Consider the following 57,443-nt stretch of genomic DNA (forward strand, 5'->3'; position numbering starts at 1 on the left):
ATCGGCAGGGGGGTCAGATTATCCGCCGATCGGTTCGCCAGGCTATCGCGAAGTTTATTGAGGGGCCGGGTGATCCAGGTGACCGCCCAGAATGAGAAGAACAGGGTAAAACCGACCATCACCAGGGAAGGGACCAGCAACGAGGCTATGGCTTCGCGGATCTCTTTTTCGACATGGTTATTGCGCGCTTTCGCGGATAACGTTTCGTTCACCAGAAAACCGATTTGCTCACGGCTTTCATGCCATAGCCAGATAACGCTAATCAGTTGGAAAAATAACAGAATAACCGCCAGCAACACCATTAATCGCCGACGCATACTGTTCATTTCTGACTCTCCAGACGATAGCCCACGCCGCGCACGGTTTTGATGCGATCTTTGCCAAGCTTACGTCGCAGGTTGTGTATATGGACTTCAAGCGTATTTGATCCCGGATCGTCCTGCCAGGAGTAGATGTCCTGTTGCAGCGTTTCACGGTGTACCGTCTGTCCGCTGCGCATGATCAGGCGCGTCAGCAGAGCAAACTCTTTTGGTGTCACTTCCACAGGCTGAGACTGGCGCAGCACCTGCTGGGTTTGCAGATTGAGGGTGATATCCCCGTCCGTCAGCAGGTTGTCGCTGTGGCCCTGATAGCGGCGAATCAACGCCCGTACGCGAGCCTGTAGCTCGGCAAGGGCGAAGGGTTTTACCAGATAATCGTCAGCGCCAGAATCCAGCCCGTTAATTCTGTCTTCAATGGCATCGCGGGCGGTAAGAATCAAAACGGGATTCTCCACCCCGCGACGACGCCACTGGCAGAGCAGCGTCGCGCCGTCTTTATCCGGCAGCCCCAAATCCAGGATCACCAGACTGTATTCTCCGCTCTGGATCAGGGCATCTGCTTCAGCGGCCGTGGCGGCACAATCCAGGGCGTAGCCTTCATTCCCCAGCGCCAGCGCTAACCCTTCCTGCAATAACAGATCGTCTTCAACTATAAGTAGTTTCATCGCTAGTTATTCTGGTAGATGTCCTTATAGAGCCTGCTTTCGAAACGCACCAGTGGAATACGACGATTGCGCTGGTCAGCCGGTTCGACGGCATAGCCGGAAAGATACTGCACAAATGCCATGCGTTGTCCGCTGGCTGTTGTGATAAAACCGGCAAGGTTGTAAACGCCTTGCAGAGAACCCGTTTTCGCCGACACTTTGCCATCCACGCCCGCAGCGTGTAGGCCCGCACGGTACTGAAGTGACCCATCGTGCCCGGCAAGCGGCAGCATCGTAATAAAGTTTAGCTCAGCGTCATGCTGAGCAATGTACTGCAACACCTGCATCATGGTGGCTGGCGAGATCAGGTTATGACGCGATAAACCGGAACCATCGACCGCAATCGTATTGCCCAGATCGATTCCCGCCTGCTGACGCAGGATTTGACGTACGGCATCCGAACCGGCCCGCCAGGTGCCCGGCACACCAAAGCGCGCGTGCCCAATCATGCGGAACACCGTGTCGGCAATCATGTTATCCGACTTTTTCAGCATAATCTTAAGCAAATCATGCAGTGGCGCGGACTGTTTACTGGCGATCACCGTGCCTGGTTCATTCACCTGCGTCTGGCGCAGCAGCGTTCCGGTGTAGGTAATACCCGCCTGCTTCAGTTCGTCTTTAAAAATGGCCCCGGCATAGCCTGCGCCATCCTGAATGGCGAATGCCAGCGGGAGTGGGTCAGCCCGCTGGGTCAGGCAGCCAGTCAGCGTATAACGGTTGAGATCGCCAGGCACAACGTCCAGTTCGCAATACTGTGCCTCAGGCGAGCCTTTCGCCAGCGTCCGGACCTGGCTGAACATCGTGACCGGGTAGTAAGACGCGACGCGGATAAAAGCTAAGTCATTTGGTTTTGGCGCGCTGTAAAGCGATACGGAGAAGCAGTTACGGTCGACGATGGCGGCGGCTGGCGGGGCGCTAAAGCACTGCGTCATGTCGTTCCACGGCCAGCCAGGAGCTTTATCGTGGCTGGCGAAAATGGAGGTGTCGATCAGCACATTGCCATCGATTTTTGTCACGCCGGATTTTTTCAGTACCGCCACCATGTTGCGGACATCCTGACGCTTAAAGGTGGGATCGCCACCAAAACGGGCGATAAGATCGCCTTTTAGTTCGCCACCCTCAACGTTACCTCTGGTTTCAAGGGTGGTGGTAAAACGGAAGTCGGGCCCGAGCTGAAGCAGGGCGGCGAGGGCAGTGATCACCTTCTGGGTACTGGCAGGCAGCGCCATCTGTTGACTGTGATAGTCAATCTCGGGAGCCTGCGCGCCAACCTTTTGCACCATCAGGGCAAGGTTCGCGCCAGCGGGCAGTTGATTAATGTACTCATCAACATTCGCGGCCTGAACGGTGAACGTTATACTGGTAGTCAATCCGATGATAAAACTGGAAAATCGCATAATCTCGCGCTAACAACCCGAAAACAAACCGTCATACTACGGTGCATGGCACTGTAAAGTAAACGATGACCCATAGTGAACTTCGCGGTAAAATGCGTATCAAATTGAAAAATTGCTGCTGACCTGGGACGTTGCTCCCGGGTCGGTTTTCTTTTTGCTTCTGGCCTGTTCAGGTGGGCTGGAGCAGGGAACACTGCTCCCAACAGGAATGTTTAAGAGGTATAACAAATGCAAGCTATTCCGATGACCTTACGTGGTGCCGAAAAACTGCGCGAAGAGCTGGATTTTCTCAAATCCGTGCGTCGTCCTGAAATCATCGCCGCTATCGCGGAAGCGCGTGAGCATGGCGACCTGAAAGAGAATGCTGAATACCACGCGGCGCGTGAGCAGCAGGGTTTCTGTGAGGGGCGCATTAAGGATATCGAGGCGAAACTGTCTAACGCACAGGTTATCGATATCACTAAAATGCCAAACAATGGCCGTGTGATCTTCGGCTCTACCGTCAGCGTCCTGAACCTGGATAACGACGAAGAGCAGACCTATCGCATCGTGGGTGATGATGAAGCGGACTTCAAACAGAACCTGATTTCGGTGAACTCGCCGATTGCTCGTGGCCTGATTGGCAAAGAGCAGGACGATGTGGTCACCATCCGCACCCCTGGCGGCGAAGTAGAATACGAAATTATTAAGGTTGAATACCTGTAATTCGCTTCTCTACTAAGATGTTGATACATTGTAAAGAAAAGAAAAAGGCCGCATAGCGGCCTTTTATCAACTCAAGGAGCATGGCATTTTGCTCGCCTGCTGAAAGAAATCCCTCGTTTCACACAGAAAATGTGTTCGATTCAGGATATCCTTAACGTGGCAGCGAGATTTTGCGCTCTTTAGATGGGCGATAGAGCACCAGCGTTTTACCGATGACCTGTACATTACAGGCGCCGGTTTCGCGCACGATGGCTTCCACGATCAGGTTTTTAGTGTCTCTGTCTTCAGAGGCGATTTTCACCTTGATCAGCTCGTGGTGTTCCAGCGCTTGTTCAATCTCGGCAAGCACCCCTTCGGTCAAACCATTGTTGCCAAGCATCACTACAGGCTTGAGCGGATGTGCCAGACCTTTAAGGTGCTGTTTTTGTTTAGTACTCAGATTCATCGTATATTTTTGCTTACGTTGGGATTGAAAACGGTTCATTCTACCGCCATCTCCCTAATATCGCCAAATAGCTGCGTAGAAATTTACGTCACAGGCAAGTAACGATGAACCAGGACGGAAATGTTAAATGACAGGTAAAAAGCGTTCTGCCAGCTCCAGCCGCTGGCTTCAGGAACACTTTAGCGATAAATATGTTCAACAGGCGCAGAAAAAGGGGTTGCGTTCCCGCGCCTGGTTTAAACTTGATGAAATACAGCAAAGTGACAAACTTTTTAAACCGGGAATGACGGTGGTCGACCTCGGTGCGGCACCGGGCGGATGGTCCCAGTATGCGGTTACGCAGATCGGCGGAACGGGCCGAATCATCGCATGCGATCTTTTACCAATGGATCCCATCGTCGGTGTCGACTTCCTTCAGGGCGACTTTCGTGATGAATTAGTGCTTAAAGCATTACTTGATCGTGTAGGTGACAGTAAGGTCCAGGTTGTCATGTCGGATATGGCACCAAATATGTGTGGAACACCGGCGGTGGATATCCCCCGCGCCATGTATCTGGTGGAACTAGCGTTAGAAATGTGTCGTGATGTACTAGCGCCTGGTGGTAGTTTTGTTGTGAAGGTGTTTCAGGGCGAAGGTTTCGAGGAGTATCTTAAGGAAATTCGCTCCCTGTTTGCGAAGGTCAAAGTTCGTAAGCCGGACTCTTCCCGGGCCCGTTCCCGTGAAGTGTATATTGTAGCGACCGGGCGAAAATGATAACCGGTAGATTTCAGGCGAAAGTTTGAATGAAACTGGATATAGAGTATCCTGACGCTGTTTTTAACACAGTTGTAATATGAGGTTAATCCCTTGAGTGACATGGCGAAAAACCTAATACTCTGGCTGGTCATTGCCGTTGTGCTGATGTCAGTATTCCAGAGCTTTGGGCCCAGCGAGTCGAATGGCCGCAAGGTGGATTATTCTACCTTCCTGCAAGAGGTCAATCAGGACCAGGTTCGCGAAGCGCGTATCAACGGACGTGAGATCAACGTTACCAAGAAAGATAGTAACCGTTACACGACTTACATCCCGGTGAACGATCCTAAGCTGCTTGATAACCTTCTGACCAAAAACGTCAAAGTGGTAGGCGAGCCGCCGGAAGAACCAAGCCTGTTGGCTTCTATCTTCATTTCCTGGTTCCCGATGCTGCTTCTTATCGGCGTCTGGATCTTCTTTATGCGCCAGATGCAGGGCGGTGGTGGCAAAGGTGCCATGTCGTTCGGTAAGAGCAAGGCGCGTATGCTGACGGAAGACCAGATCAAGACCACGTTTGCTGACGTCGCAGGTTGTGACGAAGCAAAAGAAGAGGTGGGTGAACTGGTTGAATACCTGCGCGAGCCGAGCCGTTTCCAGAAACTGGGCGGTAAGATCCCGAAAGGCGTCCTGATGGTCGGCCCTCCGGGTACCGGTAAAACCCTGCTGGCAAAAGCCATCGCGGGTGAAGCGAAGGTACCGTTCTTTACGATTTCAGGTTCTGACTTCGTTGAAATGTTCGTGGGTGTCGGTGCATCTCGTGTGCGTGACATGTTCGAGCAGGCCAAGAAGGCAGCACCGTGCATCATCTTCATCGATGAAATCGACGCCGTAGGCCGCCAGCGTGGCGCAGGTCTGGGCGGTGGTCACGATGAACGTGAGCAGACCCTGAACCAGATGCTGGTTGAGATGGACGGCTTCGAAGGTAACGAAGGTATTATCGTTATCGCGGCAACTAACCGTCCGGACGTACTCGACCCTGCGCTGTTGCGTCCAGGCCGTTTCGACCGTCAGGTTGTGGTTGGTCTGCCGGATGTTCGTGGTCGTGAACAGATTCTGAAAGTGCACATGCGTCGCGTTCCGCTGGCGCCAGATATCGACGCGGCAATCATTGCGCGTGGTACACCGGGCTTCTCCGGTGCGGATCTGGCTAACCTGGTCAACGAAGCCGCACTGTTTGCCGCTCGCGGTAACAAGCGCGTGGTTTCCATGGTGGAATTCGAGAAAGCGAAAGACAAAATCATGATGGGTGCGGAACGTCGCTCCATGGTGATGACGGAAGCGCAGAAAGAGTCCACGGCATATCACGAAGCGGGCCACGCGATTATTGGTCGACTGGTGCCGGAACACGATCCGGTGCACAAGGTGACGATTATTCCACGTGGGCGTGCGCTGGGTGTGACCTTCTTCCTGCCTGAAGGCGACGCGATCAGCGCCAGCCGTCAGAAGCTGGAAAGCCAAATTTCAACGCTGTACGGCGGTCGTCTGGCTGAAGAGATTATCTACGGTGCGGAACATGTTTCTACCGGTGCGTCGAACGATATTAAAGTGGCGACAAACCTGGCGCGTAACATGGTGACTCAGTGGGGCTTCTCCGACAAACTCGGTCCGCTGCTGTATGCAGAGGAAGAGGGCGAAGTATTCCTGGGCCGCTCTGTGGCAAAAGCGAAACATATGTCCGATGAGACGGCACGTATCATCGACCAGGAAGTGAAAGCGCTGATTGAACGTAACTACGGTCGCGCCCGTCAGATCCTGAACGACAATATGGACATTCTGCACTCGATGAAAGATGCGCTCATGAAATATGAGACCATTGATGCACCGCAGATTGACGACCTGATGGCGCGCCGCGAAGTGCGTCCGCCAGCTGGCTGGGAAGACCCAGGTGCGTCTAACAATTCTGACAACAATGGCACCCCGCGTGCGCCGCGTCCGGTCGATGAACCGCGTACGCCAAACCCGGGCAACACCATGTCAGAGCAGTTGGGCGACAAGTAAGTCACTGCTGTTGAAGCGTTTGTCTGTATCTCAAACCCTGGAGCTTGCTCCGGGGTTTTTCTTATCTGTTTAACCACATCAATTCCAGGGATTTCACCATGAAACTATTCGCCCAGGACTCGCATCTCGACCTTTCACATCCCCATGTGATGGGGATCCTGAATGTCACGCCTGATTCCTTCTCTGACGGCGGCACGCATAACTCGCTCATCGACGCGGTTAAACACGCGAATTTAATGATCAACGCGGGTGCCACCATCATTGACGTTGGAGGTGAGTCAACGCGGCCCGGCGCGGCGGAGGTTTCGGTGGAAGAAGAGCTGGCGCGCGTGGTGCCGGTGGTTGAGGCGATCGCGCAACGTTTCGAGGTATGGATCTCCGTCGATACGTCCAAACCCGAAGTGATCCGTGAAGTGGCGAGAGTGGGCGCTCACATTATCAATGATATCCGCTCACTGACCGAGCCGGGCGCGATTGAAGCCGCCGCAGAAACCGGGCTACCGGTGTGTCTGATGCATATGCAGGGCCAGCCTAAGACAATGCAGGAGGCGCCGAAATATGAAGATGTGTTTGCTGACGTCACCCGCTTCTTTATTGAGCATATCGAACGCTGTGAACGTGCGGGTATCGCAAAAGAGAAATTGCTGCTCGACCCGGGCTTCGGTTTCGGTAAAAATCTCTCACACAATTACGCGTTGCTTGCGCGCTTATCAGAGTTTCATCAGTTCGGCCTGCCACTGCTGGTGGGAATGTCGAGAAAATCGATGATTGGTCAGTTGTTGAATGTCGGGCCGAGCGAACGTCTGAGCGGCAGTCTGGCCTGCGCGGTGATTGCCGCGATGCAAGGTGCACACATCATTCGCGTCCATGACGTAAAAGAAACAGTAGAAGCCATGCGTGTGGTGGAAGCCACACTGGCAGCGAAGGAAAACAAACGCTATGAGTAATCGTAAATATTTTGGTACCGATGGCATCCGTGGGCGCGTAGGCGATGCGCCAATTACCCCTGATTTTGTCCTGAAGCTGGGCTGGGCGGCGGGGAAAGTTCTGGCGCGTCATGGTTCCCGTAAGATCATTATTGGGAAAGATACCCGTATTTCGGGTTATATGCTGGAATCCGCGCTGGAAGCCGGGCTGGCGGCGGCGGGGCTTTCCGCTTCTTTTACAGGCCCAATGCCGACCCCTGCTGTTGCTTACCTGACCCGTACCTTCCGTGCGGAAGCGGGCATCGTCATTTCAGCTTCGCATAACCCGTTCTATGACAACGGTATCAAATTCTTCTCCATTGACGGCACCAAACTGCCGGATGACGTGGAAGAGGCGATTGAAGCGGAAATGGAAAAAGAGATCACCTGTGTCGACTCCGCTGAGCTGGGTAAAGCAAACCGTATTGTCGATGCGGCAGGTCGCTACATTGAATTCTGCAAAGGCACCTTCCCGAATGAACTGAGCCTGGCACACCTCAAAATTGTGGTGGACTGTGCCAACGGTGCGACGTACCACATTGCGCCGAATGTGTTCCGCGAGCTGGGCGCGAAAGTGATCACGATTGGCTGCGAGCCGGACGGCCTGAACATCAACGAAGAAGTTGGCGCGACAGACGTGCGTGCCTTGCAGGCGCGTGTACTGGCTGAAAAAGCCGATCTGGGCATTGCCCTGGATGGCGATGGCGACCGTGTGATCATGGTTGACCACGAAGGTAACAAGGTCGATGGCGATCAGATCCTCTACATCATTGCGCGTGAAGGCCTGCGTCAGGGACAACTGCGCGGTGGCGCGGTGGGCACGCTAATGAGCAATATGGGTCTTGAGCTGGCGCTGAAACAGCTGGGCATCCCGTTTGTCCGTGCGAAAGTGGGTGACCGCTACGTGCTGGAAAAACTCCAGGAGAAAGGCTGGCGCATTGGCGCGGAAAACTCCGGCCACGTGATCCTGCTCGATAAAACCACCACCGGTGACGGCATTGTGGCGGCGCTTCAGGTTGTTGCCGCGATGGCGCGTAACCATATGAGCCTGCACGATCTTTGTAGCGGCATGAAAATGTTCCCGCAGATCCTGGTTAACGTACGTTTCACCGCCGGTAAAGGCGACCCGCTGGAAAATGATAACGTGAAAGCGGTGATGGCAGACGTTGAAGCCGCTTTGGGCAGCCGTGGGCGTGTCCTGCTGCGTAAGTCAGGTACGGAGCCGCTGATCCGCGTGATGGTGGAAGGTGAAGACGAAGCGCAGGTGACCGAATTTGCGCACCGTATTGCGGATGCGGTGAAAGCTGCATAATCTTTCAGAATAAGTGTTTAAAAAGGCGGCGTTTGCCGCCTTTGTTTTAAGCAATTAATGGCTTTTTGCTGTTTTTTTCCGCAGTTGATACAATGCCTCGAAAATGCCCTTGCGAAGGTGATTCGCTTTGGTTAGTATTCACACCCGCTTCAGTGGGAAACAAAATCCTGCTAATTGGTCGAAGCATTGGTATGCGGCAAATCCGCAAGGAACAGGTTGATTATGTACGAAGCTCTTTTAGTTATTTTCCTTATTGTAGCCATCGCTCTCGTAGCGCTGATTATGCTACAGCAAGGTAAAGGCGCTGATATGGGAGCCTCCTTCGGAGCAGGCGCTTCCGGTACGCTGTTCGGTTCAAGTGGTTCTGCGAACTTCATGACCCGTACGACGGCGATTCTGGCTACGCTGTTCTTCATCATCAGTCTGGTGCTGGGTAATATCAACAGCAACAAGACCAGTAAAGGAAGCGAGTGGGAAAATCTGAGCGCGCCAGCAAAAACTGAGCAAACTCAGCCAGCTGCACCGGCTAAGCCAACCAGCGATATCCCGCAGTAAGTATTCCGTACCGAGGTGGTGGAATTGGTAGACACGCTACCTTGAGGTGGTAGTGCCCTAACGGGCTTGTGGGTTCGAGTCCCATCCTCGGTACCAATATTCCAGAAGAAAGACGTCGCAAGACGTCTTTTTTTTCATCTGTACATTGTGGTGGCGGGCAAATGGCGGGTGGCGCTGCGCTTACCCGCCCTACAAACACCCAATAAAAAAAGGCGCCTGTTGGGCGCCTTTTGCATGTCTGGCTGTCGATTACTTCTTATCGCTGTGTTCCAGGTTCTCGACCTGCGGCAGACCATTACCGGAATTCGCGGAGAGCAGGCCATTCTCAACATAGTTGAACAGCTTCTCACGGGTATCGGTGATGTCCAGGTTACGCATGGTCAGCTGGCCAATACGATCGTCCGGAGAGAAGACTGATTCACCTTTCTCCATGGTCAAACGCTCTGCTTTATAGGTCAGGTTGTCAGACACGGTATTCAGGATGGAGTAGTCATTGCCGCGACGCAGTTCCAGCGTGACTTCGCCGGTGATTGCGCTTGCCACCCAACGTTGCAGGGCGTCACGCAGCATCAGCGCCTGTGGATCGAACCAGCGGCCCTGATACAGCAGTTTGCCCAGCTGACGGCCATGAGAGTGATACTGCTCAATGGTGTCTTCGTTGTGAATACCGGTCAGCAGGCGCTCGTAAGCGATGTGCAGCAGTGCCATCCCCGGCGCTTCGTAAATGCCACGGCTTTTCGCTTCGATGATACGGTTTTCGATCTGATCGCTCATGCCCAGACCGTGACGACCGCCGATGCGGTTTGCTTCCAGCATCAGTTCAACATCGTCGGAAAAGGTTTTACCGTTCAGGGCAACCGGATGACCCCGTTCGAAACGCACGGTCACTTCTTCCGCCGGGATCTTCACGTTTTCGTCCCAGAACTTCACGCCCATAATCGGGTTAACAATTTTGACGCTGGAGTTCAGGAATTCCAGATCTTTCGCTTCGTGCGTTGCACCCAGCATGTTGGAGTCGGTTGAGTAAGCTTTCTCAACGGACATTTTGTAGTCAAAGCCGCAGGCAATCATAAACTCAGACATTTCATGACGGCCACCCAGCTCGTCGATGAAGTCGGTATCCAGCCAAGGTTTGTAGATCTGCAACTCAGCGTTGGTGAGCAGGCCATAACGATAGAAACGTTCAATATCGTTGCCTTTATAGGTGCTACCGTCACCCCAGATGTTCACGCCATCTTCTTTCATGGCGGCGACCAGCATGGTGCCGGTGACGGCACGGCCCAGCGGGGTGGTATTGAAATAGGTCAGGCCGCCGGTCGTGTTATGGAAAGCACCGCACTGGATCGCGGCAATCCCTTCGGCAACCAGCTGCTTACGGCAGTCGATCAGACGTGCGTTCTCTGCGCCATATTCCATGGCACGACGAGGGATCGCGTCATAATCTTCCTCGTCCGGCTGACCCAGGTTCGCAGTATATGCATAAGGAACCGCTCCCTTCTGGCGCATCCACAGCAGTGCAGCGCTGGTATCCAGGCCGCCAGAAAAAGCGATGCCAATACGTTGTCCTACCGGGAGATGCTTGAGAATCGTCGTCATATAATAAAACCCTGCTTGATTGACTGATTAGAGACCGCTTTCGCTCTCGATGCATGTTTATGCAAAATAAGTGAGTATTCATTTAATCATCTTTTATCGACGACCGAAAGAGACGTGTGCGTTTTTTGTAAAAATTTCCCTTTTATTACCCTGACTGAAGTTGGGTTGACAGGTGGGGTCAACTATCAATATACTGAACGCCGATTTTACGTCCCGTCTTCGGTACCAAATCCCAGCATTATTTGCAAATTCTGTCCAAAACGCGTAGAATTTGCCACGTTTCAGGCGCGGGGTGGAGCAGCCTGGTAGCTCGTCGGGCTCATAACCCGAAGGTCGTCGGTTCAAATCCGGCCCCCGCAACCACTTTCCCATAAAGTTCTTTTTCAAATATACTGTGAAGACTTAGAGCCTTCGTAGCTGGATTTGAAAAAATTCTTTCGGAGAGTGCTCCAGGCCACAGTTGTGGCTATAGGGTTCAGTTATCTAAAGCCCCGATTTATCGGGGTTTTTTGTTATCTGACTACAGAATAACTGGGCTTTACGCCCTTTTTTTATGTCTTGGGGGTGGGCTTGTCCACATTAGAGCAAAAATTAACAGAGATGATTACTGCACCGGTCGAAGCACTGGGCTACGAACTGGTCGGCATCGAATTCGTTCGCGGCCGTACATCCACACTGCGCATCTATATTGATAGTGAAGATGGCATCAATGTTGATGATTGTGCTGATGTCAGCCACCAGGTGAGTGCGGTTCTTGATGTTGAAGATCCGATTACCGTTGCGTACAACCTGGAAGTTTCCTCACCTGGCCTCGATCGCCCGATGTTCACGGCCGAGCACTATGTGCGCTTTACCGGTGAAGAAGTGGCTCTCGTTCTGCGTATGGCCGTACAGAACCGCCGTAAATGGCAGGGAATTATCAAAGCCGTTGATGGTGAAATGATCACGGTAACAGTCGAAGGCAAAGATGAAGTGTTCGCGCTGAGTAATATCCAGAAGGCGAACCTGGTTCCCCACTTTTAACAGTCTGGATTGAGGTGAAAAGCCCGCGATGAACAAAGAAATTTTGGCTGTTGTTGAAGCCGTCTCCAACGAGAAATCACTGCCGCGTGAGAAGATTTTCGAAGCGCTGGAAAGTGCACTGGCTACAGCAACCAAGAAAAAATACGAACAAGAGATCGATGTTCGCGTAGAAATCGATCGTAAAAGCGGTGACTTCGATACATTCCGTCGTTGGGTAATTGTTGAAGAAGTGACCCAGCCGACCAAAGAGATCACCCTGGAAGCGGCACGTTTTGAAGACGAAAGTCTGAACGTGGGTGACTACGTTGAAGATCAGATTGAATCTGTCACCTTCGACCGTATCACCACCCAGACCGCGAAGCAGGTTATCGTGCAGAAAGTGCGCGAAGCCGAGCGCGCGCTGGTTGTCGATCAGTTCCGCGATCAGGAAGGCGAAATCATCACTGGCGTGGTGAAGAAAGTAAACCGCGACAACATCTCTCTGGAGATTAAGTCCGAAGGGCTGCCGGGTAACGCTGAAGCCGTGATCCTGCGCGAAGACATGCTGCCGCGTGAGAACTTCCGCCCAGGCGACCGTATTCGTGGTGTGCTGTATGCCGTACGCCCTGAAGCGCGTGGTGCACAGCTGTTCGTGACGCGTTCTAAACCAGAAATGCTGGTTGAACTCTTCCGTATTGAAGTGCCGGAAATCGGCGAAGAAGTTATCGAAATCAAAGCGGCGGCCCGCGATCCGGGTTCCCGTGCGAAAATTGCGGTGAAAACCAACGACAAGCGTATCGACCCGGTCGGTGCTTGCGTCGGTATGCGTGGCGCACGTGTTCAGGCGGTTTCTACCGAACTGGGCGGCGAGCGCATTGATATCGTTCTGTGGGACGACAACCCGGCGCAGTTCGTGATCAACGCAATGGCACCGGCTGATGTGGCGTCTATCGTTGTTGACGAAGACAAACACACCATGGATATCGCTGTAGAAGCGGGCAACCTGGCGCAGGCGATTGGCCGTAACGGTCAGAACGTACGTCTGGCGTCACAGCTGAGCGGCTGGGAACTCAACGTGATGACCGTTGATGACCTTCAGGCCAAGCATCAGGCTGAAGCCCACGCGGCGATCGATACCTTCACCAAATACCTGGACATTGACGAAGACTTCGCCACTGTGCTGGTTGAAGAAGGTTTCTCTACGCTGGAAGAACTGGCCTACGTGCCAATGAAAGAGCTGCTGGAAATTGACGGTCTGGATGAACCAACCGTTGAAGCCCTGCGTGAACGCGCTAAAAACGCACTGACCACCCTGGCGCTGGCTCAGGAAGAAAGCCTTGGCGATAAGAAGCCGGCTGATGACCTGCTGAATCTGGAAGGTCTTGATCGTGCGATTGCGTTCAAGCTGGCTGCCCGTGGTGTTTGTACGCTGGAAGATCTCGCTGAGCAAGGCGTTGATGACCTGGCTGATATCGAAGGTTTAACCGACGAGAAAGCCGGCGAACTCATCATGGCCGCACGTAATATTTGCTGGTTCGGCGACGAAGCGTAATAAACTGTAGCAGGAAGGAACAGCATGACTGATGTAACTGTAAAATCGCTGGCTGCTGAGATTCAGACCTCCGTGGACCGCCTGGTACAGCAATTTGCTGATGCAGGGATCCCGAAGTCCGCTGATGACTCGGTGACCGCGCAAGAAAAACAAACCTTGTTAGCGCACCTGAACCGTGAACACGGCTCTACGCCTGACAAGTTAACGCTACAGCGCAAAACGCGTAGCACGTTGAACATCCCTGGTACCGGTGGCAAAAGCAAGTCGGTACAAATCGAAGTCCGCAAGACGCGCACCTTTGTAAAACGTGATCCGCAAGAGGCAGAACGCCTTGCCGCGGAAGAGCAGGCACAGCGTGAAGCGGAAGAACAAGCTCAGCGTGAGGCAGAAGCCACTGCCAAACGTGAAGCAGAATTAAAAGCTGAACGTGAGGCCGCAGAAAAAGCGAAACGCGACGCCGGTGAAAAAGCGAAGCGTGACGCTGCGGAAAAAGACAAAGTGAGCAATCAACAGACCGACGAAATGACCAAAACAGCCCAGGCTGAAAAAGCCCGCCGTGAAAATGAAGCTGCCGAGCTGAAGCGTAAAGCGGAAGAAGAAGCCCGCCGCAAGCTTGAAGAAGAAGCTCGCCGCGTCGCCGAAGAAGCGCGTCGCATGGCAGAAGAAAACGAGAAGAATGGTGTGAATACCGCTGAACCAACTGAAGATACCAGCGATTATCACGTCACCACGTCTCAGCATGCGCGCCAGGCAGAAGACGACAACGACCGTGAAGTTGAAGGTGGTCGTGGCCGTACTCGCAGTGCAAAAGCTGCACGTCCTGCGAAAAAAGGTAACAAGCACGCTGAATCGAAAGCTGACCGTGAAGAAGCACGTGCAGCGGTTCGCGGCGGTAAAGGCGGCAAGCGTAAAGGTTCCGCTCTACAGCAGGGCTTCCAGAAGCCAGCTCAGGCCGTTAACCGTGACGTTGTGATCGGTGAAACCATCACCGTTGGCGAACTGGCTAACAAGATGGCGGTGAAAGGCTCTCAGGTCATCAAAGCGATGATGAAACTGGGCGCAATGGCCACCATCAACCAGGTTATCGACCAGGAAACCGCACAGCTGGTTGCCGAAGAGATGGGTCACAAAGTTATCCTGCGTCGTGAAAACGAACTGGAAGAAGCGGTAATGAGCGACCGTGATACGGGTGCAGCGGCTGAACCGCGTGCTCCGGTTGTGACCATCATGGGTCACGTTGACCACGGTAAAACCTCTCTGCTTGACTACATTCGTTCTACTAAGGTTGCCTCCGGCGAAGCGGGTGGTATTACCCAGCACATCGGTGCTTACCACGTAGAAACCGAAAACGGCATGATCACCTTCCTGGATACCCCAGGCCACGCAGCGTTTACCTCAATGCGTGCTCGTGGTGCTCAGGCAACGGATATCGTTGTACTGGTTGTTGCTGCCGACGATGGCGTGATGCCACAGACCATTGAAGCTATCCAGCACGCGAAAGCGGCGCAGGTGCCTCTGGTTGTCGCAGTTAACAAAATCGATAAGCCAGAAGCCGATATGGATCGCGTGAAAAACGAACTCTCCCAGTACGGCGTTATGCCGGAAGAGTGGGGCGGTGAAGCGCAGTTCATCCCTGTATCTGCAAAAGCAGGTACCGGTATCGACGACCTGCTGAACGCTATCCTGCTTCAGGCTGAAGTTCTGGAACTGAAAGCGGTGCGTAAAGGTATGGCGAGCGGCGCGGTAATCGAATCCTTCTTGGATAAAGGTCGTGGTCCGGTTGCAACCGTTCTGGTTCGCGAAGGTACTCTGCACAAGGGCGATATCGTTCTGTGTGGTTTTGAATACGGTCGCGTTCGTGCTATGCGTAACGAACTGGGTCAGGAAGTGCTGGAAGCGGGTCCATCCATTCCAGTCGAAATCCTCGGCCTGTCCGGTGTTCCGGCTGCCGGTGACGAAGTTACCGTGGTACGTGACGAGAAGAAAGCGCGTGAAGTGGCTCTGTATCGTCAGGGTAAATTCCGTGAAGTGAAACTGGCTCGTCAGCAGAAATCTAAACTCGAGAACATGTTCGCCAACATGACCGAAGGCGAAGTTCACGAAGTGAACATCGTTCTGAAAGCGGACGTTCAGGGTTCTGTGGAAGCGATCTCCGATTCCTTGCTGAAACTGTCTACCGACGAAGTGAAAGTGAAGATCATCGGTTCTGGCGTAGGTGGTATCACCGAAACCGACGCAACCCTGGCAGCCGCGTCCAACGCTATTCTGGTTGGCTTCAACGTTCGTGCTGACGCATCTGCGCGTAAAGTGATTGATGCTGAAAGCCTGGATCTGCGTTACTACTCCGTCATCTATAACCTGATTGACGAAGTGAAAGCAGCGATGAGCGGCATGCTGTCTCCTGAGCTGAAACAGCAGATCATCGGTCTGGCTGAAGTACGTGACGTGTTCAAATCACCGAAATTCGGTGCGATCGCGGGCTGTATGGTTACCGAAGGGACCATCAAGCGTCACAATCCAATCCGCGTACTGCGTGACAACGTGGTTATCTACGAAGGCGAGCTGGAATCCCTGCGCCGCTTCAAAGATGACGTTAACGAAGTCCGTAACGGTATGGAATGTGGTATCGGCGTGAAGAACTACAACGACGTTCGCGTTGGCGATATGATCGAAGTGTTCGAGATCATCGAAATTCAGCGTACCATCGCGTAATCTTCGTCAACAGAAGATTAATAAGCGTAGGCCGGGTAAGCGAAGCGCCACCCGGCAGTAATTTTAAAAAGGGGCTTAAGCCCCTTTTTTGTCTGGAGAATTTATTATGGCGAAAGAATTTGGTCGCCCACAGCGCGTCGCGCAGGAGATGCAGAAAGAGATCGCACTCATTCTGCAACGTGAAATCAAAGATCCACGCGTGGGTATGATGACCACCGTGTCTGGCGTGGAAATGTCCCGCGACCTGGCGTACGCCAAAGTGTTTGTGACTTTCCTGAATGATCAGGATGAAGACGCAGTGAAGAACGGCATTAAAGCGTTGCAGGAAGCCTCTGGTTTCATCCGCTCTCTGCTTGGCAAAGCGATGCGCCTGCGTATCGTGCCGGAACTGACCTTCTTCTACGACAACTCGCTGGTTGAAGGTATGCGTATGTCCAACCTGGTGACCAGCGTGGTGAAACATGACGATGAGCGTCGTGTTAACCCGGCGGACGACAGCAAGGAGGACTGATGAGTCGTCCTCGTCGTCGCGGTCGTGACGTGCATGGCGTGCTGTTGCTGGATAAACCGCAGGGCGCATCCAGCAACGACGTGCTGCAAAAAGTGAAGCGTATTTATAACGCCAACCGTGCAGGGCACACTGGCGCGCTGGATCCGCTGGCAACCGGCATGCTGCCGATCTGCCTGGGGGAAGCGACAAAGTTTTCCCAGTACCTGCTGGATTCCGATAAGCGCTACCGCGTGATTGCCAAACTGGGCCAGCGCACGGATACCTCCGATGCAGATGGTCAGGTCGTGGAAGAGCGCCCGGTGACCTTCAGCGCAGAGCAACTTGATGCGGCACTGGACAGTTTCCGTGGTGATACGCTTCAGGTGCCGTCGATGTATTCGGCGCTGAAATATCAGGGCAAGAAGCTCTACGAATATGCGCGTCAGGGCATTGACGTTCCGCGCGAAGCTCGTCCGATTACCGTGTATGAGCTGCTGTTCATCCGCCACGAAGGTGATGAACTGGAGCTGGAAGTGCACTGTTCGAAAGGGACCTACATTCGTACCATCATTGATGACCTCGGTGAAAAGCTGGGCTGCGGCGCGCATGTGATTTATCTGCGTCGTCTGGCGGTCAGCAAATATCCGGTCGAACGCATGGTGACGCTCGAGCATCTGCACGCGCTGGTTGAACAGGCGCAAGCGCAGGGTATGGCGCCAGCCGATCTGCTGGACCCGCTGCTGATGCCGATGGACAGTCCGGCAGCAGATTTCCCGGTTGTTAATCTTCCTTTAACATCGTCCGTTTACTTTAAGAACGGGAACCCGGTTCGTACAACGGGGGCGCCGCTTGAGGGCCTGGTACGTGTGACAGAAGGTGAAGAAGGGAAATTCATCGGGATGGGCGAAATGGACGGAGAAGGGCGCGTGGCGCCGCGTCGTCTGGTCGTCGAATATCCGCTCGAAGCATGACGGTGATAACGCCTCACCTTGCGATAAGCAGGGGAGACGAGTAGAATATCGCCGCTTAACGCCTGGTAAATTGTTTAACAATCTGCGGGGCGTACATGGGATAGCTGAATTAGAGATCGGCATCCTTACATTCTTTATACTTTGGAGTTTGAAAATGTCTCTAAGCGTTGAAGCTAAAGCTAAAATCGTTTCTGAGTTTGGTCGTGGTACTAACGACAGCGGTTCTACCGAAGTTCAGGTTGCACTGCTGACTGCACAGATTAACCACCTGCAAGGTCACTTTGCAGAGCACAAAAAAGATCACCACAGCCGTCGTGGTCTGCTGCGTATGGTTTCTCAGCGTCGTAAACTGCTCGACTACCTGAAGCGTAAAGATGTTGCACGCTACACCGCGCTGATCGAGCGTCTGGGTCTGCGTCGCTAAGTCTTGCGAGTTTCAGAAAAGGGGGCCTGATGGCCCCTTTTTTCAACCAGACGGCAGCAATTCAATGGAAACTATTGTATTGTTGCTATAAATGATCTTCATTGCAGAGGTTCGCGCGGCTAATGAGAGGCTTCACCCATGGGGGTGTCGGTTGTCATTAGTCGCGAGGATGCGAAGAAGGTCGGGTTAAATCGTCAGCACACCTGAGGTGTGCTTTCAAACATTTAAGAAAGGACAGAATTTTGCTGAATCCGATCGTTCGTAAATTCCAGTATGGTCAGCATACCGTCACGCTGGAAACCGGCATGATGGCGCGTCAGGCTACTGCTGCCGTAATGGTAAGCATGGATGACACTGCTGTATTCGTTACCGTAGTTGGCCAGAAAAAAGCTAAACCAGGTCAGGACTTCTTCCCGCTGACCGTTAACTACCAGGAGCGTACCTACGCTGCCGGTAAAATCCCGGGTGGCTTCTTCCGTCGTGAAGGCCGTCCAAGCGAAGGCGAAACCCTGATCGCGCGTCTGATTGACCGCCCGGTTCGTCCGCTGTTCCCGGAAGGCTTCGTCAATGAAGTACAGGTTATCGCAACCGTTGTTTCCGTTAACCCACAGGTTAACCCGGACATCGTCGCGATGATCGGTGCGTCTGCTGCCCTGTCACTGTCTGGTATTCCATTCAATGGCCCAATCGGTGCTGCGCGCGTTGGTTACATCAACGATCAGTACGTGCTGAACCCAACTCAGGAAGAGCTGAAAGAGAGTAAGCTGGACCTGGTTGTTGCCGGTACTGAAGCCGCGGTGCTGATGGTTGAATCCGAAGCTGAACTGCTGAGCGAAGACCAGATGCTGGGCGCTGTGGTATTTGGCCACGACCAGCAGCAGGTTGTTATCCAGAACATCAACGACCTGGTGAAAGAAGCCGGTAAACCACGTTGGGACTGGCAGCCAGAAGCGGCCAACGACGCGCTGAACGCACGTGTTGCTGCCCTGGCAGAATCTCGTCTGAGCGACGCATACCGCATCACCGACAAACAGGAGCGCTATGCTCAGGTTGATGTGATCAAATCTGAAGTGACCGCGACCCTGGTTGCCGAAGACGAAACGCTGGACGCTAACGAAATTGGCGAAATCCTGCACGCCATCGAGAAAAACGTTGTTCGTAGCCGCGTACTGGCAGGCGAGCCGCGTATCGACGGCCGTGAAAAAGACATGATCCGTGGTCTGGACGTGCGTACCGGCGTACTGCCACGTACACACGGTTCTGCGCTGTTCACCCGTGGTGAAACGCAGGCGCTGGTAACCGCGACCCTGGGTACTGCACGTGACGCACAGATCATCGACGAACTGATGGGCGAGCGCACTGACAGCTTCCTGTTCCACTACAACTTCCCTCCGTACTCTGTGGGCGAAACCGGTATGGTTGGCTCACCGAAGCGTCGTGAAATTGGTCACGGTCGTCTGGCGAAGCGCGGCGTGCTGGCAGTGATGCCAGAAGCAGACAAATTCCCGTACACCGTACGTGTTGTGTCTGAAATCACTGAATCCAACGGTTCTTCTTCCATGGCTTCCGTGTGTGGTGCCTCTCTGGCGCTGATGGATGCAGGCGTGCCAATCAAAGCCGCCGTTGCGGGTATCGCAATGGGTCTGGTGAAAGAAGGCGACAACTACGTTGTTCTGTCTGACATTCTGGGTGACGAAGACCACCTGGGCGATATGGACTTCAAAGTGGCGGGTTCCCGCGACGGTATCTCTGCCTTGCAGATGGATATCAAAATTGAAGGTATCACCAAAGAGATCATGCAGGTTGCTCTGAACCAGGCTAAAGGTGCGCGTCTGCACATCCTGGGCGTGATGGAACAGGCTATCAACGCACCACGCGGTGATATCTCTGAATTCGCTCCGCGTATTCACACCATCAAGATCAATCCAGACAAGATCAAAGATGTCATCGGTAAGGGCGGTTCTGTTATCCGTGCGCTGACCGAAGAAACGGGCACCACCATCGAAATCGAAGATGACGGTACTGTGAAAATCGCAGCAACCGACGGCGAGAAAGCGAAATACGCTATCCGTCGTATCGAAGAGATCACGGCAGAAATCGAAGTGGGCCGTATCTACAATGGTAAAGTGACCCGTATCGTTGACTTTGGTGCGTTCGTTGCCATCGGTGGCGGTAAAGAAGGTCTGGTACACATCTCTCAGATCGCTGACAAGCGTGTTGAGAAAGTGACCGATTACCTGCAAATGGGTCAGGAAGTACCGGTGAAAGTTCTGGAAGTTGACCGCCAGGGCCGTATCCGTCTGAGCATTAAAGAAGCAACCGAGCAGTCTCAGCCTGCTGCGGCGCCGGAAGCTCCGGCTGCTGAACAGCAGGGCGAGTAAGGTTGCCATTTGCCCTCCGCACTGGCGGAGGGCTTATTATCAGGCAGGACGCCTTGTTAAGCCGCCGGGGGACAGGACGTTCATCCAATAGTTGTCTTCGGGAGTGGGAAATGAAGCCTTTTTTGCGCTGGTGTTTCGTTGCGACAGCTTTAACGCTGGCAGGATGCAGCAACTCTGCCTGGCGTAAGAGCGAAGTCCTCGCAGTGCCATTGCAACCGACTTTGCAGCAGGAAGTCATTCTGGCACGCATGGAACAAATACTTGCCAGTCGGGCTTTAACCGATGACGAACGCGCACAGCTTTTATATGAGCGCGGAGTGTTGTATGATAGTCTCGGTCTGAGGGCATTAGCGCGAAATGATTTTTCACAAGCGCTGGCGATTCGACCTGATATGCCTGAAGTATTCAATTACTTAGGCATTTATTTAACGCAGGCAGGCAATTTTGATGCTGCCTATGAAGCGTTTGATTCTGTACTTGAGCTTGATCCAACTTACAACTACGCGCACTTGAATCGCGGTATCGCATTGTATTACGGCGGTCGTGATAAGTTAGCGCAAGATGATCTGCTGGCGTTTTATCAAGACGATCCTAATGATCCTTTCCGCAGCCTGTGGCTTTACATCGTTGAGCAGAAGCTCGATGAGAAGCAGGCCAAAGAAGCACTGAAACAGCGCTTCGAGAAATCGGACAAGGAACAGTGGGGATGGAACATTGTCGAGTTCTACCTGGGCAACATTAGCGAAGCAACGCTGATGGAACGCCTCAAGGCGGATGCAACGGATAACACCTCGCTCGCTGAGCATCTCAGTGAAACCAACTTCTATTTAGGTAAGTACTACCTAAGTCTGGGGGATATGGACAGCGCTACGGCACTGTTCAAATTAGCGGTTGCTAACAACGTACATAACTTCGTTGAGCACCGTTATGCATTGTTGGAATTATCGCTCTTGGGCCAGGAGCAAGACGACCTGGCAGAATCGGACCAGCAATAGCTGACGACATAAACATCAGCCCGTAATCTTTTGATTGCCATCACCTTCACTGGTGAGGGCGTTGTTGTTCGTCAATACACCTAATTTGAGCCGGTTCACACTTTTCAATGAAAATTGCTAATCATTTTCACGATGAGCTAAGTAGACTGGCCGCCATTAATATCGAGGCACTTGTACTACATGGCTGAATTCGAAACCACTTTTGCAGATCTGGGCCTGAAGGCTCCTATCCTTGAAGCCCTTAACGATCTGGGTTACGAAAAACCATCTCCGATCCAGGCTGAGTGTATCCCACACCTGCTTTCTGGTCGTGACGTGCTGGGCATGGCCCAGACTGGTAGCGGTAAAACCGCAGCATTCTCGCTGCCGCTGCTGAACAACATTGATCCGGACCTGCGTGCACCGCAGATCCTTGTCCTGGCTCCAACCCGTGAACTGGCTGTTCAGGTTGCTGAAGCCATGACGGAATTCTCTAAACATATGCGCGGCGTAAACGTGGTAGCCCTGTACGGCGGCCAGCGTTATGACGTGCAGTTACGCGCCCTGCGCCAGGGCCCACAGATTGTTGTCGGTACGCCGGGCCGTCTGCTGGATCACCTGAAGCGCGGTACCCTGGACCTCTCTAAACTGAGCGGCCTGGTACTGGACGAAGCCGATGAAATGCTGCGTATGGGCTTCATCGAAGACGTAGAAACCATCATGGCGCAGATCCCGGAAGGTCATCAGACCGCTCTGTTCTCTGCAACCATGCCAGAAGCGATCCGTCGCATTACCCGCCGCTTCATGAAAGAGCCGCAGGAAGTGCGCATTCAGTCCAGCGTGACCACTCGCCCGGACATCAGCCAGAGCTACTGGTCTGTGTACGGCATGCGCAAAAACGAAGCGCTGGTGCGTTTCCTGGAAGCGGAAGATTTTGATGCGGCGATTATCTTCGTTCGTACCAAGAACGCGACCCTGGAAGTGGCTGAAGCCCTGGAGCGTAGCGGCTACAACAGCGCCGCGCTGAACGGCGACATGAACCAGGCTCTGCGTGAGCAGACGCTGGAGCGTCTGAAAGACGGTCGTCTGGATATCCTGATTGCAACTGACGTGGCAGCACGTGGCCTGGACGTTGAGCGTATCAGCCTGGTTGTTAACTATGATATCCCAATGGATTCCGAGTCTTACGTTCACCGTATCGGTCGTACCGGTCGTGCGGGTCGTGCGGGTCGTGCGCTGCTGTTCGTTGAGAACCGCGAGCGTCGTCTGCTGCGTAACATTGAACGCACCATGAAGCTGACGATTCCAGAAGCTGAACTGCCAAACGCAGAACTGCTGGGCAAACGCCGCCTGGAAAAATTCGCCGCGAAAGTACAGCAGCAGCTGGAAAGCAGCGATCTGGATCAGTACCGTGCGCTGCTGTCGCAGATCCAGCCTGTCGCTGAAGGCGAAGAGCTGGACATGGAAACCCTGGCCGCAGCACTGCTGAAAATGGCCCAGGGCGAACGTAGCCTGATCGTGCCACCTGATGCACCGATGCGTCCTAAGCGTGAGTTCCGTGACCGTGACGATCGTTTCGAACGTCGTGGCGACCGTAACGACCGTGGTCCACGTGGTGACCGTCAAGAGCGTGGTGGTGAAGACCGTCCACGTCGTGAGCGTCGTGACGCGGGCGACATGGAACTGTATCGCATTGAAGTGGGCCGTGATGATGGTGTTGAAGTTCGTCACATCGTTGGCGCGATCGCTAACGAAGGCGACATCAGCAGCCGTTACATCGGTAACATCAAGCTGTTCGGTTCCCACTCCACCATCGAGCTGCCAAAAGGCATGCCGGGCGAAGTACTGCAACACTTTACTCGCACCCGCATCCTGAACAAGCCGATGAACATGCAGCTGCTGGGCGATGCACAGCCACGTCCTGACCGTGGCGGCGAACGTCGTGGCGGTGGTCGCGGTTTCGGCGGTGAGCGTCGTGAAGGCGGTCGTAGCGAAGGCCGCGGTGAACCCCGTCGTTTCTCCGGTGAGCGCCGCGAAAACCGTGGTCCACGCCGTGAAGAAGGCACCAGCCGTCGTCGTTTCGGTGACGCGTAAGCCTTTCGCTTCTGACGTAAAGTAAAATATACAGCCCCGATAGTTGCTATCGGGGCTTTTTTTATTCCTTTTGTACTCCTGTACTGGTACAGTGCAACACACTAAAATACAGAACCACATTTTTCACTGGAGATCAGGCCGCATGGCAACACTAACCACCACCCAAACGTCACCTTCGCTGCTTGGCGGCGTGGTGATCATCGGCGGAACCATCATTGGTGCCGGGATGTTTTCCCTGCCTGTGGTCATGTCCGGTGCGTGGTTCTTCTGGTCACTGGCGGCGCTGGTTTTTACCTGGTTCTGCATGCTCCATTCGGGGCTGATGATCCTTGAGGCCAACCTCAACTACCGCATCGGCTCCAGCTTCGACACCATCACCCGGGATCTGCTGGGCAAAGGCTGGAACCTGGTGAATGGGCTGTCCATCGCGTTTGTGCTCTATATCCTGACCTACGCGTACATTTCTGCGAGCGGGTCGATTCTGCACCACACCTTCTCCGAGATGTCGCTGAACGTTCCGGCGCGTCTGGCGGGGCTGTGCTTCGCGCTGGGCGTGGCGTTTATCGTCTGGATGAGTACCAAAGCAGTGAGCCGCATGACGGCCATCGTGCTGGGCGCAAAGGTCATTACTTTCTTCCTGACCTTCGGCAGCCTGCTGGGGCACGTCACGCCAGCCACGCTGTTTAACGTTGCCGAAGTGAACACTTCCTACACGCCGTACCTGCTGATGACGCTGCCATTCTGTCTGGCGTCGTTTGGCTACCACGGCAACGTGCCGAGCCTGATGAAGTACTACGGCAAAGATCCGCGCACCATCGTGAAATGCCTGGTTTACGGCACGCTGCTGGCGCTGGGGCTGTATGTGATCTGGCTGCTGGGGACGATGGGCAACATCCCGCGTCCGGAATTTATCGGTATTGCACAGAAGGGCGGTAACATCGATGTGCTGGTGCAGGCCCTGAGCGGCGTGCTGAACAGCCGCAGCCTGGATCTGCTGCTGGTGGTCTTCTCGAACTTTGCCGTGGCGAGCTCATTCCTCGGCGTGACGCTGGGCCTGTTTGACTACCTGGCGGATCTGTTTGGTTTTGATGACTCTGCGATGGGGCGCTTCAAAACGGCGCTGTTGACCTTCCTGCCACCGATTGTGGGCGGCCTGCTGTGGCCGAACGGCTTCCTGTACGCCATCGGCTATGCAGGACTGGCGGCCACCATCTGGGCGGCGATTGTGCCAGCGCTGCTGGCGCGCAAATCACGTAAGCGCTTCGGCAGTCCGAAATTCCGCGTCTGGGGCGGTAAGCCGATGATTGCGCTGATCCTGGTATTTGGTATCGGCAACGCCGTGGTGCACGTGCTGTCGAGTTTTAATCTGTTGCCTGTGTATCAGTAAAACGTGCGGTCTGAACCCCTCACCCCGGCCCTCTCCCACAGGGAGAGGGAGAAAAGAATGTAGGCCCGGTAAGCGTAGGGTATGAACCGGAAACATGGGTAACACTTTAGACCGGATACATGGGTAACAGTTATAACTGGCATAGAAGAGGAGACTCGCTATGCCCTGGACTGAGACCCGACCTATGCAACACCTTGATTTTATCCGTGCCTGCCATGCAGGTACGGACTCCTTCTCCGCGCTTTGCCGTCTTTTTGGCATCAGCCGTAAAACCGGCTATAAATGGCTTCAGCGTTTTGACCCCTCTGACCTGTCGTCTCTCTCTGACCGGTCTCGTGCTCCGCATTCCCACTCCCGGACAGTTCCTGATGATATCGCCGCACAGCTGACGGCCCTGAGGCAAAAACACCCGGACTGGGGGCCGAAAAAACTGCGGATGTGGCTGCTCAATCATCACGCCGATTTTACCGTCCCTGCCGCCAGCACTATCGGCGATATCCTCAAGCGTGAAGGCCTGGTTCCGGATAAAAAGCGAAAACGCAGGACCCCGGGCAATCGCCAGCCACTGACCACCATCAGTGAGAACAATCAGGTCTGGAGCGCTGATTTTAAAGGCAAGTTCAGGCTACTGAGCAGAGAGTACTGCCATCCCTTCACCCTGACCGACAATCACAGCCGGTATCTTCTGAGCTGCCGGGGAACGGACCGGGAGAGTGAGCCCTTCGTCAGACAGTGCCTGACGGATGCGTTCCTGGAATACGGTCTGCCGGAAGTGCTCAGAACCGATAACGGTCAGCCCTTCGCGGGAACAGGGATAGCCGGATTAAGTCGTCTTGCCGTCTGGTTAATCAGGCTGGGCATCAGGCCTGAGCGTATCAGGAAGGGGCATCCGGAAGAAAATGGCCGTCATGAGCGAATGCACCGCTCCCTGAAAAGTGCGGTGAACCATGGCAACACCTTCATGACGATGGAAGAGCAACAGCGGTGGTTCAGTGACTACCGGGAAGAGTTTAACCACGAAAGGCCGCATGAAGCACTGGCGGGCGCAACGCCCGGAATGGTATGGCAACCCTCATGCCGGCAGTGGGATGGCAGGGTTCCTGACTATGCTTATCCGGAAGGAGGTACGGTCTACAGGGTGAAATCGAGGGGAACGCTCTATATGGGGAAAAAGGGGACGGTGTTCCTGAGTGAAGCGCTGACGGATGAGTACATCATGCTGGAAGAACGGGATGATGGCCTTGAGGCCATCATCTTTAATGGAATAACGCTTGCGTACTACGACCGAAAAACCCAGAGTGTGCTCCGGATAGACTAAAAGTGTTACCTATGTTCCCGGTCTGATCTGTCACCTATGTATCCGGTCATACAGTAGCGCCACCGGGCGAAACAATGGCTACCCCACCAACTCCTCTTTCACCTGCATCGCCAAATCAAACGAATGCAGACGCGCCTGGTGATCGAAAATCTGGCCGTTGACCATAATCTCATCCGCCTGCGTTTCACGCAGCACCGCCTCCAGCCCGTGACGCACTTTCGCCTTATCACCCACCAGCGACATGCTCAGCGCCTGCTGCACGCCATACTGCTCGGAGGCCGACCACAGCTGATGCATATTCTCTACCGGCGGCGGAAGCTGGCCTGTCTCGCCGCGACGCAGCTTCACAAACGCCTGCTGCATGGAGGTAAACAGGAATTCCGCGTCGCGGTTGCTGTCAGCGGCAATGATATTGATACACACCATCGCATACGGCTTCTCCAGACGTTCAGACGGTTTGAAGTGCGTGCGATAAAGATGCAGCGCCTGATGCAGCATATCCGGCGCGAAGTGGGAGGCGAACGCGAACGGTAGCCCCAGCTGGGCGGCGAGCTGGGCGCTGTACAGGCTTGAACCTAACAGCCATACCGGGATCTTTTCCCCGTAGCCCGGCACAGGACGCACGTGCGGGTTCGGATCCCGCGCGTCAAACCAGTCCACCAGTTCTGCGACATCGCGCGGGAAGTTATCGATATCGCCGCTCATATGACGGCGCAGGGCGCGCATGGTCGGCTGGTCGCTGCCCGGCGCGCGGCCAAGACCTAAATCAATACGCCCCGGATAGAGGGTATTCAGCGTCCCGAACTGCTCGGCAATCACCAGCGGGGCGTGATTCGGCAGCATCACGCCCCCAGAGCCGAGGTGCAGAGTGGTGGTATTCGCCGCCAGATAGCCAATCAACACCGAGGTGGCGGCACTGGCGATGCCCACCATGTTATGGTGCTCTGCCAGCCAGTACCGGTGATAGCCACGCTTTTCGGCAAGTTGAGCAAGATCGAGAGAGTGCGTAAAGGCCTCTCTGGCCGAGGAACCTTGCGGGATCGGCGCCAGATCCAGCACCGAAAATGGAATGGTTTTGTCAGTCATAACAGCTCACTTTGTCGACGGTCAATCTTTAATACTGCATTAAAAAATGATAACCGTTGTTAACAAAGTGAGCTTTTTTTACGCCTGCAATTCCAGTCCGGCGAGACGTCGCCAGTAACCGTTGCAGTCGCTGTTCGCCGTCAGCGGCAGCGGCGAGGCGCCGTTTTCGTTGGCGCGGAAGGCGTCCAGCATCGCGAACACGCCGGTATCAAGCGGCGAAAGACGCACCATATCCACCAGCCCGTGCATTGACGCCAGTTCGTTGCCGAGGTTATAGACGTAACCGCTCATGGTCTGAATGCCGTTGAGGACAAACACCTGCTGGTTCTCCTGCGACAGCATACTGCGTCCGTTCGGGTACTTAATGCAGCAGGTTTCGCACTCGTCTTTCGGACGATCTTCGGAACGTGCGGTAAAGCAGCGGGCGGAGTAGGCCAGCGGCAGATGGCCGTAGCTCAACACTTCCACTTCAAACTGATTGCGAATACCCAGTTCGTCACACTGATTCAGCAGGTTGGCCAGCCAGTCGCGGGAGAGTTCCACCGGCATGCACCAGCGCGTCATCCCCTGTTTAAGCAACAGGCGCAGGGTCACCGCGTTATAGCAGTTCAGCGCATGTCCGGCGACAAACGGCAGCTTACGCTCGGCGCACAGGTTCACCACGCCCAGGTCGCTCGCCTCCAGCAGAAACTCACCGTTTTCGACGTAGCGCTTCAGCTCGCCCAGCTCAGAGGACGCCTGCACCAGCGCCAGCGTTGAGAGCACAACCTGCTTGCCGCTCCCGGCCAGACTTTTCGCCATATCCAGCCAGTCGCCCACTTTGGTGGCGCGGCGCTTGCTGCACACCGCTTCGCCGAGGTAAATCACATCGGCGCTGCTGGTGGCGGCCTGTTGATAAAAATCTTCCAGCGTCTCTTTTGACCAGTAGTAGAGCACCGGCCCTAACGAATATTTCATGATGATCTCACTGCCATTTACGGTGATACGCGCCAAGCGTGGTTTGGGTGCCTTCGGACATCGCGCCGAGCGTCTCCATCCAGGCCGCTTGCGGGGCGTAGTTTTGCGGGTCCGCCATGCAGCGGTCGATGGCCTGACGCCACACCTTCGCCACCTGGCTCACGTAGGCCGGGCTGCGCTGGCGGCCTTCGATTTTCACCGAGGCAATATTGGCGGCGAGCAGTTCCGGCAGCAATTCCAGTGTGTTGAGGCTGGTAGGCTCCTCCAGCGCGTGGTAGCGCTCGCCGTCTACCAGATAGCGGCCTTTGCACAGCGTCGGGTAGCCCGCGTTTTCACCGTCCTGATAGCGGTCGATTAACACATCGTTCAGACGCGACTCCAGTCCCTGCGGCGTTTGCTGCCAGCGAACGAAGCGGGCAGGCGAGCAGGCACCGACGGTATTTGGCGATTCCCCGGTGAGATAGGAAGAAAGATAGCAGCGGCCTTCGGCCATGATGCACAGGCTGCCGAAGGCAAAAACCTCCAGCGGCACTGGCGTGACGCGCGCCAGTTGCTTAACCTGATGAATAGAGAGCACGCGCGGCAGCACCACGCGGGCTACGTTAAAGTGTCGATGATAAAAACGCACGGCCTCTTCATTGGTGGCCGATGCCTGAACAGAGACGTGGCGCTCAATATGCGGATAACGTTCTGCCGCATACTCAAGCATGGCGAGGTCGGCCAGGATCAGCGCATCGGCGCCCAGCTGGGCCGCCATATCCACGGCACGCTGCCAGCGGGCATAGCCATCAGGATGGGCAAAGGTATTGATGGCGATGTGCAGTTTGCGCCGGTGCTGGTGAACGAAGTTAACGGCTTCCTGAAGCTTTTTCTCCGTAAAGTTAAGACCCGCAAAATGGCGGGCGTTGGTATCATCCTTCAGCCCGATATAGACCGCATCGGCCCCATTTTCGATGGCCGCCTTAAGCGCCGGAAGGTTTCCGGCAGGGCAGAGCAGCTCCATAATTTATCCCGATGTTGTCGATCGCAGGGATCGTAAAAAATGTTAACGAGCTGGGATTTTAATTAACCCATACGCGACAATTTTTGATTTAAGGCAGCTAATGGCGTATTGATGGCACCAATAATGAGGTATACCGGACAACGGTTTGTTGATTTACGCCGCTATCTTCTTGTCGGGATATGGCAAAATAGCAGGACTATAGCTATCAGGGAGTAAAGCTCGTGCTGGATAAACTGCGTTCACGTCTCGTACAATTTGGTCCATCAATGCTGAGCGTGCCGGTAAAACTGGCGCCGTTCGCGCTTAAACGCCAGGTGCTGGAGCAGGTGCTGAGCTGGCAGTTCCGCCAGGCGTTACAGGATGGTGAACTGGAGTTTCTGGAAGGCCGCTGGTTACAGATTGAAGTGCGCGATATCGGGTTGCGCTGGTTTACTTCCGTCGAGAACGATCGGCTGATCGTCAGCGAGTCCGCCAGCGCGGATGTGAGCTTTAGCGCGGACGCCAGCGATCTGCTGATGATCGCCGCGCGCAAACAGGATCCGGACACACTTTTCTTCCAGCGTCGACTGGTGATTGAAGGCGACACGGAGCTTGGTCTGTACGTCAAAAATTTAATGGATGCCATTGAGCTGGAGCAGATGCCGAAAGCACTGCGTATGATGTTGATGCAAATGGCAGATTTCGTTGAGGCCGGGCTGAAAACCCCGCCGGATAGTAAACACACTTCAGTAGGTGAGCCATGCTGATTCGAGTCGAAATTGGGATTGATGCGCCGGGTATCGATGCGTTGTTACGCCGCTCTTTTGCAGGCGACGCCGAAGCCCAACTGGTTCACGATCTCCGCGAAGATGGCCTGATTACGCTGGGCCTGGTTGCCACCGACGATGAAGGGCAGGTGGTCGGCTACGTGGCGTTCAGCCCGGTGATTGTGCAGGGTGAGGAGTTACAGTGGGTCGGGATGGCGCCGCTGGCGGTGGATGAAAACTACCGTGGCCAGGGTCTGGCACGCCAGCTGGTCTATGAAGGGCTGGATTCCCTGAATGAATTTGGCTATGCCGCGGTTGTCGTACTGGGCGATCCGGCGTTCTATGAACGTTTAGGTTTTGAGCCAGCGGCTAAACACGATCTGCGCTGCCACTGGCCGGGCACGGAAACGTCGTTCCTGGTGCATCCTCTGGCGGACGATGCGCTCGACGGCGTTAACGGTCTGGTTGAGTACCACGACCACTTCAATCGCTTTTAATCAGGCTCTCGCGTAGCGCCTCAAAAGAGCCGTCTCCGGTAACGAGGCGCTCTTTCTGGCGCTTCGTCAGCTGCTTGATGCGGTATTCCAGCCTGAGCGCCAGGGATCTGTCGCCCACGGCGGCTGAAAACGCTAAATGAAGTTCACCTTTCCCCCGCAGTGCTTTCGCCCCTTTCCCCGTTTGATGTTGTAAAAAACGCCGTGCCACATCGGTGGTGATCCCGGTGTAGAGTGCGTTATCAGCGGTTCGGACAAGATAGAGAAACCAGCACACAGTAGACAGATTCAGTATGTTAAGGTGAACGCACCATAGCATGAGAGAGAGCGAAAATGGAAACACTGGCCGCCATTAACCGCTGGCTGGCAAAGCAGCATGTCGTGACCTGGTGCGTCTGTAAAGACGAGGAGATGTGGTGCGCAAATGCCTTTTATTACTACGATCCCGAGCGCGTGGCTTTTTACGTGATGAGCGAAGACAAAACGCGACATGCGCAGATGTCAGGCCCACAGGCAAAAGTGGCGGGCACGGTAAACGGTCAGCCTAAAACCGTTGCGCTGATCCGCGGGGTTCAGTTCAAAGGCGAAATTCGTCGCCTGGACGGTGAGGAAAGCGACGCACAGCGTAAACGCTATACGCGCCGCTTCCCGGTGGCCGCGGCGCTAAAAGCCCCGGTGTGGGAAATCCGCCTTGATGAGCTGAAATTTACCGACAACACCCTGGGCTTTGGCAAGAAACTGCACTGGTTACGCGCCGAGCAGGCGTAGCGCTTCGCGGTTAAATGCAGGCAGATCGTCAGGCGTACGGCTGGTGATCAACTGGTCGTTATCGTTCACCACTTCCTGATCGTAAAACTCGGCTCCCGCGTTTTTCAGATCGATAACGATCGGCTTCACCGCGGTGAGCTTACGCCCGCGTACCACCTCGGCGCTGATCAGCAACTGCGGACCGTGGCAAATGGCAAATACCGGTTTACCGGTGCCGACGAAGTCACGGGTAAAGGTGACGAAGCGTTCGTCTCCGCGCAGGGAATCCGGTGAATGGCCGCCCGGTAACAGCAGGGCGTCGAAATCCGACGGGCTGACGTTATCAATGGATTCGTCAATGGTCACGCTGGCTTCGCCCTTATGGCCTTTCACGGTTTTACCCGCTTCTTTCTCGATGGTGACCACCTCGTGGCCCGCCTTGCGGAATGCCTCTGCTGGCGATGTAAATTCTGAATCTTCAAACTCGTCGGTAATCAAGACTGCGATTTTTTTACTCATGCTTCCTCCGTTGTTTTCGCTTCAGACTGTTTTTTTCCCGTTTGTGGTAAATACTTACCGGTAACAGACTTTTAAGTGTGGTAGAGCAGGCCCAGAACGCAAACGGACAATTCTGTAAAGGGGATAAGATGAGTCAGGTACTGATTACCGGCGCAACCGGGCTGGTGGGTAGACATCTGCTGCGGCTGCTGATCCAGGATCGCCATATCAACTATATCGCCGCACCGACGCGTCGTCCGCTGTTGGATATCACCGGCGTCTATAACCCGCACGATCCACAGCTCACCGACGCGCTGGCGCAGGTGCAGGATCCCATTGATATCGCCTTTTGCTGCCTTGGCACCACACGACGGGAAGCGGGCAGTAAAGAAGCCTTTGTCCATGCAGATTACACGCTGGTGGTGGATACCGCCCTGACGGCGAAAAAGCTGGGTGCGAAGCATTTTCTGGTGGTCAGCGCGCACGGTGCGAATGCAGGCTCGCCGTTTTTTTACAACCAGGTGAAGGGCAAGATGGAAGAGGCGTTAATCGCGCAGAAATGGGAGCGCCTGACCATCGTGCGGCCTTCCATGCTGATGGGGCACCGTGACGAACGTCGTTTTAACGAGTCTTTTTTCGCTCCGCTGTTTCGCATTTTGCCGGGTAACTGGAAGTCCATCGAGGCGCGGGATGTCGCGCTGGCGATGCTAAAAGAGGCGCTGGCTCCGTCGCAGGAGGGCGTTAATATTATCCCTTCGGCAAAACTGCGTGAAATCGCGCAGGGCGAGGCGTAAACTTCCCCGGCTTATTAAATAACACCTTCCGGGGAATGGTATGACTGGTCAGTCTTCATCTCAGGCGGCAACACCTGTTCAGTGGTGGAAGCCCGCACTCTTCTTTCTCGTGGTCATCATTGGCCTCTGGTATGTGAAATGGCAGCCGTACTACGGTAAAGCCTTTACCGCCGCCGACACTCACAGCATCGGTAAATCAATCCTCGCCCAGGCCGATTCCAGCCCGCTACGCGCGGCGTGGGATTACGCCATGGTCTATTTTCTTGCCGTCTGGAAAGCGGCGGTATTGGGCGTATTGCTGGGCTCGCTGATTCAGGTACTCATCCCGCGTAACTGGCTGGTAAAAACCCTGGGTCAACCGCGCTTACAGGGGACGCTGCTGGGAACGATATTCTCCCTGCCGGGCATGATGTGCTCCTGCTGCGCTGCGCCGGTGGCGGCGGGCATGCGCCGACAGCGCGTGTCGATGGGCGGCGCGCTTGCCTTCTGGATGGGTAACCCCCTGCTGAACCCGGCGACGCTGGTGTTTATGGGCTTTGTACTCGGCTGGCATTTCGCGTTTATCCGTCTGGCGGCTGGCCTGCTGACGGTGGTGCTTGTCGCTACGCTGGTCCAGCACCTGGTGAAAGACAACGAGGCCGGGCCTGCCTCCGTTGAGCTGGACGTCAGCGAGCCGCAGGACAGTTTCTTTGCTCGCTGGGGCAAAGCGCTGTGGCAGCTTTTCTGGAGCACAATTCCGGTTTATATCCTGGCCGTACTGGTGCTGGGGGCGGCGCGTGTCTGGCTGTTCCCGCATGCGGATGGCGCTATTGACAACACGCTGATGTGGGTGATTGCGATGGCGGTGGCCGGGTGCCTGTTTGTGATCCCCACCGCGGCGGAGATCCCGATTATTCAGACCATGATGCTGGCCGGTATGGGTACCGCACCGGCGCTGGCGCTGCTCATCACGCTGCCAGCGGTGAGTCTGCCATCGCTTATCATGCTGCGTAAGTCATTCCCGGCGAAAGCGCTGTGGCTGACGGCGGGGCTGGTGGCGTTGAGCGGAGTGATTGTGGGAAGTATGGCGCTTGTGTGAAAAAAAGCCCGGTGGCGCTAGCGCTTACCGGGCCTGTAGTCAGGTGGGAATTACTTAATGTAAGTAAAGGCGGTGGTGACGTGTTTCACGCCGCTCACCCGGCTGGCGATATCCGCTGCCGCTTTCCCTTCACGTTCCGTCACCAGACCCAGCAGGAACACTTCGCCGTTTTCCGTGGTCACTTTCACGTTTGAAGATTTCACCTGGTCAGTACCCAGCAGCTGGGAACGGACTTTGGTGGTGATCCAGGTATCGGATGACGCGGTGCCGAGACCAATCGGCTGGCCCTGGCGGATCTCGTTAAACACTTCTGCCGTGCCTTCTACGCCCATCGCGATCTGTTTGGCGCGCGAGGCGAGTTCAGGATTTGGCGCCTGGCCTGCCAGCAGCACTTTGCCCTGATAAGCCGTCACGTTGATGCGTGCTTCCTTCTTAATCTGTTCGTCTTTCGACAGCGCACTGTTAACGCGCAGCTCAAGCGTACCGTCATCCACCTGCGTCCCAACGGTACGCGGATCGGTCGCTGCTTTGGTGCCGACCGCTGCGGTACCGACTACAGCGGCAGCGATGCATCCCTGAAGCAGTAATGCAGACATCACGACTGCAAGGGCCGATAAAACCTTCATGAGAACTCCTTAATCATCCTGGTGAGGGAAAAGCGTGTTATCGATCAGATCGCATAAGCAGTTCACCGTGAGCATATGCATCTCCTGGATGCGGGCGCTACGGTGCGAAGGAATGCGGATCTCCACATCCTGCGGCCCCAGCAGGCCAGCCAGCTCACCGCCATCGTAGCCGGTCAGGGCGACAATCGTCATATCCCGGGTCACTGCCGCTTCAACTGCTTTAACGATATCCCGGCTGTTACCGCGCGTGGAGATCGCCAGAAGCACGTCTCCGGCATGGCCCAGGGCGCGCACCTGCTTGGCGTAAATTTCGTCATGCAGACGATCGTTGGCAATCGCAGTTAAGACCACGTTATCGGTGTTTAGTGCAATGGCAGGTAAACTCGGGCGCTCGGTTTCGAAGCGATTGATCATGCTGGCAGCAAAATGCTGTGCGTTGGCGGCGGACGTGCCATTGCCACAACAGAGGATTTTGTTGCCGTTGAGCAGCGACTGAACCAGCGTCATCGCTGCACGAGAGATCGCGTCCGGAAGGGCTTCCGCCGCGGCAATCTGCGTTTGAATGCTTTCTGTGAAGCACACTTTAATTCGTTCGAGCACGGTATCCCTTTAAAATCTTATTTATGCGTCTTCGCCAAACGCGTTTTTAAGCCAGTCGATCGCATTTCCGGTGAAGGCTACCACATCGAAACGGCAATCCACAGTATCAAAACTCCCATTATGGCGGGCAAGCCACAAGTGGGCAGTCTGTAATAATTTTTGTTGTTTGGCGAGCGTCACGCTGGCGGCAGCACCGCCAAAACGGGACGACTGTCGGTAGCGAACTTCAACAAACACGATGGTCTGACCGTCTTTCATGATCAGGTCAATCTCGCCGCCGCGCCCGCGAACGTTGGCGGCGACAAAGCGCAGTCCTTTGCCTTCAAGCCAGCGGCGCGCCGTTAACTCCCACGCGTCGCCGGTCTGTTTACGGCTTAACTGGCCGGGACAATCTGCCCCTGCTGGTATTTGAGCCATGATAACTTCCTGTTAATCACACAATCCTGGTCGGCAGTCAGATCGCCGGTATTCCCGTTAAGCTCGAAGCCCGGTACCTGACGCATCTGGGTGAAGTGGTTTGCCAGCGCCCAGGCATCGACGCCCATCGCGTACAGACGCGCCAGGGAATAGTCATTGCGCACCGCGCCCAGCGCCTGCTGCATCAACTGCGGGTTACTGCCCGCCAGCATAGGGATCTCGCTGTATTGCAGACCGTCCATTTCCAGACGGAAATCCGGGCCTGCGGTACCCTGTGCGCTGCGTGAGCTGGCGTAGAGCGTTGCGCCGCTCTGGCTGCCGTTCCGCATGGCGATCATCGGTTTGATAAAGGCGATCTCTTCCGGCGTAGCGACGATGTATGCCGAATCCACTTTACCGCCGCCGCTGATTTGCGCGTCGGTAGGTGGCGCCGGGATCGTCAGGCCGCCGATGGTGACGCTCTGCTGCTGCGGCAGGCTGGCGGAGACCGGGCTACCGTTGAGGGCAATACCTGCCCCGCCGTTCACGCCTGCTCTCAGTTCAGACGCTGAACCAAATTTTTGCTGCAACACCACGCCGCCGCCAAGGGTTTGCCACTCCTGGGCAAACGCGTTGGCAACGCGGTCGCCCAGCGTGCTGCGCGGGATCAGCAGCAGCGGCGCCTGTTTGCCCTGCTCGTGAATATGACGGGCCGCATCGCGGGCTTCATCCTCCGGAGAGAGGGCGAAGTAACAGATATTGGCGCGGTTCTGAACCTGCTCAGGCTGGTTAAGCGCCAGCACGTTCAGCGTGGTGTTGCTCTTCATCAGCGCTTCCACGTTGTTTTTTAACAGCGGGCCGACAACGATGCTGGCCCCGTCCTGCTGAACCTGCGCCAGCACCTGGTCAAGCGGCTGGGCGCTGGTGTCGTAGATTTTCAGCTCTGCACCAGGGTTAGCGCTGGTGGCGGCCACAGCCTGCGGCTGGGCTGCTGGCTGCTGTTCCGGCTGCGTGGTTTGTGGCTGAGGTTGTTCTGCCGTAGCGGCTGCTGGTGTTTCAGCCGGGGCCTGTGTCGCCGCAGGCGCTGGGGTAGCGGGCTGCGTCGTTGGGGCAGTAACCGGATTCTGCATGGTGCCCTGCGCAGGGGTTTGCGCGGTGGTCAGGTCTTCGGTTTCAGCGGCGGACGGGCTGACAACGTCATTCACGTTTGCCGCCTGTGCAGCCTGCGCCGGAACGGCGCTGCCGGTGACGGCGGTGGTGCCGTTTTTCGCGGCTTCAAAACCTTGCTGAATGGCGCGACCAAACACTGCTGCCTGGCCGTTTAACGGCAGCAGCAGGGCGATTTTGCTGGTGGAGGCGGGCTTAAAGTTTTGCACGTTCACCAGCTGCGTGGGCAACATTTTCGCCCCCGGGTTTTGCGGGTAGCGCTTCTGCCAGTCGGTAATACCGGCTTTCAGCATGTCCGGATCGCTGCGGTTGTTGAACCACATCTGTTGCAGATCCAGCCAGCCTTGCAGGACATTTTCATCGGCGTTGATCACCAGCGTTTTGGCCTGATCCGGCGTCATGGAGGCGAGCGCCTGCCAGGTTGCGTCAATATTTTTCTGCTTGTCCGCACCCGCGAGCAGAGGCTCCTGGGCAATCAGCGCGCGGAGTAGCGTCAGGGAAGGGCGACCCTGCTCAGCGGTGATACCGGCCTGCCAGAAACGGGCCTGCTGGTTTTTATCCAGCGTGTTCAGATCGATGGTGCCGAGGATCTTCTTCGCGCCGTCGTAATCTTTCTGCGCGACCTTCAGTTCTGCCGACAGCAAGGTCTGCTCACGACGCTGATCGTCGTTAAGCTCCTGCGGCAGCTGGCTGAACAGTTCGGCGGCCTGCTGGGTTTTCCCTTCTTTCAGCAGTGCACGAATGGCGAGTAATTGCCAGTTGATCCTGGTATCATTTGTACTCTGCGACATTTGTTGCAGATAAAAGCCAGAATCAGCCTGAGCGGACCCCTGCATATGAGCAGTGCTCTGGTCAGGTGCCTGGGTGCCGCAGCCTGTAAAGATCAGGGCTGCCAGCAGGAGGGGCACGCTGTGCGCGGCTTTTTTTCGAAGAAACGTTAACGGTACCATACTGTATCCAGTGATTTTTTTACGCAATGCTCAATATTAAATCGGCAATACGGACGAGACAATGAAACAACACGAAACGGCAGATAATTCTCAAGGCCAGCTTTATATTGTACCTACTCCTATCGGGAATTTGTCTGATATTACCCAACGTGCACTCACTGTATTGCAAGCTGTTGATTTAATTGCGGCTGAAGACACGCGTCATACCGGTTTACTGCTACAACATTTTGCCATTAACGCCCGTTTGTTTGCCCTGCACGATCACAATGAGCAACAAAAAGCCGAAACGCTGGTGGCGAAGCTTAAGGAAGGGCAGAACATTGCGCTGGTCTCCGATGCGGGAACGCCGCTGATCAACGATCCGGGTTACCATCTGGTGCGCACCTGCCGTGAAGCCGGGATCCGCGTGGTCCCACTGCCGGGACCGTGTGCTGCTATTGCCGCATTAAGCGCCGCGGGCCTGCCGTCCGATCGTTTCTGCTACGAAGGTTTCCTGCCAGCTAAATCCAAAGGTCGCCGCGATGTATTAAAGGATCTGGAAGCCGAACCGCGTACGTTGATCTTCTACGAATCCACTCACCGTCTGCTGGAAAGCCTGGAGGATATGGTGACCGTCTGGGGCGAAGGGCGCTACGTGGTGCTGGCGCGCGAGCTGACCAAAACGTGGGAAACCATTCACGGTGCGCCGGTCGGTGAACTGCTGGCGTGGGTGAAAGAAGATGAAAACCGCCGCAAGGGCGAAATGGTGCTGATTGTCGAAGGACACAAAGCGCAGGAAGACGCTCTGCCTGCCGATGCGCTGCGTACGCTGGCCCTGCTACAGACTGAACTTCCTCTGAAAAAAGCGGCTGCGCTGGCGGCGGAGATCCACGGCGTGAAGAAAAATGCGCTGTATAAATATGCGCTGGAGCAGCAGGGGGAGTAAGTCAAATGAGCCGCTATCAGCCTCCTTTCACTATCACACCCTTTATTCTCAATCAGGTGGTTGAGATTGGTGAACTGTTGGGGCATTGGGCGGCACACTCCGGTAGAACATCCCCTTTACTGCGCAAAGAGAACAGGATACGCACTATTCAGGCTTCCCTGGCCATTGAACATAACTCATTAACGACTGGACAGGTGACGGCCATCATGGATGGCAAACGCGTGCTTGCACCTGAAAAAGATATTCAGGAAGTACGCAATGCTATCCTGGCATATGAGAAACTGCCCGAATGGAAGCCCTGGAAGCTCAACGACTTACTCAGCGCACACCGATTATTGATGTTGGGTCTGGTCGATCATCCCGGAAAGCTCAGAAATGGGGACGTAGGGGTGTACCGTGGAAACCAGCTAGTCCACATGGCTCCGCCAGCCTCCCAGATGAACCGCCTTATCGACGATCTTCTTTCCTGGCTTAAGCAAACCGATCTTCACCCGCTGATTGCCAGCTCGGTATTTCACTACGAGTTTGAATTTATTCATCCCTTCTCGGATGGAAATGGTCGGATGGGACGGCTGTGGCAAACGTTGATCTTAAGCCAGTGGCGTGCAGAGCTTGCATGGTTGCCCGTTGAAACACTCATTCACTTCCAGCAAGCGCGCTATTACCAGATTTTAGGGCAATGCGATCGGGCCAGTGACTGCACGGCATTCGTGGCGTTTATGTTGCAAAATTTGGCCGAAGCTTTGCGGGAAGGCATCGATATGACATCCGCCATGTCGGAAAAAATGTCGGAAGAATTGTCGGAAAAGGAACTCACTATCCTTGAGCTGCTTACCGTTCAGCCGCAAATGACTGCGGTGATGTTGGCCTCTGTATTGGGCGTGACTTCCCGCACAGCGGAACGTTATCTCCGTTCTTTGCAAACAAAAGGTAAATTAAAACGCCTGGGGGCAAGGAAAGGGGGAAGCTGGCAGGTCATGCGCTGACCTGCACCGTTAGCTAAACCGTAATTATCTCTGTTCCTGTTTTACCCAGCAGTTCTTTTTCCTGCTTTCCGATCCCATCATCCGTGATCACACAGTCGATTTTCTCCATCGGCAGCACCTGGTTAAAGCCGCGACGGTTGAACTTGCTGGCGTCCAGCACGGCAACCACCTTGTGTGCGGCAGCGGCCATCACGCTGCTGATGGAGTAACCCTCATTGAAAGTGGTTATGCCATTAGTGGCATCGATACCGTCAGCCCCAACAAACATCAAATCGGCACTGATGCCAGTCAGCGAACGCTCGGCGATAGTGCCGTGCATAGAGTGCGTTTTATGGCGCACCGTGCCGCCGCAGACTACCAGCGTAATGTCTTTGTTCTCTGATAGGGCAAACGCGGCGGGCAGGCTGTTAGTGATGACCGTAATATTGGCTTTTTTGGTCAACGCCTCGGCGATCAGCATCGTGGTGCTTCCGCTATCCAGAATGATCGTCATCCCTTCTTCAATCATGGCCGCCGCTGCTTGTGCGATGCGTTTTTTCGGATCGCTCGCCAGCTGGTAACGGTCTTCCAGGACGACTTCCTGACTTTCGCTTTCGGCCAGATTGCTGCCAGGCCTTGCGGCGCCACCGTGAAAGCGAGTGACCAGTCCTTTTTCTTCCAACAGGCGCAGGTCTGTTCGAATAGTCACTTCTGAAATGCCAAACATATTCGACAGATCCAGCACCATCACGCTGCCATGCGTGTTGACGAGGTCAACGATTTTATTCCTTCGCTCAAATGAATTCATATTGAAATGCCTGATAATTAACTGCCTCCTATTCTAATCGAAGGTATGCGAAAGGGGTACGGTAATATTCGAAAGTAAATGTGAGCCAGCTCAGGTTTGCTGGCTCGCGAGGTTATGCGAAGCGCAGCATAATTTTGCCCTGCATGGGTGAACCGTTCAGGGCCTGCACGGCCTGAGCAAAGCTTTCACTGTCGCCACTGTGCGCGACAAGCGGAGCTAACTGTAGTTTTTTATCTGCGAGCAGACGGGCAGCCATTTCCCACTCTTCCCCAGGCCATGGCGCGGAATAGTTCATCCAGCTTCCCAGCAGCGTCAATTCCTTACGCAGAATTTTGCCGAAAGTTGCAGCGGGTAAATGCAGGTCATGATGCAATGTTCCTACCAGTGCAAGCTGGGCTCGCGGCCCGGCAATATCAATGGCAAGCGTGACGGTTTGTGGGGTTCCGGCAGTCTCCAGTACCAGTTGATCAAACCGGCTTTCGCTGAGCGCACTGAAGATGTCATCAGCGCTCAGAGAACGGCTGTTAAATACCCGGGTCGCGCCCAGCCGGGATGCCAGGGCAAGCTTTTCGTCGTTGATATCGATCGCGGTGACACTGCTGGCACCCAGCGCCAGCGCGCACTGCATCGCCAGCAGACCGATGGTACCAGCACCGACAATAATGACATTTTTCCCCTCACAACCTGAAGCCAGGTGGAACGCATGTAACCCGACGGTAATCGGCTCAATAAATGCACCATCTTCAATCGTCATCGTCTCTGGAAGACGGAACAAATTTGCGCGCTTAACAACCACATATTCCGCATTGCCGCCCTCACTGCGTGAACCAACGAACTGGTAATGCTTACATAATGAGTAGTAGCCTTTTTCACATTCGGGGCAAGAAAAACAAGGAAGTAGCGGAACACACGCCACACCATCACCAACCTTAAGATCGGCTACGTCGGTGCCGCATGCTTCGACGTATCCGCTGAATTCATGGCCTAACGTGATGGGATAGTAGTGTGCGCCTTTGGCGAAAATTCGTGGAATATCCGAGCCACATAACCCGGAGCAGATAACGCGTACCAGCACATCATCTGCGGCCTGAATGAAAGGAAGGGGGCGTTCTTCAACCCGCACGCTGCCCTCAGCGTGAATTACCACTGATTTCATGAATGACTCCAGAAAAAAGAGGGGAGCGTCGCTCCCCCTGTTATTAAGATGCCGTCTGGCTTTGAGGATTGGCGGCGCGTTTTTCTGCCGCAATAAAGGTGCGGGCACGACGCCATGTCAGCAGTACGCCCGTAAAGTAAATCGCAGCAATTACGATGAACCCCACTACGTTTTGCCAGGTAAAGAGTTGAATCAATAGCCAGGTTATCGGTGAGCCACCCTGGTCCATAGAGGCCACCAGCCCGCCAGCTTTCAACGCGCCAGCGTTTTGCGCAAGCTGGGTATGCAGGCCGATGGTCTGGGTCGCAATCCACAGGGTGATGCCCATTATGATGACGCCGGAGATAAGCGTGCGGAACAGATTGCCCTGGTGAACCGCGACCGCCATTGCCACAAAGAAGCCGATAGTGGCGAGGTCGCCGAATGGTAGCACCTGGTTTCCCGGCACCAGCACTGCAATGAGGATGGTGAGCGGGATAAAGATCAGGCTGGCGGAGACCACGGATGTATGACCCAGCAGCAGCGCGGGATCGAGCCCAATTAAAAACTCCTGGCCGCCGAATTTAGCTTGCAGACGCTTACGGGCATGTTTGGCGATGGGGGTCAGGCCGTCCATGATCGGCTTAATCACGCGCGGCATCAGCAGCATAACGGCGGCGGTTTTTACTGCCAGCTGGAGAACAGATTTAGCGTCATAGCCTGCCAGCATGCCGATAACCAGTCCCATGACAAACCCAACGGTCACAGGTTCCCCAAACGGACCAAAGCGTTTCTGAACGTCGTCAGCGCTAAAGTGAATGCGATTCAGACCCGGAATTTTGTTGATAATCGTATCCACCAGGACCGCGATCGGGCCGAGATATGCTGATGAGCCGTGAGGGATAGCGATCCCTTCGAGACCAAAGAAGTCTCGCGTGTCTTTGGCAAACCAGTCCCCCAGTTTGTAGACAAAGGCTGCGTGTACGACCACCCCCAGGATCCCGAGCCAGTAAGAGCCGGTTGCCAGGTGCAGCATCGCACCGGTGAAGGTCATGTGCCAGATGTTCCAGATATCCACGTTCACCACGCGGGTCATTCGGGTGACCAGCATGAGAATATTGACGCCAATGGCCACCGGGATTGCCACCAGCGCTATCTGCGAAGCCCAGGTCATCGGTGATGAACCCGGCCAGCCGACGTCCACCACGTGCAGATTGATCTGAAATTGCTCTGCCATCGCTTTGGCTGCCGGGCCGATGGAGTCGAGCATCAGGCCGATAACCAGCCCGATCCCCACGAAACCGATGCCGATATGCAAACCGGACTTAAAACAATCACCCAGCTTCATCCCCAGCAGCTTAGAGAAGATGATGATGACGATAGGCAGCATTACGGTTGGCCCCAGATCGAGGATGTACCGCATGATTTCGGTAAACATAATCTTACCCCTCGAGGATGGTCAGAATTTTTTGTTGCAGGGCTTCGATACCAACGCCAGAGACAAACGGCATACCGTGTACCACGGGAATGTCGCCAAAAGATCTGTCGACTTTCGCCGTGGTGCAGATGAGATCCGCGCCATCCATGTAGGTTTCAATTTCGGTTACCCGGCACTGCACCAGATCCAGCTCAATGTGGTGGGCCTCACAAAGCTCTTTGATTTCTTCTGCGGCCATAGTTGAGGTGGCAACAGCGCCGCCACAGGCGACGATAATTTTACGTTTCATAGGGTACACCTTCTTATTATCAGTATGTTATGACGCCTGGGCACAGGCCTCAGGCTCAAGGATCGTCGTCCGGAAACGGTCCGCCAGATGCTCAGCAGGGGTCGCCAGGAGCATGTCCAGCGTGTCCGGGTTTTGCAGCTCACTAAAAAGGCGGCGCAGCAATTTCATTTGTGCCGCAGGGTTTTCAACAATTAGGGCGATAATGAGCGACACGGCGACGTCGCCATCATCATCTGCCTGCTGAAAGTTGACCGGTTTGTCCGGGCGAATCAGGTAAATGGCGGGGCTTTTCGCATGTACGGCTTCACAGTGCGGAATTGCGACCGCATGTCGCTCCAGGGCAATGCCGGTGGGGTAGTTCATCTCCCTTTCCAGGAGTGCATCGGGATAGGTAGCGTGCACGACACCTTTTGTCAGCATCTCCTCGCCAATATGCGCCAGTGCCTGCTGGCAATCTTCAAACTCAATTCCGGTACGGACAAAAACGTGACTCATACACTCTCCGGTATCAAACGTGTTCAGGGGTACAGCCAAATCGATAGGCGCGTAATACATCCTGTATTTTGTCGATGATGAGATTTTGCGGTGTTGCCGGGATCGCATTCATCGACAATCGCTCGAACTGGACGGGCATAAACTGGCTGATTAACCCCAGAGGCAGGGACGCTGCGCTCAGGTTAGCAAGCAATTTCTCTACGCTCTGGCGAATACGCGGGTGCGGCCAGTAGTAGCGAATGCGATCGGACAGGCTAAAGTGAATATCCACCATCGCCTGGCTCCAGGTCGGACGGTAGTACTTTTTCCAGTAGCCAGGTTCGTTCAGCATCACTTCATCGATGACCTCAAGCACATGGCTCCGTTGCTCCGGGGCGATGAGCGCTTGCTCCATCTGCGCAAGGGCGAAGATGGCTTCGCGCAGGGCAAAGGTGAGCGCCGGGCCGACTTTCAGGATCGCAAAGTGATCGCGAACCAGTGCTCGATAGGCCTGACGGGTCTGATAATCAGTTGAATGCGCTTCGTAAACTATCGGGGTCTGACGGATCCAGCCGGAGAGCGCTTCTGCTGCGTGTGACTGGTAGTGAATAATTTGCGTATGGTCGAACTCCACCCCTGGCTGAACTACCATCGCAATGACGCGCGACATAGCGTCATCCAGGCCGAGCGCACCAAAGGCCACGCGATGCGTTTCCAGCGTCTGCTCTGCATCTTCCACGCGCGTCACATGTACGCGATTAATGCTGCTGGCTTCGCCTCCTGGTACAGGGACTTCTGTGCCAATGACATAGGTCAGCGCCGCTTTTTGCGCGTCGGTGGCCGTCTCCTCTGCCGCCTGACACAGACGCGCCGCACGCTGGGCTACGACCATTGGCGCTAACGGGACAGGGTCATCGGCGCAGGACATTGAGGCATCCAGATGGATCTTGCTAAACCCGGCCGCGACATAGGCTTTGATCAGCTCAATGGCCTTTTCCATCGCCGCTTCTGCGGGTTCATTCTGCCAGCAGTTTGGCCCCAGATGGTCGCCACCCAAAATCAGGCGTTCCTGTGGAAAACCGACTTCCTTAGCGATTTTGAGGACAAAGTCACGGAAGTCAGCCGGTTTCATGCCGGTATAACCGCCGAACTGGTTTACCTGATTCGAGGTGGCCTCAATCAACACCTTATTGTTTGTTTGCAAATCGAAGCGCAGGGCGGCCTCAATCACCAGCGGGTGGGCTGAGCAAACTGAGCAAATGCCGAGGTGTTCTCCCGCCTTATGGCGAGCAATAATATCTTTCACGTTTCCTCCAGTTCGGGACAACAGGCTTTCGTATTCAGAGTTTTCCTTCACAGCCACAGTCAGCAATCACCTTACGCACCACCTCCTTCATGGCATTCTTGGCAGGCACCATGTAGTGACGTGGGTCGCTGGCAGCAGGATGTGAAGAGAGATAGGTTTTCAGGGCATTCGAGAAGGCAATTTTCAGTTCTGTGGCGACGTTGACTTTACAAATCCCCAGGCTAATCGCGGTACGGATATCCGCAGCCGATAAACCAGACGCGCCATGCAGAACCAGCGGCACGTCGACCTGATTGCGGATCGCTGCCAGACGTTCAAAATCAAGTTTTGGTGTGTCAGTGTACAGACCGTGAGCGGTACCGATAGCAACGGCCAGAGAGTCGATACCCGTCAATTCAACAAACTCGCGAGCCTGTTGCGGATTGGTGTAAAGGGCATCCTTACTGTCGACGATGAGGTCATCCTCCTGACCGCCAAGGCGGCCTAGCTCGGCTTCAACGCTTACATCGTAGCGGTGACAGAAATTCGTCACTTGCTTCACCAGTGCGACATTTTCAGAGAACGGATGATGAGAGCCGTCGATCATCGCTGAGCGGATACCTGCATGGATTTTCTGTGCGATATCGTCGAAATCTTCATGGTGATCGAGATGGATCGCCAGCGGCTGGTTGTAGGTTTTCGCCAGATCGCTGGCAATGGCGACTACATTTCCTGTTCCGGCGTAGCTGAACGTGCCGGGAGTGCCCGCAACAATCAGCGGAGAACGCATTTCAGCGGCAGTTTCAACAACCACTTGCAGCGTTTCGAGATTATGAATATTGAATGCCGGGACGGCGTAACCTTCACGCTGGGCCTTCAGCAGCATCGCTTTCGATGAGATGATGAACATCTTTCCTCCGAAACCTTTCGTTTTGTTTATGCGAAAGAAGATATAGGGTTTCGGAATATTTTTTTGTGATTCACATCTTAAAAATGAAAGAGACGAAAGTGAAAGTAAGTATGCGAAAGAATCGAAAGCAAAAAAAAGCATGGCCGAAGCCATGCTAAGCAAGGTTCACTATGAATTCACGTCACCGGCGCCGGGTTAAACACCGCCAGCGAGTTATGCAATCCCCATTGATCGGAGAAGGTTTTCTTCCGCCCGCTTGCCACATCCAGAATGAAGTGGAACAGCTTCCAGCCCACCTCTTCAATACTCTCTTCCCCGGTGGCGATGGTGCCCGCGTTGATATCCATTAAGTCATACCAGCGGTTTGCCAGCTCGGTGCGGGTCGCCATTTTGATCACCGGTACCGCCATCAGGCCGTACGGCGTGCCGCGCCCGGTGGTAAAGACCTGCACCGTAATACCGGACGCCACCTGCTGGGTACCGCAAACGAAATCACTGGCAGGCGTTGCCGCGTAGATCAGGCCGCGTTTGGTTGGCCGCTGGCCAGGCGAGAGCACTTCCACAATCGCGCTCTGGCCGGATTTGGCAATCGACCCGAGGGCTTTTTCCACCACGTTCGCGAGGCCGCCTTTCTTATTCCCCGGCGACGGGTTGGCGCTGCGGTCGGTTTTGCCCATATCGAGATAGTTATCGTACCAGGCCATCTCCTCCAGCAGGCGTTTACCTACCTCCTCGTTGGCGGCGCGCGGCGTAAGCAGGTGGATGGCGTCACGCACTTCGGTGACTTCGGAGAACATCACCGTGGCGCCGCAGCGCACGAACAGATCGGAGGCATAGCCCACCGCCGGGTTAGCGGTGACGCCGGAAAACGCATCGCTGCCACCGCACTGTGTCCCAACAACCAGTTCAGAGGCCGGGCAGGTTTCACGCTGGCGTTTATTCAGCTTCTCCAGATGGCGCTCTGCCACCTGCAAAATGTCGTCGACCATCGATCTGAAGCCGACATGGTGTTCATCCTGAAGACGCACAATACTGGCATCGTCAACCGGAATGGCTTTCACATCCTCCGTACCCTGCAACAGGCGTTCTGGCTGCAATTTTTCACAGCCGAGGCCAATCACCATTACCTCGCCGCCAAAGTTGGGGTTGAGGGCGATATTGTGGATCGTGCGGATCGGCACGACCGCGGCGGGTGCGTTGATCGCCACGCCGCAGCCGTACAGGTGGTTAAGACCCACCACGCCGTCGACGTTCGGGTACTTCGGCAGCAGATCGCGCTCAATCAGTTTCACTACGTAATCCACGACGCCCGCCACGCAATGCACGCTGGTGGTGATGCCAAGCAGATTTTTGGTTCCCACACTGCCGTCCGCGTTGCGGTAACCTTCGAAGGTGTAACCTTCCAGCGGAGGCAACGGCTCAGGCACGCGGGTAGCCAGCGGCAACGTCTCCAGCGGCGGGGCGGTGGGCAGCTCAACCAGCGACTCTTCAATCCAGCTACCCTGCGGGATAGCGCGCACCGCATAGCCGATGACTTCGCCATAGCGCACGATTTCGCCGTGCGCCGGGATGTCGACCAGGGCGACTTTATGCCCCTGCGGAATGTGCTCAATCAGCTCCAGGCCATCCGGAAAGCGGGTGCCTGCTTTTAAGCCATTGTCGTTGACGATAATCGCCACGTTATCGGTATCGTGCACTTTTATATAGAACGCCGTCGGCGATGCCTGTCGAATTTCAATATCGGCCATTGTTCACTCTTCTCCAGCAAAAATATCTGATACTCACTATAGCCAGATGGATAATTGTTTCTTATTGAAGAAATAAAGAATGTCAGGTGAGGAAAGGTGAGAATGTGATCGCGATCGCTCCCGAACCATTAATCGTTGATTCTGTGCATCAGCGCCCACTGTATTGTGCATATGCTCAAAATAGCGTTCAGCTCACGATGGATAATTGAGCATTAAAACAATGTGCTGCCGTGTGGTGACGATTATACTGAATGACGATTTTATAACGCCAAAATTCAGGCAGGAAAATAAATATAACGCTGACGATGAGTCGGAATAAATAAAAAGATCCTGGCTAAAACTGCGGAATTAAAAAAGGTATAAGTAATGAACGACGACATCTTCCCGAATAAATTTAAGGCGGCTCTCGCCGCGCACCAGATTCAGATTGGCTGCTGGTCTGCGCTGGCCAACCCCATCAGCACCGAAGTGCTGGGTCTCGCCGGGTTCGACTGGCTGGTGCTGGACGGCGAACATGCGCCGAACGATATCAGCACGTTTATTCCGCAGCTGATGGCGCTGAAAGGCAGCCACAGCGCGCCGGTGGTGCGCGTACCTACCAACGAGCCGGTGATCATTAAGCGTCTGCTGGATATCGGCTTCTATAACTTCCTGATCCCGTTTGTTGAAACGGAAGAAGAAGCGGTGCTGGCCGTGGCGGCGACCCGCTATCCGCCGGAAGGGATCCGCGGCGTGTCCGTCTCGCACCGCGCCAACATGTTTGGCACTGTGCCGGACTATTTCGCCCAGTCAAACAAGAACATCACCATTCTGGTTCAGATCGAGAGCCTGCAGGGGGTCGATAACGTCGACGCCATTGCCGCGACCGATGGGGTGGACGGTATTTTCGTCGGCCCAAGCGATCTGGCTGCCGCTTTTGGTCATCTGGGCAACGCCAGCCACCCGGACGTGCAGCGCGCTATCCAGCACATTTTTGCCCGTGCCAAAGCGCACGGTAAACCGTGCGGCATTCTGGCGCCAGTGGAAGCCGATGCCCGCCGCTACCTGGAGTGGGGCGCAACGTTTGTTGCCGTCGGCAGCGACCTCGGCGTATTCCGCGCCGCCACGCAGAAATTAGCGGACGCTTTTAAAAAATAAACATCATTGAGGAAACAGATTATGACGCTGAAAGTGGGTTTTATTGGCCTGGGTATCATGGGCAAACCAATGAGCAAAAACCTCATCAAAGCAGGTTACTCACTGGTGGTTTTAGATCGTAATTCAGACGCGGTAGCAGAGGTGATTGCGGCTGGCGCAGAAACGGCGACTACTGCAAAAGCGATTGCTGAGCAGTGCGACGTCATTATCACTATGCTGCCAAACTCACCGCACGTGAAAGAGGTGGCGCTGGGTGAGAACGGCATTATCGACGGTGCGAAGCCGGGCCTGGTGGTGATTGATATGAGTTCTATCGCACCGCTGGCGAGCCGCGAAATCAGCGAGGCGCTGAAAGCGAAAGGCGTGGAGATGCTGGATGCGCCGGTCAGCGGCGGCGAGCCGAAAGCCATCGACGGCACCCTGTCGGTGATGGTCGGCGGCGATAAGGCCGTCTTCGACACATACTACGACCTGATGAAAGCGATGGCTGGCTCCGTGGTGCACACCGGTGAAATTGGCGCAGGCAACGTCACCAAGCTGGCTAATCAGGTCATTGTGGCGCTGAATATCGCGGCAATGTCCGAAGCGCTGACGCTGGCCACCAAAGCGGGCGTTAATCCGGATCTGGTTTATCAGGCCATTCGTGGTGGTCTGGCGGGCAGCACCGTGCTGGATGCCAAGGCGCCGATGGTGATGGATCGTAACTTCAAGCCGGGCTTCCGCATCGACCTGCATATTAAAGATCTGGCGAATGCGCTGGATACGTCCCACGGCGTGGGGGCACAGCTGCCGCTGACTGCCGCCGTCATGGAGATGATGCAGGCGCTGCGTGCGGATGGTCTGGGCACTGCCGATCACAGCGCGTTAGCGTGCTACTACGAAAAACTGGCGAAGGTCGAAATTGCTCGCTAATGACGTCCTGCCCGGTGTCGCCATGATCACCGGGCCTACGGTCCAGGCATATCACTATGAAAATCGTAATCGCGCCAGACTCTTATAAAGAAAGCCTGTCTGCCACTGAAGTGGCGCAGGCAATAGAAAAAGGATTTCGGGAAATTTTCCCCGACGCTCATTACGTCTCTGTTCCCGTTGCTGACGGTGGGGAAGGTACGGTTGAAGCGATGATCGCCGCGACGCAGGGCACCTGGCAACAGGCTGTCGTCACCGGCCCGTTAGGGGAAAAGGTGAATGCCTGCTGGGGGATCTCGGGCGACGGTACCACCGCATTTATCGAGATGGCCGCCGCCAGCGGCCTGGCGCTTGTTCCTCCCGCGCGGCGTAACCCGCTTATCACCACCACCCGCGGTACGGGGGAGCTGATCCTCAGTGCGCTGGATAAAGGCGCGCGCAATATCATTATCGGTATCGGCGGGAGCGCAACCAACGATGGGGGCGCAGGCATGATGCAGGCGCTGGGCGCGAGGTTTACGGATGCGAACGGGACGGAGATCGGCTACGGCGGCGGTAGCCTGATGGCGCTAAACCATATTGATATTTCGGGTCTCGATCCGCGTCTTCAGGGATGCACAATTCGCGTCGCCTGTGACGTGACGAATCCGCTGGTGGGTGAAAGCGGCGCGTCGCGTATCTTTGGCCCGCAAAAAGGGGCGACGGAGGCGATGATCCTCGAACTCGACGCCAGTCTTAGCCACTATGCTGAGGTGATCAAAAAATCGTTGCGTATTGACGTCAACCCGGTGCCGGGGGCAGGCGCCGCGGGCGGCATGGGCGCGGCGCTGATGGCCTTCCTGGGGGCTGAGCTGAAAAGCGGCATTGAGATTGTCACCCAGGCGCTCAATCTTGAAGAACATATTCACGACTGCACCTGGGTGCTGACGGGGGAAGGGCGTATCGACAGCCAGAGCATTCACGGCAAAGTGCCCGTTGGCGTGGCGAGCGTTGCCAAAAAATACCATAAGCCGGTGATAGGGATTGCCGGAAGTCTGACGCAGGACGTGGGTGTGGTACACCAGTACGGCATCGATGCGGTGTTCAGCGTACTGACCCGCATCGGTTCGCTGGAAGAGGCGTTCCGGGGAGCCTCTGACAACATTTACCGCGCCTCGCGCAATATCGCGGCCACATTGCAGGTAGGCATGCGCAGCCAGGGGTGACAGCGGCGCGCAAACCCTCTATACTGCGCGCCGAAGCTGACCAGACAGTCGCCGCTTCGTCGTCGTCCCTTTCGGGGGAGACGGGCGGAGGGGAGGAAAGTCCGGGCTCCACAGGGCAGGGTGCCAGGTAACGCCTGGGGGGGAAACCCACGACCAGTGCAACAGAGAGCAAACCGCCGATGGCCCGCGCAAGCGGGATCAGGTAAGGGTGAAAGGGTGCGGTAAGAGCGCACCGCGCGGCTGGTAACAGTCCGTGGCACGGTAAACTCCACCCGGAGCAAGGCCAAATAGGGGTTCACATGGTACGGCCCGTACTGAACCCGGGTAGGCTGCTTGAGCCAGTGAGCGATTGCTGGCCTAGATGAATGACTGTCCACGACAGAACCCGGCTTATCGGTCAGCTTCAACTTCTTACAAAACCCCGCTTCGGCGGGGTTTTTGCTTTCTGAAGGTTGCTGAAGAGTGGGTAAGCGTAGCGCCAGACGACATCAATTCTCAATTTTGCGACGCTAAGCACATTTCACTGTTTTCTCCGATACGCGTTCCTCTCATCTGCTGCGCATGATCGCAATCACAAAATTTAACGCTATAAAATGAGAAAAATTTAGTGTTGATTCAATGTTGCATTTGTTGGCTTTGTGATACGGAATGTTTTTTATTTGATAATCGAATATTGAATCTAAAAACATTCTTCTGGTGAATGTGTGATATATCCCACCCTTTAACCGAAAATGGAATAAATATTCCTGGTAAAGTTGATAAACCACAAAAATGTTTTAAAGGAATAATGCTGTTTTATTAACCTTTAATTGCCTGAAAGATAGCCTTTATTAATATTTTTAAGGCAAAAAAATTCACGCTGGTTATTGCCATAAAATAAATTTATTACTGCGGTTTTTATTGATCAATATCAGCGTAGTTGCGTATTTTTATTGTGTTAAATATTTGATTAATAAAGAAATAAATCGCTTTTGGGTGCGGTTGTAAAATGGGCGTTCTGGCAAATTGTGAGTAACAGCACATACCCCCGGAAAGAATATTGGGTAGAATCCGCTGCGTCATAGGGAAATAAGCGCAGAATATTATGAATACTATTATTCTACCGAAAACACAGCACCTCGTGGTATTTCAGGAAGTCATCAAAAGTGGCTCCATAGGTTCTGCTGCAAGACAACTGGGGCTGACGCAACCTGCCGTCAGCAAAATCATCAGCGACATCGAATCCTACTTTGGGGTGGAAGTGATGGTGCGTAAAAACACCGGCGTAAAACTCACTGCCGCTGGCCAGGTGCTGCTGTCGTACGCTGAGTCGATCACCCGCGAAATGAAAAACATGGTAAGCGAGATCAACAGCCTCAGTTTCAGTACCGTCATGGACGTTTCCTTTGGCTATCCGTCGCTGATTGGCTTCACCTTCCTGTCCGGGATGATCAAAAAATTCAAGGAAGTGTTCCCGAAAGCGCGCGTCTCCATGTATGAAGCGCAGCTCTCTTCATTCCTGCCCGCCATTCGCGATGGTCGGCTGGATTTCGCCATCGGCACGCTGAGCGACGGAATGCAGCTTCAGGATCTTCACGTCGAGCCTCTGTTTGAATCCGAGTTTGTGCTGGTGGCGAGTAAATCACGAACGTGCACCGGCCCGACCAGACTGGCATCGCTCACGCATGAGCAGTGGGTGATGCCGCAAACCGATATGGGCTACTACAACGAACTCCTGACCACCCTGCAAGACAATCACATCAGCATTGAAAACATCGTCCAGACCGATTCCGTCGTCACCATCTATAACCTTGTCCTCAATGCCGATTACCTGACGGTGATCCCCCGTGACATGATTGCACCATTCGGTTCGGATCAGTTTATCGTTTTGCCAGTAGAAGATGAATTACCCGTGGCGCGTTATGCCGCCGTATGGTCGAAAAATTACAGTATTAAAAAATCGGCGTCAGTATTAGTTGAACTGGCAAAACAATATTCGTCGATGAATATCGAAAAACGACGATAGAAATAATGATGATTTAAAACACCCGTAGCGATGCCTTTTAACGCTCTGATACCCTGACTTTGCCTGAAAACAATGAATTATTATAACGAGGATATTATGCACATTACTTACGATCTCCCGGTGACTATTGAAGATATTCAGGACGCCAGAAAAAGACTGGCGGGAAAAATCTATAAAACCGGTATGCCGCGCTCAAATTATCTCAGCGAGCGGTGTAAGGGTGAGATATTCCTGAAATTTGAAAATATGCAGCGCACCGGCTCGTTTAAAATACGTGGGGCGTTCAATAAATTAAGCTCGCTGACCGATGCGGAAAAACGCAAGGGCGTGGTGGCCTGCTCTGCGGGAAACCATGCGCAGGGGGTCTCGCTCTCCTGTGCGATGCTCGGCATTGACGGCAAAGTAGTGATGCCGATGGGCGCGCCGAAATCCAAGGTTGCCGCCACGCGCGACTACTCCGCCGAAGTGGTGCTGCACGGCGAGAACTTCAACGACACCATCGCCAAAGTGAGCGAAATCGTCGAGATGGAAGGGCGCATATTTATCCCGCCTTACGACGATCCGAAAGTGATCGCGGGTCAGGGCACCATTGGCCTGGAAATCCTCGAAGATTTATATGACGTGGATAACGTGATTGTCCCCATCGGCGGCGGCGGTTTAATTGCCGGTATTGCGACAGCAATTAAATCCATCAACCCGACCATTAATATTATCGGCGTACAGTCTGAAAACGTGCACGGCATGGCGGCATCGTATCAGGCCGGAGAAATAATCAACCATCGCGTTACCGGTACATTAGCCGACGGCTGCGACGTGTCTCGCCCGGGTAAATTAACCTTCGAAATCGTTCGTGAATTAGTCGATGACATAGTGCTGGTCAGTGAAGACGAAATTCGCAACAGCATGATCGCGCTTATTCAGCGAAATAAAGTGGTGACGGAAGGCGCGGGCGCGCTGGCGTGCGCGGCGTTATTAAGCGGCAAACTTGACCACTATATTCAGGGCCGGAAAACCGTGTGCATTATTTCCGGCGGCAATATCGATCTCTCCCGTGTTTCCCAAATTACCGGCTTCGTTGACGCATAAAGGATGACTTATGAGCAACACAGAAAGCATTATCGTTGGCCAGACAAAAACGTCCACCTGGCGTAAATCGGATACTACCTGGACGCTCGGCCTGTTTGGTACCGCCATTGGCGCAGGCGTGCTGTTTTTCCCCATTCGCGCAGGCTTTGGCGGACTGATCCCCATCCTGCTGATGCTGGTACTCGCCTTCCCGATTGCGTTTTACTGCCACCGCGCGCTGGCGCGCCTGTGTTTGTCCGGCAGTAACGTCTCCGGCAACATCACCGAAACGGTGGAAGAGCATTTTGGTAAGACCGGCGGGGTGGTGATCACCTTCCTCTACTTCTTCGCCATTTGCCCGCTGCTGTGGATTTACGGCGTCACCATTACTAACACCTTTATGACCTTCTGGGAAAACCAGCTCCAGATGCCCGCGCTGAACCGCGGCGTGGTGGCGCTGTTCCTGCTGCTGCTGATGGCCTTTGTGATCTGGTTCGGTAAAGACCTGATGGTGAAGGTGATGAGCTACCTGGTGTTCCCTTTCATCGCCAGCCTGGTGCTAATTTCCCTGTCGCTGATCCCGTACTGGAACTCAGCGGTAATCGACCAGGTCAACCTGAGCGATATCGCCTTCACCGGTCATGACGGCATTCTTGTCACGGTGTGGCTGGGGATATCCATCATGGTCTTCTCCTTCAACTTCTCGCCTATCGTCTCGTCGTTCGTGGTCTCCAAGCGCGAAGAGTACGAGCCGGAGTTTGGGAAAGAATTCACCGAGCAGAAATGTTCCAAAATCATCGGTCGCGCCAGCCTGCTGATGGTTGCCGTGGTGATGTTCTTTGCCTTCAGCTGCCTGTTTACGCTCTCGCCGCAGAACATGGCGGACGCCAAAGCGCAGAACATCCCGGTGCTCTCTTACCTGGCAAACCACTTTGCGTCCATGTCAGGCAGTAAATCCACGTTCGCTACGGTGCTGGAATACGGTGCGTCCATCATCGCGCTGGTCGCTATCTTTAAATCCTTCTTCGGCCATTACCTGGGCACGCTGGAGGGGCTGAACGGCCTGATCCTCAAGTTCGGTTACAAGGGCGACAAGAAGAAAGTCTCCGTCGGCAAGCTGAACACCATCAGCATGGTCTTCATCATGGGCTCCACCTGGATTGTGGCCTACGCCAACCCGAACATTCTGGACCTCATTGAAGCCATGGGCGCGCCAATTATCGCTTCACTGCTGTGCCTGCTGCCGATGTACGCCATCCGCAAGGCGCCCGCACTGGCGAAATACAAAGGCCGGACCGAGAACATCTTCGTGACCGTGGTTGGCCTGCTGACCATTCTGAACATCGTGTACAAACTGTTTTAAATCAAAGCTCAGGAAGAGCGGAGCCATACCATGATTGAGTTTCCGGTAGTACTGGTCATTAACTGCGGATCGTCCTCTGTTAAGTTTTCGGTGCTGGACGCCGCAAGCTGCGATGCTCTGATGACGGGCATAGCGGACGGCATCAACACTGAAAAAGCCTTTATTTCCGTGAACGGGGGTGAGCCAGTCAGACTGGCTCACCAGGACTACGAAGGGGCGCTGGCTGCCATCGCCCTGGAGCTGGAGAAGCGCAACCTGATGAGCAGCGTGGCCTTGATTGGCCATCGCATTGCGCACGGCGGCGATCTCTTCAGCGAGTCAACCCTGATCACGGAAGAGGTGATTGAGCAGATCCGCCAGGTTTCCCCGCTGGCGCCGCTGCATAACTACGCTAACCTGAGCGGCGTGGAAGCCGCAGAGCGCCTGTTCCCTGGCGTGCAGCAGGTGGCGGTATTTGACACCAGCTTCCACCAGACCATGGCGCCGCAGGCGTATCTGTACGGCCTGCCGTACCGCTATTTTGAAGAGCTGGGCGTACGCCGCTACGGCTTCCACGGCACCTCTCATCGCTACGTGGCTACGCAGGCGCATACGCTTCTCGGGCTGTCCCCCGAGGATAGCGGCCTGGTGATTGCCCATCTCGGCAACGGGGCGTCCATCTGCGCGGTGCGTAACGGCGAAAGCGTGGACACGTCCATGGGCATGACGCCGCTGGAGGGGCTGGTGATGGGGACGCGCTGCGGCGACGTGGATTTTGGCGCGATGGCGTGGATCGCCCAGCAGACCGGCCAGTCGTTCGAGGATCTGGAGCGCGTGGTTAACAAAGAGTCGGGGTTGCTGGGGATCTCCGGGATTTCTTCAGATCTGCGGGCATTAGAGAAGGCCTGGCACGAAGGTAATGAGCGGGCCGCGCTTGCGATACACACCTTCGTTCACCGCGTTGCGCGGCACATTGCGGGGCACGCCGCGTCCCTGCACCGTCTGGATGGCGTGGTGTTCACCGGCGGGATCGGTGAGAACTCCGTGCTCATCCGTACGCTGGTGGTGGAGCACCTGAAGGTGTTTGGCATCACCCTCGACGAGGCGAAAAATGCCCTGCCGGGCAGCGCGGGTGAGCGCGTCATCTCCACCGAGTCGTCCCGCGCGGCCTGCGCGGTTATCCCTACCAATGAAGAAAAAATGATCGCGCTGGATGCCCTCCGTCTTGGGAAGGTTACTCCGGCCGCGGCTTACGCCTGATAAAGCGAGAATCTGATGAAAGTAACAATCGATACGGGCGTCGCGCCTTACAGCGACGCATGGGCCGGGTTTCGCGGTGAAGAATGGAAAAACGCCGTTAACGTGCGCGATTTTATTCAGCATAACTACACCCCTTATGAAGGCGATGAAGCTTTCCTCGCGCAGGCGACGCCAGCAACGACGGCGCTGTGGCAGAAGGTGATGGTCGGCATTCGCCAGGAGAATGCCACCCACGCCCCGGTGGATTTTGATACCAACATCGCGACCACCATTACCGCCCACGGGCCGGGCTATATTGACCAGGAGCTGGAGACGATCGTTGGCCTGCAAACCGACAAGCCGCTCAAGCGCGCCCTGCATCCGTACGGCGGGATCAACATGATCCGTAGCTCGTTTGAAGCCTACGGTCGCGAGATGGATCCGCAGTTTGAATATCTCTTCACCGATCTGCGCAAAACCCACAACCAGGGCGTGTTTGACGTTTACTCCCCGGAAATGATGCGCTGCCGCAAATCGGGCGTGTTAACCGGTCTGCCGGATGGCTACGGGCGCGGACGCATCATCGGCGACTACCGCCGCGTGGCGCTGTATGGCATCAGCTATCTGGTGCGCGAGCGTGAACTCCAGTTCGCCGATCTCCAGGGGAAACTGGAGCGCGGAGAAGATCTGGAGGCCACGATCCGCCTGCGTGAGGAGCTGGCGGAGCATAAGCGTGCGCTGCTTCAGATCCAGCAGATGGCGGCGAACTATGGCTTTGATATTTCACGTCCGGCGATGAATGCGCAGGAGGCGGTGCAGTGGGTCTACTTTGCCTACCTTGCCGCAGTGAAATCCCAGAACGGCGGCGCGATGTCGCTGGGGCGCACGGCCTCCTTCCTTGATATCTACATTGAACGCGACATGCAGGCAGGAAGGCTGAATGAGGTTCAGGCCCAGGAGCTGATCGACCACTTCATCATGAAGATCCGTATGGTACGCTTCCTGCGCACGCCGGAGTTCGACACGCTCTTCTCCGGCGATCCGATCTGGGCCACGGAAGTGATTGGCGGCATGGGTCTGGATGGCCGCACGCTGGTGACCAAAAACAGCTTCCGCTACCTGCATACCCTGCACACCATGGGGCCTGCGCCGGAGCCAAACCTGACGATCCTCTGGTCCGAGCAACTGCCAATCGCCTTCAAGAAATACGCCGCGCAGGTCTCTATCGTTACCTCCTCGCTGCAATATGAGAACGACGATCTGATGCGCGCTGACTTCAACAGTGACGACTACGCCATTGCCTGCTGCGTCAGCCCGATGGTGATCG

At 54.9% G+C, this 57,443-nt stretch carries 55 protein-coding genes, 2 tRNA genes and 1 other RNA gene (2 of these 58 only partly in view); 36 read left to right on the forward strand and 22 right to left on the reverse strand.

All coding sequences use genetic code 11. The features are described from left to right. The 3 genes in view from pmrB to dacB are tightly spaced (at most 2 nt apart) and all read right to left on the reverse strand, a layout consistent with a single transcriptional unit that may run on beyond the window. Nucleotides 1-326, reverse strand: partial view of a two-component system sensor histidine kinase PmrB gene (gene pmrB, locus BH712_RS20445; RefSeq protein WP_006812123.1) — the 5' portion only. Its footprint begins 718 nt before the window's first position; the window shows 326 of its 1,044 coding nt (coding positions 1-326); the start codon lies at nt 324-326; its stop codon lies off the left edge, out of view. Next, nucleotides 323-985 carry a two-component system response regulator PmrA gene (gene pmrA, locus BH712_RS20450; RefSeq protein ID WP_003861819.1) on the reverse strand — a complete coding sequence of 221 codons (663 nt, stop codon included), beginning with the start codon at nt 983-985 and terminating at the stop codon, nt 323-325. Before pmrA ends, pmrB begins: the two co-directional genes overlap by 4 nt. A gap of 2 nt (nt 986-987) precedes the next feature. Further along, nucleotides 988-2,421: a serine-type D-Ala-D-Ala carboxypeptidase gene (gene dacB, locus BH712_RS20455; protein ID WP_003861817.1), complete on the reverse strand. Its 1,434-nt coding sequence runs from the start codon at nt 2,419-2,421 to the stop codon at nt 988-990. A 228-nt stretch (nt 2,422-2,649) separates the two neighbouring features. Between dacB and greA the strand changes: the two genes are divergently transcribed. Continuing rightward, a complete protein-coding gene (greA, locus tag BH712_RS20460) occupies nt 2,650-3,126 on the forward strand; it encodes a transcription elongation factor GreA (protein WP_006812122.1) in 477 nt (158 codons plus the stop codon). A 151-nt stretch (nt 3,127-3,277) separates the two neighbouring features. Here the strand turns inward: greA and yhbY are convergent, their stop codons facing one another. Beyond that, nucleotides 3,278-3,571 (reverse strand): ribosome assembly RNA-binding protein YhbY, encoded by a 294-nt coding sequence (yhbY, locus tag BH712_RS20465; protein WP_003861814.1) that lies wholly within the window; start codon nt 3,569-3,571, stop codon nt 3,278-3,280. Nucleotides 3,572-3,698: 127 nt separating this feature from the next. On the opposite strand from yhbY, the gene rlmE reads away from it, so the two are divergent. The 6 genes from rlmE to BH712_RS20495 all read left to right on the forward strand — a co-directional run bounded on the left by rlmE (nt 3,699) and on the right by BH712_RS20495 (nt 9,290). Next, complete coding sequence (gene rlmE / locus BH712_RS20470; RefSeq protein ID WP_003861812.1) at nt 3,699-4,325, forward strand: 23S rRNA (uridine(2552)-2'-O)-methyltransferase RlmE; 627 nt, start codon at nt 3,699-3,701, stop codon at nt 4,323-4,325. Between the two features lie 102 nt (nt 4,326-4,427). Then, a complete protein-coding gene (gene ftsH, locus BH712_RS20475; protein WP_014833437.1) occupies nt 4,428-6,362 on the forward strand; it encodes an ATP-dependent zinc metalloprotease FtsH in 1,935 nt (644 codons plus the stop codon). Nucleotides 6,363-6,460: 98 nt separating this feature from the next. Then, nucleotides 6,461-7,309 (forward strand): dihydropteroate synthase, encoded by an 849-nt coding sequence (gene folP, locus BH712_RS20480; RefSeq protein WP_006812120.1) that lies wholly within the window; start codon nt 6,461-6,463, stop codon nt 7,307-7,309. Then, nucleotides 7,302-8,639: a phosphoglucosamine mutase gene (gene glmM / locus BH712_RS20485; protein WP_006812119.1), complete on the forward strand. Its 1,338-nt coding sequence runs from the start codon at nt 7,302-7,304 to the stop codon at nt 8,637-8,639. The genes folP and glmM overlap by 8 nt, the downstream gene beginning before the upstream one ends. A 222-nt stretch (nt 8,640-8,861) precedes the next feature. Beyond that, nucleotides 8,862-9,194: a preprotein translocase subunit SecG gene (gene secG, locus BH712_RS20490; protein ID WP_003861803.1), complete on the forward strand. Its 333-nt coding sequence runs from the start codon at nt 8,862-8,864 to the stop codon at nt 9,192-9,194. 9 nt (nt 9,195-9,203) lie between these two features. Then, nucleotides 9,204-9,290: transfer RNA gene (locus BH712_RS20495), tRNA-Leu, on the forward strand. A 153-nt stretch (nt 9,291-9,443) separates the two neighbouring features. Here the strand turns inward: BH712_RS20495 and argG are convergent. Next, the gene (argG, locus tag BH712_RS20500; RefSeq protein WP_006812118.1) at nt 9,444-10,790 is read right to left on the reverse strand and encodes an argininosuccinate synthase; all 1,347 of its coding nucleotides are present in this window, start codon (nt 10,788-10,790) and stop codon (nt 9,444-9,446) included. A gap of 286 nt (nt 10,791-11,076) precedes the next feature. Here argG and BH712_RS20505 point away from each other — a divergent pair. The 13 genes from BH712_RS20505 to BH712_RS20560 all read left to right on the forward strand — a co-directional run bounded on the left by BH712_RS20505 (nt 11,077) and on the right by BH712_RS20560 (nt 26,095). Further along, a tRNA-Met gene (locus tag BH712_RS20505) sits at nt 11,077-11,153 on the forward strand. Between the two features lie 207 nt (nt 11,154-11,360). Then, on the forward strand, nt 11,361-11,813 hold the full coding sequence (gene rimP / locus BH712_RS20510; protein WP_014833432.1) for a ribosome maturation factor RimP: 453 nt from the start codon (nt 11,361-11,363) through the stop codon (nt 11,811-11,813). A 28-nt stretch (nt 11,814-11,841) separates the two neighbouring features. Beyond that, nucleotides 11,842-13,344, forward strand: a complete 1,503-nt coding sequence (gene nusA / locus BH712_RS20515; protein ID WP_003861798.1) for a transcription termination factor NusA — start codon at nt 11,842-11,844, stop codon at nt 13,342-13,344. A gap of 24 nt (nt 13,345-13,368) precedes the next feature. Continuing rightward, a complete protein-coding gene (gene infB, locus BH712_RS20520; RefSeq protein ID WP_006812117.1) occupies nt 13,369-16,056 on the forward strand; it encodes a translation initiation factor IF-2 in 2,688 nt (895 codons plus the stop codon). Between the two features lie 106 nt (nt 16,057-16,162). Further along, nucleotides 16,163-16,567, forward strand: coding sequence for a 30S ribosome-binding factor RbfA (rbfA, locus tag BH712_RS20525; protein WP_003861793.1), 405 nt, complete (start codon nt 16,163-16,165; stop codon nt 16,565-16,567). Beyond that, nucleotides 16,567-17,517: a tRNA pseudouridine(55) synthase TruB gene (gene truB, locus BH712_RS20530; protein ID WP_006812116.1), complete on the forward strand. Its 951-nt coding sequence runs from the start codon at nt 16,567-16,569 to the stop codon at nt 17,515-17,517. The genes rbfA and truB overlap by 1 nt, the downstream gene beginning before the upstream one ends. A 154-nt stretch (nt 17,518-17,671) precedes the next feature. Then, the gene (gene rpsO / locus BH712_RS20535; RefSeq protein ID WP_003861789.1) at nt 17,672-17,941 is read left to right on the forward strand and encodes a 30S ribosomal protein S15; all 270 of its coding nucleotides are present in this window, start codon (nt 17,672-17,674) and stop codon (nt 17,939-17,941) included. Nucleotides 17,942-18,183: 242 nt separating this feature from the next. Further along, the gene (gene pnp, locus BH712_RS20540) at nt 18,184-20,322 is read left to right on the forward strand and encodes a polyribonucleotide nucleotidyltransferase (RefSeq protein ID WP_003861786.1); all 2,139 of its coding nucleotides are present in this window, start codon (nt 18,184-18,186) and stop codon (nt 20,320-20,322) included. Between the two features lie 110 nt (nt 20,323-20,432). Continuing rightward, nucleotides 20,433-21,317 carry a lipoprotein NlpI gene (gene nlpI / locus BH712_RS20545; protein WP_003861782.1) on the forward strand — a complete coding sequence of 295 codons (885 nt, stop codon included), beginning with the start codon at nt 20,433-20,435 and terminating at the stop codon, nt 21,315-21,317. Between the two features lie 107 nt (nt 21,318-21,424). Further along, nucleotides 21,425-21,505 (forward strand): protein YrbN, encoded by an 81-nt coding sequence (gene yrbN / locus BH712_RS24745; RefSeq protein ID WP_097397692.1) that lies wholly within the window; start codon nt 21,425-21,427, stop codon nt 21,503-21,505. Further along, a complete protein-coding gene (locus tag BH712_RS20550; RefSeq protein WP_006812115.1) occupies nt 21,498-23,390 on the forward strand; it encodes a DEAD/DEAH family ATP-dependent RNA helicase in 1,893 nt (630 codons plus the stop codon). The genes yrbN and BH712_RS20550 overlap by 8 nt, the downstream gene beginning before the upstream one ends. Before the next feature lie 142 nt (nt 23,391-23,532). Then, nucleotides 23,533-24,777, forward strand: coding sequence for a tryptophan permease (mtr, locus tag BH712_RS20555; protein ID WP_006812114.1), 1,245 nt, complete (start codon nt 23,533-23,535; stop codon nt 24,775-24,777). Between the two features lie 160 nt (nt 24,778-24,937). Next, complete coding sequence (locus BH712_RS20560; protein ID WP_006812113.1) at nt 24,938-26,095, forward strand: DDE-type integrase/transposase/recombinase; 1,158 nt, start codon at nt 24,938-24,940, stop codon at nt 26,093-26,095. A 78-nt stretch (nt 26,096-26,173) separates the two neighbouring features. Here the strand turns inward: BH712_RS20560 and BH712_RS20565 are convergent, their stop codons facing one another. The 3 genes from BH712_RS20565 to ubiU all read right to left on the reverse strand — a co-directional run bounded on the left by BH712_RS20565 (nt 26,174) and on the right by ubiU (nt 29,141). Further along, entirely contained in the window at nt 26,174-27,181 is a 1,008-nt protein-coding gene (locus BH712_RS20565; protein WP_006812112.1) for a luciferase-like monooxygenase, read from the reverse strand. A 78-nt stretch (nt 27,182-27,259) separates the two neighbouring features. Next, complete coding sequence (locus BH712_RS20570) at nt 27,260-28,138, reverse strand: U32 family peptidase (RefSeq protein WP_006812111.1); 879 nt, start codon at nt 28,136-28,138, stop codon at nt 27,260-27,262. Nucleotides 28,139-28,145: 7 nt separating this feature from the next. Further along, nucleotides 28,146-29,141 (reverse strand): ubiquinone anaerobic biosynthesis protein UbiU, encoded by a 996-nt coding sequence (ubiU, locus tag BH712_RS20575; protein WP_006812110.1) that lies wholly within the window; start codon nt 29,139-29,141, stop codon nt 28,146-28,148. 221 nt (nt 29,142-29,362) lie between these two features. On the opposite strand from ubiU, the gene ubiT reads away from it, so the two are divergent. Continuing rightward, a complete protein-coding gene (gene ubiT / locus BH712_RS20580; RefSeq protein WP_006812109.1) occupies nt 29,363-29,887 on the forward strand; it encodes a ubiquinone anaerobic biosynthesis accessory factor UbiT in 525 nt (174 codons plus the stop codon). Then, nucleotides 29,881-30,384: a GNAT family N-acetyltransferase gene (locus BH712_RS20585; RefSeq protein ID WP_006812108.1), complete on the forward strand. Its 504-nt coding sequence runs from the start codon at nt 29,881-29,883 to the stop codon at nt 30,382-30,384. The genes ubiT and BH712_RS20585 overlap by 7 nt, the downstream gene beginning before the upstream one ends. Here the strand turns inward: BH712_RS20585 and BH712_RS20590 are convergent. Then, entirely contained in the window at nt 30,371-30,700 is a 330-nt protein-coding gene (locus tag BH712_RS20590) for a GIY-YIG nuclease family protein (RefSeq protein WP_006812107.1), read from the reverse strand. The two genes, BH712_RS20585 and BH712_RS20590, sit on opposite strands and share 14 nt — an antisense overlap. Before the next feature lie 14 nt (nt 30,701-30,714). Between BH712_RS20590 and BH712_RS20595 the strand changes: the two genes are divergently transcribed. After that, entirely contained in the window at nt 30,715-31,149 is a 435-nt protein-coding gene (locus tag BH712_RS20595) for a YhbP family protein (protein ID WP_006812106.1), read from the forward strand. Here BH712_RS20595 and BH712_RS20600 read toward each other — a convergent pair. After that, nucleotides 31,129-31,647 (reverse strand): type 1 glutamine amidotransferase domain-containing protein, encoded by a 519-nt coding sequence (locus BH712_RS20600; protein WP_006812105.1) that lies wholly within the window; start codon nt 31,645-31,647, stop codon nt 31,129-31,131. The two genes, BH712_RS20595 and BH712_RS20600, sit on opposite strands and share 21 nt — an antisense overlap. 128 nt (nt 31,648-31,775) lie before the next feature. Between BH712_RS20600 and BH712_RS20605 the strand changes: the two genes are divergently transcribed. Continuing rightward, the gene (locus BH712_RS20605; protein WP_032674069.1) at nt 31,776-32,420 is read left to right on the forward strand and encodes an NAD(P)H-binding protein; all 645 of its coding nucleotides are present in this window, start codon (nt 31,776-31,778) and stop codon (nt 32,418-32,420) included. Between the two features lie 40 nt (nt 32,421-32,460). Then, a complete protein-coding gene (locus tag BH712_RS20610; protein ID WP_006812103.1) occupies nt 32,461-33,498 on the forward strand; it encodes a permease in 1,038 nt (345 codons plus the stop codon). 50 nt (nt 33,499-33,548) lie between these two features. Here the strand turns inward: BH712_RS20610 and dolP are convergent, their stop codons facing one another. From dolP to BH712_RS20625, 4 genes are read right to left on the reverse strand one after another with little or no spacing between them, the layout of a single operon-like run. Next, the gene (dolP, locus tag BH712_RS20615; protein WP_006812102.1) at nt 33,549-34,124 is read right to left on the reverse strand and encodes a division/outer membrane stress-associated lipid-binding lipoprotein; all 576 of its coding nucleotides are present in this window, start codon (nt 34,122-34,124) and stop codon (nt 33,549-33,551) included. Nucleotides 34,125-34,133: 9 nt separating this feature from the next. Further along, entirely contained in the window at nt 34,134-34,724 is a 591-nt protein-coding gene (gene diaA / locus BH712_RS24750; protein ID WP_003861754.1) for a DnaA initiator-associating protein DiaA, read from the reverse strand. A 21-nt stretch (nt 34,725-34,745) separates the two neighbouring features. After that, nucleotides 34,746-35,141, reverse strand: a complete 396-nt coding sequence (locus tag BH712_RS24755) for a YraN family protein (RefSeq protein ID WP_006812101.1) — start codon at nt 35,139-35,141, stop codon at nt 34,746-34,748. Beyond that, nucleotides 35,099-37,237 (reverse strand): penicillin-binding protein activator, encoded by a 2,139-nt coding sequence (locus tag BH712_RS20625; protein ID WP_006812100.1) that lies wholly within the window; start codon nt 37,235-37,237, stop codon nt 35,099-35,101. The genes BH712_RS24755 and BH712_RS20625 overlap by 43 nt, the downstream gene beginning before the upstream one ends. Before the next feature lie 61 nt (nt 37,238-37,298). Between BH712_RS20625 and rsmI the strand changes: the two genes are divergently transcribed. Next, a complete protein-coding gene (gene rsmI / locus BH712_RS20635) occupies nt 37,299-38,162 on the forward strand; it encodes a 16S rRNA (cytidine(1402)-2'-O)-methyltransferase (protein ID WP_006812099.1) in 864 nt (287 codons plus the stop codon). 5 nt (nt 38,163-38,167) lie between these two features. Continuing rightward, nucleotides 38,168-39,148: a Fic family protein gene (locus BH712_RS20640; RefSeq protein ID WP_006812098.1), complete on the forward strand. Its 981-nt coding sequence runs from the start codon at nt 38,168-38,170 to the stop codon at nt 39,146-39,148. A 13-nt stretch (nt 39,149-39,161) separates the two neighbouring features. Here the strand turns inward: BH712_RS20640 and BH712_RS20645 are convergent, their stop codons facing one another. From BH712_RS20645 to garD, 8 genes are all read right to left on the reverse strand, one after another. Further along, on the reverse strand, nt 39,162-39,935 hold the full coding sequence (locus BH712_RS20645; protein ID WP_006812097.1) for a DeoR/GlpR family DNA-binding transcription regulator: 774 nt from the start codon (nt 39,933-39,935) through the stop codon (nt 39,162-39,164). Nucleotides 39,936-40,047: 112 nt separating this feature from the next. Beyond that, complete coding sequence (gene gatD / locus BH712_RS20650) at nt 40,048-41,091, reverse strand: galactitol-1-phosphate 5-dehydrogenase (protein ID WP_006812096.1); 1,044 nt, start codon at nt 41,089-41,091, stop codon at nt 40,048-40,050. A gap of 43 nt (nt 41,092-41,134) precedes the next feature. Continuing rightward, complete coding sequence (locus BH712_RS20655) at nt 41,135-42,508, reverse strand: galactitol-specific PTS transporter subunit IIC (protein WP_006812095.1); 1,374 nt, start codon at nt 42,506-42,508, stop codon at nt 41,135-41,137. 4 nt (nt 42,509-42,512) lie between these two features. Then, a complete protein-coding gene (gatB, locus tag BH712_RS20660) occupies nt 42,513-42,797 on the reverse strand; it encodes a PTS galactitol transporter subunit IIB (RefSeq protein ID WP_000823261.1) in 285 nt (94 codons plus the stop codon). Between the two features lie 27 nt (nt 42,798-42,824). Then, on the reverse strand, nt 42,825-43,292 hold the full coding sequence (gene gatA, locus BH712_RS20665; protein ID WP_006812094.1) for a PTS galactitol transporter subunit IIA: 468 nt from the start codon (nt 43,290-43,292) through the stop codon (nt 42,825-42,827). Between the two features lie 13 nt (nt 43,293-43,305). Continuing rightward, a complete protein-coding gene (gene gatZ, locus BH712_RS20670; protein WP_032674068.1) occupies nt 43,306-44,577 on the reverse strand; it encodes a tagatose-bisphosphate aldolase subunit GatZ in 1,272 nt (423 codons plus the stop codon). 34 nt (nt 44,578-44,611) lie between these two features. Further along, the gene (locus BH712_RS20675) at nt 44,612-45,466 is read right to left on the reverse strand and encodes a tagatose bisphosphate family class II aldolase (RefSeq protein ID WP_032674067.1); all 855 of its coding nucleotides are present in this window, start codon (nt 45,464-45,466) and stop codon (nt 44,612-44,614) included. A gap of 176 nt (nt 45,467-45,642) precedes the next feature. After that, on the reverse strand, nt 45,643-47,214 hold the full coding sequence (gene garD, locus BH712_RS20680) for a galactarate dehydratase (protein WP_006812091.1): 1,572 nt from the start codon (nt 47,212-47,214) through the stop codon (nt 45,643-45,645). A gap of 366 nt (nt 47,215-47,580) precedes the next feature. Here garD and garL point away from each other — a divergent pair, with 366 nt between their 5' ends. The 9 genes from garL to pflB form a co-directional block, all read left to right on the forward strand. Continuing rightward, complete coding sequence (gene garL / locus BH712_RS20685) at nt 47,581-48,351, forward strand: 2-dehydro-3-deoxyglucarate aldolase (RefSeq protein ID WP_006812090.1); 771 nt, start codon at nt 47,581-47,583, stop codon at nt 48,349-48,351. Nucleotides 48,352-48,372: 21 nt separating this feature from the next. Then, a complete protein-coding gene (gene garR / locus BH712_RS20690; protein WP_006812089.1) occupies nt 48,373-49,263 on the forward strand; it encodes a 2-hydroxy-3-oxopropionate reductase in 891 nt (296 codons plus the stop codon). Nucleotides 49,264-49,319: 56 nt separating this feature from the next. Further along, entirely contained in the window at nt 49,320-50,465 is a 1,146-nt protein-coding gene (gene garK, locus BH712_RS20695) for a glycerate 2-kinase (protein WP_006812088.1), read from the forward strand. Nucleotides 50,466-50,497: 32 nt separating this feature from the next. Further along, an RNA gene (gene rnpB / locus BH712_RS20700) (RNase P RNA component class A) lies at nt 50,498-50,874 on the forward strand. Between the two features lie 675 nt (nt 50,875-51,549). After that, nucleotides 51,550-52,470 carry a transcriptional regulator TdcA gene (tdcA, locus tag BH712_RS20705; protein WP_006812085.1) on the forward strand — a complete coding sequence of 307 codons (921 nt, stop codon included), beginning with the start codon at nt 51,550-51,552 and terminating at the stop codon, nt 52,468-52,470. Between the two features lie 96 nt (nt 52,471-52,566). Further along, complete coding sequence (tdcB, locus tag BH712_RS20710) at nt 52,567-53,556, forward strand: bifunctional threonine ammonia-lyase/L-serine ammonia-lyase TdcB (protein ID WP_032674147.1); 990 nt, start codon at nt 52,567-52,569, stop codon at nt 53,554-53,556. Between the two features lie 10 nt (nt 53,557-53,566). Next, entirely contained in the window at nt 53,567-54,898 is a 1,332-nt protein-coding gene (gene tdcC, locus BH712_RS20715; protein ID WP_006812083.1) for a threonine/serine transporter TdcC, read from the forward strand. Between the two features lie 30 nt (nt 54,899-54,928). Further along, nucleotides 54,929-56,137, forward strand: coding sequence for a propionate kinase (gene tdcD, locus BH712_RS20720; protein WP_006812082.1), 1,209 nt, complete (start codon nt 54,929-54,931; stop codon nt 56,135-56,137). Between the two features lie 15 nt (nt 56,138-56,152). After that, on the forward strand, nt 56,153-57,443 hold the 5' portion of the coding sequence (gene pflB, locus BH712_RS20725; protein WP_006812081.1) for a formate C-acetyltransferase. The gene runs 1,004 nt beyond the window's last position; only the first 1,291 of its 2,295 coding nucleotides appear in the window; its start codon is at nt 56,153-56,155; its stop codon lies beyond the right edge, outside the window.

Source organism: Enterobacter hormaechei ATCC 49162 (assembly GCF_001875655.1).
GTDB lineage: Bacteria > Pseudomonadota > Gammaproteobacteria > Enterobacterales > Enterobacteriaceae > Enterobacter > Enterobacter hormaechei.

Coding starts and splice junctions, on each gene's coding strand:
- BH712_RS20610 (WP_006812103.1), top strand. CDS start 32,461: ATGACTGGTCAGTCTTCATCTCAGGCGGCAACACCTGTTCAGTGGTGG.
- dolP (WP_006812102.1), bottom strand. CDS start 34,124: ATGAAGGTTTTATCGGCCCTTGCAGTCGTGATGTCTGCATTACTGCTT.
- mtr (WP_006812114.1), top strand. CDS start 23,533: ATGGCAACACTAACCACCACCCAAACGTCACCTTCGCTGCTTGGCGGC.
- yhbY (WP_003861814.1), bottom strand. CDS start 3,571: ATGAATCTGAGTACTAAACAAAAACAGCACCTTAAAGGTCTGGCACAT.
- BH712_RS20625 (WP_006812100.1), bottom strand. CDS start 37,237: ATGGTACCGTTAACGTTTCTTCGAAAAAAAGCCGCGCACAGCGTGCCC.
- BH712_RS20550 (WP_006812115.1), top strand. CDS start 21,498: ATGGCTGAATTCGAAACCACTTTTGCAGATCTGGGCCTGAAGGCTCCT.
- pmrA (WP_003861819.1), bottom strand. CDS start 985: ATGAAACTACTTATAGTTGAAGACGATCTGTTATTGCAGGAAGGGTTA.
- BH712_RS20600 (WP_006812105.1), bottom strand. CDS start 31,647: ATGAGTAAAAAAATCGCAGTCTTGATTACCGACGAGTTTGAAGATTCA.
- BH712_RS20595 (WP_006812106.1), top strand. CDS start 30,715: ATGGAAACACTGGCCGCCATTAACCGCTGGCTGGCAAAGCAGCATGTC.
- infB (WP_006812117.1), top strand. CDS start 13,369: ATGACTGATGTAACTGTAAAATCGCTGGCTGCTGAGATTCAGACCTCC.
- secG (WP_003861803.1), top strand. CDS start 8,862: ATGTACGAAGCTCTTTTAGTTATTTTCCTTATTGTAGCCATCGCTCTC.
- tdcC (WP_006812083.1), top strand. CDS start 53,567: ATGAGCAACACAGAAAGCATTATCGTTGGCCAGACAAAAACGTCCACC.
- argG (WP_006812118.1), bottom strand. CDS start 10,790: ATGACGACGATTCTCAAGCATCTCCCGGTAGGACAACGTATTGGCATC.
- BH712_RS20570 (WP_006812111.1), bottom strand. CDS start 28,138: ATGAAATATTCGTTAGGGCCGGTGCTCTACTACTGGTCAAAAGAGACG.
- rbfA (WP_003861793.1), top strand. CDS start 16,163: ATGGCGAAAGAATTTGGTCGCCCACAGCGCGTCGCGCAGGAGATGCAG.
- tdcB (WP_032674147.1), top strand. CDS start 52,567: ATGCACATTACTTACGATCTCCCGGTGACTATTGAAGATATTCAGGAC.
- BH712_RS20585 (WP_006812108.1), top strand. CDS start 29,881: ATGCTGATTCGAGTCGAAATTGGGATTGATGCGCCGGGTATCGATGCG.
- nlpI (WP_003861782.1), top strand. CDS start 20,433: ATGAAGCCTTTTTTGCGCTGGTGTTTCGTTGCGACAGCTTTAACGCTG.
- truB (WP_006812116.1), top strand. CDS start 16,567: ATGAGTCGTCCTCGTCGTCGCGGTCGTGACGTGCATGGCGTGCTGTTG.
- BH712_RS20560 (WP_006812113.1), top strand. CDS start 24,938: ATGCCCTGGACTGAGACCCGACCTATGCAACACCTTGATTTTATCCGT.
- BH712_RS20675 (WP_032674067.1), bottom strand. CDS start 45,466: ATGTTCATCATCTCATCGAAAGCGATGCTGCTGAAGGCCCAGCGTGAA.
- BH712_RS20640 (WP_006812098.1), top strand. CDS start 38,168: ATGAGCCGCTATCAGCCTCCTTTCACTATCACACCCTTTATTCTCAAT.
- dacB (WP_003861817.1), bottom strand. CDS start 2,421: ATGCGATTTTCCAGTTTTATCATCGGATTGACTACCAGTATAACGTTC.
- gatB (WP_000823261.1), bottom strand. CDS start 42,797: ATGAAACGTAAAATTATCGTCGCCTGTGGCGGCGCTGTTGCCACCTCA.
- nusA (WP_003861798.1), top strand. CDS start 11,842: ATGAACAAAGAAATTTTGGCTGTTGTTGAAGCCGTCTCCAACGAGAAA.
- glmM (WP_006812119.1), top strand. CDS start 7,302: ATGAGTAATCGTAAATATTTTGGTACCGATGGCATCCGTGGGCGCGTA.
- BH712_RS20605 (WP_032674069.1), top strand. CDS start 31,776: ATGAGTCAGGTACTGATTACCGGCGCAACCGGGCTGGTGGGTAGACAT.
- ubiU (WP_006812110.1), bottom strand. CDS start 29,141: ATGGAGCTGCTCTGCCCTGCCGGAAACCTTCCGGCGCTTAAGGCGGCC.
- ftsH (WP_014833437.1), top strand. CDS start 4,428: ATGGCGAAAAACCTAATACTCTGGCTGGTCATTGCCGTTGTGCTGATG.
- garK (WP_006812088.1), top strand. CDS start 49,320: ATGAAAATCGTAATCGCGCCAGACTCTTATAAAGAAAGCCTGTCTGCC.
- folP (WP_006812120.1), top strand. CDS start 6,461: ATGAAACTATTCGCCCAGGACTCGCATCTCGACCTTTCACATCCCCAT.
- rpsO (WP_003861789.1), top strand. CDS start 17,672: ATGTCTCTAAGCGTTGAAGCTAAAGCTAAAATCGTTTCTGAGTTTGGT.
- BH712_RS20655 (WP_006812095.1), bottom strand. CDS start 42,508: ATGTTTACCGAAATCATGCGGTACATCCTCGATCTGGGGCCAACCGTA.
- BH712_RS24755 (WP_006812101.1), bottom strand. CDS start 35,141: ATGGCTCAAATACCAGCAGGGGCAGATTGTCCCGGCCAGTTAAGCCGT.
- garR (WP_006812089.1), top strand. CDS start 48,373: ATGACGCTGAAAGTGGGTTTTATTGGCCTGGGTATCATGGGCAAACCA.
- garL (WP_006812090.1), top strand. CDS start 47,581: ATGAACGACGACATCTTCCCGAATAAATTTAAGGCGGCTCTCGCCGCG.
- tdcA (WP_006812085.1), top strand. CDS start 51,550: ATGAATACTATTATTCTACCGAAAACACAGCACCTCGTGGTATTTCAG.
- greA (WP_006812122.1), top strand. CDS start 2,650: ATGCAAGCTATTCCGATGACCTTACGTGGTGCCGAAAAACTGCGCGAA.
- garD (WP_006812091.1), bottom strand. CDS start 47,214: ATGGCCGATATTGAAATTCGACAGGCATCGCCGACGGCGTTCTATATA.
- rlmE (WP_003861812.1), top strand. CDS start 3,699: ATGACAGGTAAAAAGCGTTCTGCCAGCTCCAGCCGCTGGCTTCAGGAA.
- gatD (WP_006812096.1), bottom strand. CDS start 41,091: ATGAAATCAGTGGTAATTCACGCTGAGGGCAGCGTGCGGGTTGAAGAA.
- BH712_RS20645 (WP_006812097.1), bottom strand. CDS start 39,935: ATGAATTCATTTGAGCGAAGGAATAAAATCGTTGACCTCGTCAACACG.
- yrbN (WP_097397692.1), top strand. CDS start 21,425: ATGAAAATTGCTAATCATTTTCACGATGAGCTAAGTAGACTGGCCGCC.
- tdcD (WP_006812082.1), top strand. CDS start 54,929: ATGATTGAGTTTCCGGTAGTACTGGTCATTAACTGCGGATCGTCCTCT.
- BH712_RS20590 (WP_006812107.1), bottom strand. CDS start 30,700: ATGCTATGGTGCGTTCACCTTAACATACTGAATCTGTCTACTGTGTGC.
- rsmI (WP_006812099.1), top strand. CDS start 37,299: ATGAAACAACACGAAACGGCAGATAATTCTCAAGGCCAGCTTTATATT.
- BH712_RS20565 (WP_006812112.1), bottom strand. CDS start 27,181: ATGACTGACAAAACCATTCCATTTTCGGTGCTGGATCTGGCGCCGATC.
- gatA (WP_006812094.1), bottom strand. CDS start 43,292: ATGAGTCACGTTTTTGTCCGTACCGGAATTGAGTTTGAAGATTGCCAG.